Origin of the sequence: Mesoplasma florum L1 (genome assembly GCF_000008305.1) — a bacterium.
In the GTDB taxonomy this organism is placed as follows: Bacteria; Bacillota_I; Bacilli_A; order Mycoplasmatales; family Mycoplasmataceae; genus Mesoplasma; species Mesoplasma florum.
Map to the genome: position 1 here is coordinate 115,343 of NC_006055.1, position 57,671 is coordinate 173,013.

The 57,671-nt window shown below is 29.2% G+C and carries 64 protein-coding genes and 1 tRNA gene (2 of these 65 running past the window's edge); 63 read left to right on the forward strand and 2 right to left on the reverse strand.

What is annotated here, in order from left to right; translation table 4 throughout:
* The 11 genes from oppB to MFL_RS00525 form a co-directional block, all read left to right on the forward strand.
* A protein-coding gene (gene oppB / locus MFL_RS00475) for an oligopeptide ABC transporter permease OppB (RefSeq protein WP_011182991.1) crosses the window boundary here: on the forward strand, positions 1 to 729 show its 3' portion. The gene continues 606 nt to the left of window position 1, outside the view; only the last 729 of its 1,335 coding nucleotides appear in the window; its start codon lies off the left edge, out of view; it ends in the stop codon at positions 727 to 729.
* 15 nt (positions 730 to 744) lie between these two features.
* Positions 745 to 1,716, forward strand: a complete 972-nt coding sequence (oppC, locus tag MFL_RS00480; protein ID WP_011182992.1) for an oligopeptide ABC transporter permease OppC — start codon at positions 745 to 747, stop codon at positions 1,714 to 1,716.
* An 11-nt stretch (positions 1,717 to 1,727) separates the two neighbouring features.
* The gene (locus MFL_RS03695) at positions 1,728 to 3,296 is read left to right on the forward strand and encodes an oligopeptide/dipeptide ABC transporter ATP-binding protein (protein ID WP_011182993.1); all 1,569 of its coding nucleotides are present in this window, start codon (positions 1,728 to 1,730) and stop codon (positions 3,294 to 3,296) included.
* Position 3,297: 1 nt separating this feature from the next.
* Positions 3,298 to 5,151, forward strand: a complete 1,854-nt coding sequence (locus tag MFL_RS03700; protein WP_011182994.1) for an ATP-binding cassette domain-containing protein — start codon at positions 3,298 to 3,300, stop codon at positions 5,149 to 5,151.
* 2 nt (positions 5,152 to 5,153) lie between these two features.
* Complete coding sequence (oppA, locus tag MFL_RS00495; RefSeq protein ID WP_011182995.1) at positions 5,154 to 8,135, forward strand: oligopeptide ABC transporter substrate-binding protein OppA; 2,982 nt, start codon at positions 5,154 to 5,156, stop codon at positions 8,133 to 8,135.
* Between the two features lie 67 nt (positions 8,136 to 8,202).
* Positions 8,203 to 9,132: an alpha/beta fold hydrolase gene (locus tag MFL_RS00500; RefSeq protein ID WP_011182996.1), complete on the forward strand. Its 930-nt coding sequence runs from the start codon at positions 8,203 to 8,205 to the stop codon at positions 9,130 to 9,132.
* Between the two features lie 90 nt (positions 9,133 to 9,222).
* A complete protein-coding gene (locus MFL_RS00505) occupies positions 9,223 to 12,084 on the forward strand; it encodes a DNA translocase FtsK (protein WP_011182997.1) in 2,862 nt (953 codons plus the stop codon).
* Positions 12,085 to 12,135: 51 nt separating this feature from the next.
* Positions 12,136 to 13,902 carry an excinuclease ABC subunit UvrC gene (gene uvrC, locus MFL_RS00510; RefSeq protein WP_011182998.1) on the forward strand — a complete coding sequence of 589 codons (1,767 nt, stop codon included), beginning with the start codon at positions 12,136 to 12,138 and terminating at the stop codon, positions 13,900 to 13,902.
* Between the two features lie 58 nt (positions 13,903 to 13,960).
* On the forward strand, positions 13,961 to 14,431 hold the full coding sequence (greA, locus tag MFL_RS00515; protein ID WP_011182999.1) for a transcription elongation factor GreA: 471 nt from the start codon (positions 13,961 to 13,963) through the stop codon (positions 14,429 to 14,431).
* Positions 14,432 to 14,469: 38 nt separating this feature from the next.
* A complete protein-coding gene (gene rsmI / locus MFL_RS00520; protein WP_011183000.1) occupies positions 14,470 to 15,342 on the forward strand; it encodes a 16S rRNA (cytidine(1402)-2'-O)-methyltransferase in 873 nt (290 codons plus the stop codon).
* A gap of 56 nt (positions 15,343 to 15,398) precedes the next feature.
* Positions 15,399 to 15,474 (forward strand) — tRNA-His (locus MFL_RS00525).
* 37 nt (positions 15,475 to 15,511) lie between these two features.
* On the opposite strand, the gene MFL_RS00530 is transcribed toward MFL_RS00525, so the two are convergent.
* Positions 15,512 to 15,811 carry a rhodanese-like domain-containing protein gene (locus tag MFL_RS00530; RefSeq protein WP_011183001.1) on the reverse strand — a complete coding sequence of 100 codons (300 nt, stop codon included), beginning with the start codon at positions 15,809 to 15,811 and terminating at the stop codon, positions 15,512 to 15,514.
* Positions 15,812 to 15,884: 73 nt separating this feature from the next.
* On the opposite strand from MFL_RS00530, the gene rpiB reads away from it, so the two are divergent.
* From rpiB to MFL_RS00600, 14 genes are all read left to right on the forward strand, one after another.
* Positions 15,885 to 16,325 carry a ribose 5-phosphate isomerase B gene (gene rpiB / locus MFL_RS00535; RefSeq protein ID WP_011183002.1) on the forward strand — a complete coding sequence of 147 codons (441 nt, stop codon included), beginning with the start codon at positions 15,885 to 15,887 and terminating at the stop codon, positions 16,323 to 16,325.
* A complete protein-coding gene (glyA, locus tag MFL_RS00540; protein ID WP_011183003.1) occupies positions 16,309 to 17,547 on the forward strand; it encodes a serine hydroxymethyltransferase in 1,239 nt (412 codons plus the stop codon). Before rpiB ends, glyA begins: the two co-directional genes overlap by 17 nt.
* Positions 17,548 to 17,592: 45 nt before the next feature.
* Complete coding sequence (upp, locus tag MFL_RS00545) at positions 17,593 to 18,216, forward strand: uracil phosphoribosyltransferase (RefSeq protein WP_011183004.1); 624 nt, start codon at positions 17,593 to 17,595, stop codon at positions 18,214 to 18,216.
* Positions 18,217 to 18,338: 122 nt separating this feature from the next.
* Positions 18,339 to 18,734: an MG406 family protein gene (locus tag MFL_RS00550; protein WP_011183005.1), complete on the forward strand. Its 396-nt coding sequence runs from the start codon at positions 18,339 to 18,341 to the stop codon at positions 18,732 to 18,734.
* A gap of 30 nt (positions 18,735 to 18,764) precedes the next feature.
* The gene (locus MFL_RS00555) at positions 18,765 to 19,619 is read left to right on the forward strand and encodes a F0F1 ATP synthase subunit A (protein WP_011183006.1); all 855 of its coding nucleotides are present in this window, start codon (positions 18,765 to 18,767) and stop codon (positions 19,617 to 19,619) included.
* Between the two features lie 17 nt (positions 19,620 to 19,636).
* The gene (locus MFL_RS00560) at positions 19,637 to 19,951 is read left to right on the forward strand and encodes an ATP synthase subunit C (protein WP_011183007.1); all 315 of its coding nucleotides are present in this window, start codon (positions 19,637 to 19,639) and stop codon (positions 19,949 to 19,951) included.
* Positions 19,952 to 19,979: 28 nt separating this feature from the next.
* The gene (gene atpF, locus MFL_RS00565; RefSeq protein ID WP_011183008.1) at positions 19,980 to 20,513 is read left to right on the forward strand and encodes a F0F1 ATP synthase subunit B; all 534 of its coding nucleotides are present in this window, start codon (positions 19,980 to 19,982) and stop codon (positions 20,511 to 20,513) included.
* Positions 20,514 to 20,517: 4 nt separating this feature from the next.
* Positions 20,518 to 21,069, forward strand: a complete 552-nt coding sequence (locus tag MFL_RS00570) for a F0F1 ATP synthase subunit delta (RefSeq protein WP_011183009.1) — start codon at positions 20,518 to 20,520, stop codon at positions 21,067 to 21,069.
* A 12-nt stretch (positions 21,070 to 21,081) separates the two neighbouring features.
* Positions 21,082 to 22,659 carry a F0F1 ATP synthase subunit alpha gene (gene atpA, locus MFL_RS00575; protein WP_011183010.1) on the forward strand — a complete coding sequence of 526 codons (1,578 nt, stop codon included), beginning with the start codon at positions 21,082 to 21,084 and terminating at the stop codon, positions 22,657 to 22,659.
* Entirely contained in the window at positions 22,659 to 23,504 is an 846-nt protein-coding gene (atpG, locus tag MFL_RS00580) for an ATP synthase F1 subunit gamma (RefSeq protein ID WP_011183011.1), read from the forward strand. The genes atpA and atpG overlap by 1 nt, the downstream gene beginning before the upstream one ends.
* A 9-nt stretch (positions 23,505 to 23,513) precedes the next feature.
* Complete coding sequence (gene atpD / locus MFL_RS00585; RefSeq protein ID WP_011183012.1) at positions 23,514 to 24,953, forward strand: F0F1 ATP synthase subunit beta; 1,440 nt, start codon at positions 23,514 to 23,516, stop codon at positions 24,951 to 24,953.
* 10 nt (positions 24,954 to 24,963) lie between these two features.
* On the forward strand, positions 24,964 to 25,263 hold the full coding sequence (locus MFL_RS00590) for a hypothetical protein (RefSeq protein ID WP_011183013.1): 300 nt from the start codon (positions 24,964 to 24,966) through the stop codon (positions 25,261 to 25,263).
* 80 nt (positions 25,264 to 25,343) lie between these two features.
* A complete protein-coding gene (locus tag MFL_RS00595; protein WP_011183014.1) occupies positions 25,344 to 25,748 on the forward strand; it encodes an organic hydroperoxide resistance protein in 405 nt (134 codons plus the stop codon).
* Positions 25,749 to 25,948: 200 nt separating this feature from the next.
* On the forward strand, positions 25,949 to 27,538 hold the full coding sequence (locus tag MFL_RS00600) for an ABC transporter transmembrane domain-containing protein (RefSeq protein WP_011183015.1): 1,590 nt from the start codon (positions 25,949 to 25,951) through the stop codon (positions 27,536 to 27,538).
* A gap of 60 nt (positions 27,539 to 27,598) precedes the next feature.
* Here the strand turns inward: MFL_RS00600 and MFL_RS00605 are convergent, their stop codons facing one another.
* A complete protein-coding gene (locus tag MFL_RS00605) occupies positions 27,599 to 28,903 on the reverse strand; it encodes a thymidine phosphorylase (protein ID WP_011183016.1) in 1,305 nt (434 codons plus the stop codon).
* A 94-nt stretch (positions 28,904 to 28,997) separates the two neighbouring features.
* On the opposite strand from MFL_RS00605, the gene MFL_RS00610 reads away from it, so the two are divergent.
* The 38 genes from MFL_RS00610 to MFL_RS00795 form a co-directional block, all read left to right on the forward strand.
* Positions 28,998 to 30,683 carry a phospho-sugar mutase gene (locus MFL_RS00610; RefSeq protein ID WP_011183017.1) on the forward strand — a complete coding sequence of 562 codons (1,686 nt, stop codon included), beginning with the start codon at positions 28,998 to 29,000 and terminating at the stop codon, positions 30,681 to 30,683.
* An 8-nt stretch (positions 30,684 to 30,691) separates the two neighbouring features.
* Positions 30,692 to 31,354, forward strand: coding sequence for a deoxyribose-phosphate aldolase (gene deoC / locus MFL_RS00615; protein ID WP_011183018.1), 663 nt, complete (start codon positions 30,692 to 30,694; stop codon positions 31,352 to 31,354).
* A gap of 220 nt (positions 31,355 to 31,574) precedes the next feature.
* Positions 31,575 to 31,883 (forward strand): 30S ribosomal protein S10, encoded by a 309-nt coding sequence (gene rpsJ / locus MFL_RS00620; protein WP_011183019.1) that lies wholly within the window; start codon positions 31,575 to 31,577, stop codon positions 31,881 to 31,883.
* 64 nt (positions 31,884 to 31,947) lie between these two features.
* Positions 31,948 to 32,664, forward strand: coding sequence for a 50S ribosomal protein L3 (gene rplC, locus MFL_RS00625; RefSeq protein ID WP_011183020.1), 717 nt, complete (start codon positions 31,948 to 31,950; stop codon positions 32,662 to 32,664).
* 12 nt (positions 32,665 to 32,676) lie between these two features.
* Positions 32,677 to 33,303, forward strand: a complete 627-nt coding sequence (rplD, locus tag MFL_RS00630; protein ID WP_011183021.1) for a 50S ribosomal protein L4 — start codon at positions 32,677 to 32,679, stop codon at positions 33,301 to 33,303.
* The gene (gene rplW / locus MFL_RS00635; protein WP_011183022.1) at positions 33,303 to 33,587 is read left to right on the forward strand and encodes a 50S ribosomal protein L23; all 285 of its coding nucleotides are present in this window, start codon (positions 33,303 to 33,305) and stop codon (positions 33,585 to 33,587) included. Before rplD ends, rplW begins: the two co-directional genes overlap by 1 nt.
* A 66-nt stretch (positions 33,588 to 33,653) precedes the next feature.
* The gene (rplB, locus tag MFL_RS00640) at positions 33,654 to 34,499 is read left to right on the forward strand and encodes a 50S ribosomal protein L2 (protein WP_011183023.1); all 846 of its coding nucleotides are present in this window, start codon (positions 33,654 to 33,656) and stop codon (positions 34,497 to 34,499) included.
* Positions 34,500 to 34,517: 18 nt separating this feature from the next.
* Entirely contained in the window at positions 34,518 to 34,781 is a 264-nt protein-coding gene (gene rpsS / locus MFL_RS00645) for a 30S ribosomal protein S19 (RefSeq protein ID WP_011183024.1), read from the forward strand.
* An 18-nt stretch (positions 34,782 to 34,799) separates the two neighbouring features.
* Positions 34,800 to 35,138, forward strand: coding sequence for a 50S ribosomal protein L22 (gene rplV, locus MFL_RS00650; protein ID WP_011183025.1), 339 nt, complete (start codon positions 34,800 to 34,802; stop codon positions 35,136 to 35,138).
* 18 nt (positions 35,139 to 35,156) lie between these two features.
* The gene (gene rpsC, locus MFL_RS00655; protein WP_011183026.1) at positions 35,157 to 35,882 is read left to right on the forward strand and encodes a 30S ribosomal protein S3; all 726 of its coding nucleotides are present in this window, start codon (positions 35,157 to 35,159) and stop codon (positions 35,880 to 35,882) included.
* A complete protein-coding gene (gene rplP / locus MFL_RS00660) occupies positions 35,882 to 36,295 on the forward strand; it encodes a 50S ribosomal protein L16 (RefSeq protein ID WP_011183027.1) in 414 nt (137 codons plus the stop codon). Before rpsC ends, rplP begins: the two co-directional genes overlap by 1 nt.
* A complete protein-coding gene (gene rpmC, locus MFL_RS03730; RefSeq protein WP_011183028.1) occupies positions 36,295 to 36,714 on the forward strand; it encodes a 50S ribosomal protein L29 in 420 nt (139 codons plus the stop codon). Before rplP ends, rpmC begins: the two co-directional genes overlap by 1 nt.
* A complete protein-coding gene (gene rpsQ, locus MFL_RS00670) occupies positions 36,711 to 36,971 on the forward strand; it encodes a 30S ribosomal protein S17 (protein ID WP_198401951.1) in 261 nt (86 codons plus the stop codon). Before rpmC ends, rpsQ begins: the two co-directional genes overlap by 4 nt.
* Before the next feature lie 13 nt (positions 36,972 to 36,984).
* Positions 36,985 to 37,353, forward strand: a complete 369-nt coding sequence (gene rplN, locus MFL_RS00675; protein WP_011183030.1) for a 50S ribosomal protein L14 — start codon at positions 36,985 to 36,987, stop codon at positions 37,351 to 37,353.
* Between the two features lie 13 nt (positions 37,354 to 37,366).
* The gene (gene rplX, locus MFL_RS00680) at positions 37,367 to 37,696 is read left to right on the forward strand and encodes a 50S ribosomal protein L24 (protein WP_011183031.1); all 330 of its coding nucleotides are present in this window, start codon (positions 37,367 to 37,369) and stop codon (positions 37,694 to 37,696) included.
* A gap of 17 nt (positions 37,697 to 37,713) precedes the next feature.
* Positions 37,714 to 38,256, forward strand: coding sequence for a 50S ribosomal protein L5 (gene rplE / locus MFL_RS00685; RefSeq protein ID WP_011183032.1), 543 nt, complete (start codon positions 37,714 to 37,716; stop codon positions 38,254 to 38,256).
* A gap of 19 nt (positions 38,257 to 38,275) precedes the next feature.
* Positions 38,276 to 38,461, forward strand: a complete 186-nt coding sequence (locus MFL_RS00690) for a type Z 30S ribosomal protein S14 (RefSeq protein ID WP_011183033.1) — start codon at positions 38,276 to 38,278, stop codon at positions 38,459 to 38,461.
* A gap of 31 nt (positions 38,462 to 38,492) precedes the next feature.
* A complete protein-coding gene (gene rpsH, locus MFL_RS00695; RefSeq protein ID WP_011183034.1) occupies positions 38,493 to 38,882 on the forward strand; it encodes a 30S ribosomal protein S8 in 390 nt (129 codons plus the stop codon).
* A 19-nt stretch (positions 38,883 to 38,901) separates the two neighbouring features.
* Positions 38,902 to 39,444: a 50S ribosomal protein L6 gene (rplF, locus tag MFL_RS00700; RefSeq protein ID WP_011183035.1), complete on the forward strand. Its 543-nt coding sequence runs from the start codon at positions 38,902 to 38,904 to the stop codon at positions 39,442 to 39,444.
* 25 nt (positions 39,445 to 39,469) lie between these two features.
* Positions 39,470 to 39,817, forward strand: a complete 348-nt coding sequence (rplR, locus tag MFL_RS00705; protein WP_011183036.1) for a 50S ribosomal protein L18 — start codon at positions 39,470 to 39,472, stop codon at positions 39,815 to 39,817.
* A gap of 20 nt (positions 39,818 to 39,837) precedes the next feature.
* Entirely contained in the window at positions 39,838 to 40,458 is a 621-nt protein-coding gene (rpsE, locus tag MFL_RS00710; RefSeq protein ID WP_011183037.1) for a 30S ribosomal protein S5, read from the forward strand.
* Between the two features lie 18 nt (positions 40,459 to 40,476).
* Positions 40,477 to 40,914 (forward strand): 50S ribosomal protein L15, encoded by a 438-nt coding sequence (gene rplO / locus MFL_RS00715; RefSeq protein ID WP_011183038.1) that lies wholly within the window; start codon positions 40,477 to 40,479, stop codon positions 40,912 to 40,914.
* A gap of 1 nt (position 40,915) precedes the next feature.
* Positions 40,916 to 42,376 (forward strand): preprotein translocase subunit SecY, encoded by a 1,461-nt coding sequence (secY, locus tag MFL_RS00720; protein WP_011183039.1) that lies wholly within the window; start codon positions 40,916 to 40,918, stop codon positions 42,374 to 42,376.
* 77 nt (positions 42,377 to 42,453) lie between these two features.
* Positions 42,454 to 42,861, forward strand: a complete 408-nt coding sequence (gene cdd, locus MFL_RS00725; RefSeq protein WP_011183040.1) for a cytidine deaminase — start codon at positions 42,454 to 42,456, stop codon at positions 42,859 to 42,861.
* Between the two features lie 13 nt (positions 42,862 to 42,874).
* A complete protein-coding gene (locus MFL_RS00730; protein ID WP_011183041.1) occupies positions 42,875 to 43,513 on the forward strand; it encodes an adenylate kinase family protein in 639 nt (212 codons plus the stop codon).
* On the forward strand, positions 43,514 to 44,272 hold the full coding sequence (gene map, locus MFL_RS00735; protein ID WP_011183042.1) for a type I methionyl aminopeptidase: 759 nt from the start codon (positions 43,514 to 43,516) through the stop codon (positions 44,270 to 44,272).
* 12 nt (positions 44,273 to 44,284) lie between these two features.
* Entirely contained in the window at positions 44,285 to 44,521 is a 237-nt protein-coding gene (infA, locus tag MFL_RS00740; RefSeq protein ID WP_011183043.1) for a translation initiation factor IF-1, read from the forward strand.
* Positions 44,522 to 44,590: 69 nt separating this feature from the next.
* Entirely contained in the window at positions 44,591 to 44,704 is a 114-nt protein-coding gene (rpmJ, locus tag MFL_RS00745) for a 50S ribosomal protein L36 (protein WP_011183044.1), read from the forward strand.
* Between the two features lie 57 nt (positions 44,705 to 44,761).
* Positions 44,762 to 45,127, forward strand: coding sequence for a 30S ribosomal protein S13 (rpsM, locus tag MFL_RS00750; RefSeq protein ID WP_011183045.1), 366 nt, complete (start codon positions 44,762 to 44,764; stop codon positions 45,125 to 45,127).
* A gap of 22 nt (positions 45,128 to 45,149) precedes the next feature.
* Positions 45,150 to 45,542 (forward strand): 30S ribosomal protein S11, encoded by a 393-nt coding sequence (rpsK, locus tag MFL_RS00755; RefSeq protein WP_011183046.1) that lies wholly within the window; start codon positions 45,150 to 45,152, stop codon positions 45,540 to 45,542.
* A 25-nt stretch (positions 45,543 to 45,567) separates the two neighbouring features.
* Positions 45,568 to 46,521 (forward strand): DNA-directed RNA polymerase subunit alpha, encoded by a 954-nt coding sequence (locus MFL_RS00760; protein ID WP_011183047.1) that lies wholly within the window; start codon positions 45,568 to 45,570, stop codon positions 46,519 to 46,521.
* A gap of 20 nt (positions 46,522 to 46,541) precedes the next feature.
* Positions 46,542 to 46,901: a 50S ribosomal protein L17 gene (gene rplQ, locus MFL_RS00765; RefSeq protein WP_011183048.1), complete on the forward strand. Its 360-nt coding sequence runs from the start codon at positions 46,542 to 46,544 to the stop codon at positions 46,899 to 46,901.
* A gap of 491 nt (positions 46,902 to 47,392) precedes the next feature.
* A complete protein-coding gene (locus MFL_RS00770) occupies positions 47,393 to 48,223 on the forward strand; it encodes an energy-coupling factor transporter ATPase (RefSeq protein WP_407635197.1) in 831 nt (276 codons plus the stop codon).
* Entirely contained in the window at positions 48,214 to 49,161 is a 948-nt protein-coding gene (locus tag MFL_RS00775) for an energy-coupling factor transporter ATPase (RefSeq protein WP_011183050.1), read from the forward strand. The genes MFL_RS00770 and MFL_RS00775 overlap by 10 nt, the downstream gene beginning before the upstream one ends.
* A 1-nt stretch (position 49,162) precedes the next feature.
* On the forward strand, positions 49,163 to 50,161 hold the full coding sequence (locus tag MFL_RS00780) for an energy-coupling factor transporter transmembrane component T family protein (RefSeq protein WP_011183051.1): 999 nt from the start codon (positions 49,163 to 49,165) through the stop codon (positions 50,159 to 50,161).
* A gap of 9 nt (positions 50,162 to 50,170) precedes the next feature.
* Complete coding sequence (gene truA, locus MFL_RS00785) at positions 50,171 to 50,926, forward strand: tRNA pseudouridine(38-40) synthase TruA (protein WP_011183052.1); 756 nt, start codon at positions 50,171 to 50,173, stop codon at positions 50,924 to 50,926.
* 227 nt (positions 50,927 to 51,153) lie between these two features.
* Positions 51,154 to 55,443 (forward strand): ABC transporter permease, encoded by a 4,290-nt coding sequence (locus MFL_RS00790; protein ID WP_011183053.1) that lies wholly within the window; start codon positions 51,154 to 51,156, stop codon positions 55,441 to 55,443.
* Positions 55,444 to 55,463: 20 nt separating this feature from the next.
* Positions 55,464 to 57,671 carry the 5' portion of a hypothetical protein gene (locus MFL_RS00795; protein WP_011183054.1) on the forward strand. It continues 333 nt past the right edge of the window, so 2,208 of the gene's 2,541 nt are visible here — the first part of the coding sequence; it begins with the start codon at positions 55,464 to 55,466; its stop codon lies off the right edge, out of view.

Sequence of the window (57,671 nt, forward strand, 5' to 3'; positions counted from 1 at the left end):
TGAATATACTTAGGAGTTGTTAAATCAAGTTCAATGGGTATGCCAGGTTCAACAGAAGTAACAAGCTTATTTGCAAGTGCAATTCCATACTCATTTGGTATTGGAAGTGTAGCTGTTTTATTCTCTTATTTAATTGGTATACCTTTAGGTATTGAAGCAGCCAAAAGAAAAGGTAAAGCAACTGATGGGGCAATCAATGGTACTGCTACATTCTTATTAGCAGTTCCTTCATTGGTTATTGTTATCGCTATTTATTTAATATCAATTTTAGTTTTTGGTCATTCTTCTATTTTTAGTTCTGGATCATTCTGAACAAGATTTTGACCTGTTGTTGCATTAGTTATATTAATGGCACCAACAACAATTATTTTAACTAGACGTTATGTTGTCGACGAAATGACAGCTGATTACACTAAATTTGCCTATGCAAAAGGTTTAGGAGAATCAAAAGTATTTTATGTACATATCTTTAGAAATGCTGGAGTAAGAATTTTACGTGAATTACCTTTAGATTTAGCATTTACATTATTTGGAGCTTCAATTTTAACTGAAACTCAATGAAACATACCGGGTATGTCTCAATTAATTATTAACGGTGTTAATAACCGTGACTCATTTGTTATTTTAGGATTCATAACATTTGCATCATTAGTAAAAATTGCAGCAACATTAGTTTCTGATTTATTCATGGTATTAATGGATCCAAGAGTTAAATTAAGTGGTAGATAGAAAGAGGGGAAAAATATGATAAACATCGATAAAGAAAAATTTGAACGCGAAAATAAAGTTAATTTTGAAGAAATTGACGAAAAAATGTTTGAAGTAGTCGAAGAACAAACTAGCGAAAGCGAAAGATTAAATTCTAAACCATATAGCTACTGAAAGTCTGTTGGTAAATTATTAGTTACATCTCCTACTTTCATGATTTCTATTTTAGTATTAATAACTGTTTTACTTTTAGCATTCATTGTTCCAGAAGTAATGAACTATAAAAATACTTCAAGTACTATTGGAGATCCTGCATTGCCATCTTGAGATCACATATTTGGTATTGGGATGAATGGTGAAGATTTATTTGCTAGAGTTTGAGCAGGAACAAGAACAACTTTACTATTTGCTTTCTTAATTGCTGCTATTCAAGTTGCAGTTGGGGTTATATTAGGTTCAATTTGAGGTTACTTTAGAAAATCAGATTTAATCTTCATTCAAGTTGCAAGTATTATTACAATTGTTCCTCAATTCATTTTATTACTATTAATGGTTTTCTTATTCAATAGTAAAGGTTACTGAGTTATTGTTTTTGCTATATCACTTCAAGCATGAGTTGGTATTGCTCAAATGGTAAGGGTACAAATTATGTTAGTTAAAAATACTGACTATAATACTGCATCAATTAGTTTAGGTTCAAGTTCATACAGAATCATAAATAAAAATATTATGCCAAAAATTTTACCAGTTATTGTTCAAACAGCGGCATTTGCAATTCCGACTGCTATTTCAATTGAAGCATCACTTGCATACTTAGCATTTGACTTTATTCCAGCAGGTCAAACTTCTTTAGGGCAAATTTTAAACCAAGTTATGAATGAAACAAAATGACAAATTTATCCAAACTTATTAATTGCTCCAATGGCAGTTATTATGATAGTTTCAGTTGTATTCTTCTTAGCTGCTAGAGTATTTGCTGACTCATTAGATCCGAAAAATCATAGATAGGAGACCAACTTATGGCTACAAATAAAGATAAAATTATTTCTCTTCAAGATGTTGTTGTTAAATTCAATGTTCGTGGAAGAATGTTAACAGCTATTAGAAACGTTTCTTTTGATATTTATGATGGAGAAACTGTTGCAATAGTTGGAGAATCTGGATCAGGAAAATCTGTATTAACTAAAACATTAACTAATATGTTAGAAAGTAATGGTTATATTTCAAACGGAACAATTATGTACTTTCCAACTGAAGAATCAAAAAACAATTCTGAAACAGCTGTTAAAGAAGATGTAAATTTAGTTAACTATCATAAAGGTTCATTAACTTCAGATACAAGAAGAAAAATTAAAAAAAGTAATTACAAAACAATTAATAATGCAAAAATTCGTTTAGAGGCACTTAACGCTCGTTTGGGAGTTAAAGGTGTTGATACAGACGACATATTAGCAAAAATAAAACAAGAAAGTGAAATTATTCATGATGCATATTATGAACTTTCAACATTCTCAAGATTAAGAAAAAGAACAGTTTTACGTTTAACTCCAACAATGAAAGAAATTTCAAGTAAAAAACGAAATCTTTCTCTAATAAAAGGAAGACAAATTCTTGCTGGTCTAAGAATTCTTGCAGAACAAGAGTTTTTAACAGAATTTGAATTAAACTTGAAACATGTTTTAGAAAAATTAAAAAATGGTGAAACAGTTGAAGAACATGAAGTTAATACTTTATTGGCTGCATGAAAATTTCAAACAACTCCAGCTTGATTAAACAAGAGAGAAGCAATAAAAAAATTAAAACAAGTTAGAGGGGGAACAATTGCTACAATTTTTCAAGACCCAATGACATCATTAAACCCATTACTAAGTGTAGGTTTTCAAATTTCAGAAGCAATCAGATTGCATAATAAAGTTTCAAGACATGCTGCTAAACAACAAGCAATTGAATTAATGAACAAAGTAGGTATACCAAATGCTGAAAAACGTTATCATGACATTCCAGGGAAATATTCAGGTGGTATGAGACAACGTATTGTTATTGCTATTGCATTAGCATGTAAACCAAAAGTTTTAATTTGTGATGAACCAACAACAGCGCTTGATGTTACTATTCAAGCTCAAATTTTAGAGTTAATTAAAGAACTTAAAAAAGAATTTAATTTAACTGTAATCTTTATTACTCATGACTTAGGTGTAGTTGCAAATGTTGCAGATCGTGTTGCAGTATTATATGCTGGGCAAATTATTGAATATGGAACTGTTAAAGATATTTTCTTTGATGCAAGACACCCATATACTTGAGCATTGTTATCTTCATTACCTCAATTAGGAACAAAAGGTGAAGAATTATTTGCTATTACAGGTACACCTCCAAGTTTATTTAACAAAATTAAAGGTGATGCATTTGCTCCAAGAAACAAATTTGCTTTAGCAATTGACTTTGAATATAATCCACCAATGTTTGAAATTAGTAAAACTCATGGTGCAAGAACTTGATTATTAGACCCAAGAGCACCTAAAGTTGAAAAACCTAAAATGTTAGAAAACTTAAAAGAAGCTGTAAGTGAAGCAAAGGTAGGTGAATAGTATGGCTAAGGAATCAATCATAAAAGTACGTGACCTTTTAATCGAATATGGGCACGGAAAAAATAAAGTTTCTGCTGTTAAAGAAGTTTCTTTTGATATTTATAAAGGAGAAACTTTTGGACTAGTTGGTGAATCTGGGTCAGGTAAATCAACTATTGGTAAAGCCTTAATGGGAATTGAACCAATTAATGATGGAACTATTTATTATCAAGATACATTAGCTTTTGGTAAAGCACCAAATTTAATTAAGATGAATGAAAAAATGGAACACCATATTAAAGTAATGAAACTTAATCAAACTGCTATTACTAAAGCTTTAGAAATTTATTCAGAAGAGTACAAACGTGTTTACTTCAAATATATTGAAGGAAAATACTATGATTTAAAATCAAAAGAAACTGTTGAATATTCTGATAATAAAATTAGAAAAATTGAAGAAGGTTTAGACTTAAAAGATCATAAATTAGTTTCTAAATCAAAAGATCCAAAATTAAAACTAGTTGAGGATGCTGTTAGAGAAATTATTAAAAGAATTTTAAAATTATACAAACTTCAAGACAAGTCTTTAGCATTTTTAAAAATGTTAAAAGAAGACGGAATCATTAACCCAGAATTATTAAAAAAAGTTAATGAATTACATTCAAAAACAAACAAATTAACAGTTAAAATTAGAAAATCAGAATCTAAGATGTATTTAACAATTCAAGAAATTGAAAAAGTTAGAAATGATGTTAGAAAAGGTAAATATAAATCAGTAAAAAGATTTTTCTTTGATTTAGGTAAACTATTAGAAGTTTTAATTGCTGAACATAAATTAGTGTCGCCTATGATTTCTGATTTAAAACAAGCTCAAAAATTAAGTTCTGCAATTGTATCAACAGGTAGTGATAAAAAACAATGATTAAAATGAATTGATGAAAAAATAGCAACAATCGATGATAAATCAAAAGTTGCCGAATTTGAATTAATTAAAGATCTAATGTCTATTGAAAGTATTCAAAAAACATTAGAAAAATCACCAAAGTATTCATTACCAACTAGTTCAGAAAGACATGAATTAAAAAAACAAATGCAAATGATTTTCCAAGACCCAGCATCATCATTAAATGATAGAATGCCAGTTGAAGAAATTATTGCTGAAGGTTTAGATAATTTCCCTGAATTATACAAAAATGAACAAGCTGCTCAAACTTACATTGACTGATTTAATTCAAATAATCCAGATAAAGTAGGAAAAATAACATTAGAAAATATTAGATACCAAAAAGTAAAACAATTTTTAATTTTACAATTATTAACTACTGTTGGTATGTTACCTGAACACTTGTCACGTTACCCACATGAATTCTCTGGTGGTCAACGTCAACGTATCGGTATTGCCAGAGCATTAGTTATGAAACCATCATTTGTAGTTTGTGATGAGCCAATTTCAGCACTAGACGTTTCTATTAGAGCACAAGTTATTAATTTATTAGCTAAATTCCAATTAGAATTTGACTTAACATATATATTCATTGCTCATGATTTAAGTGTTGTTAGATTTATTGCAAATAGAATTGCAGTTATTTATCGTGGAGATATTGTTGAATTAGCTGATGCTGATGAATTATTCAATAATCCTTTACACCCATATACTAAATCATTATTATCTGCAGTACCATTACCAGATCCTGATTTAGAGAAAAAGAAAAAAAGTATTAAATACAAACCCGAAGAACAACATTTTGATTACATTACAGATTCACCTAAATGAATCGAAGTTCAAAAAGGACATTTTATATTAGCAAATGAAAGAGAAGTTTCTGCAATAAAATCTGAAAAAAGAAAAATTAAAAAAATCGAGAAAGGAGCATAATTATGAAAAAATTACTTAGTATAATTGCTGCTGGGACTTTAGTTACAACAGCCGGATCAACTTTAGTTTCTTGTGGAATGTCTACAACAAAACTAATGGCAAGAAAAGTAAATACAAAAGAGTATAAAGGTTTCATGACTGCAGCTCTTAATACTTGATCACCTGGTTCAACTATGCAAAACTCAGACTCAATCATATTAGAAAACTTATATGATGGATTATTAACTCCTAATGCTCATGGTGAAATTGAAGGCCAAATGGCTGATTGATGAGGGCATAATGCAAAAGGAACTGAATATTACTTCCATTTAAGAGATGAAGAAAAAACATCAGAAGATGGAAGAAAAACTGGAATTCCAAAATGAACAGCTGTAAGAAATGGTGAAATTAAAAGCACACAAAATGTTTCTACAATGGATTTCTACAATGCATTTAGATTCACATTTAATCCAAATTCTTCAGCTGATGGAGCTGCTCCAACAAATGGTTTATTTAAAAATGGAACAGCTTTAGAAGGCATTTTATCTACTATATCTGAATATGATGCAACAGTTCTTGGAGGAGCTAACTTTAGTAGAACAACTGCTCAAGGTGGTGAACAAAATATTGGATCTGAATATATTTCAACAAGAAATTTTGACATTATTGTTATGTTAATTAATCTTTGAACAGCAACACCTGAAGGTCAGACTATAATTAATAAATTAGCTGACGCTAAACTTAATCCAATTTTAGATGTAAATGGAAATCCTACTGGTAAATATGATCGAACACCTGAATTTGATAATTTAATTGCTGAAATGAAAAAATATCAGGGTGAAACAGCATTCCAAAAATTAATTTCTGATAGTTCACAAAATGGTGGAATGATGGCTATTTCTCTTTCAAGTGAAGGATTAGGAACAGCTGCATCTTCAAAAGGAACTTATGATACTAGAACAGAACAAATGTATAATATCAGATATACTCTTGAAAATGCATCAACTTCTTTCTTTACTTCTGCGGCTGGATATGGTTCATTGAAACCATTACCAGATTATGCTGTGAGTTATTCAGATAATCAAAACAGATCATGATATAACTTTTCTAAAAGATATCAACCAAGTCTTAATGAAATGTGATTTTCAGGAGCTTATTATGTTCAATCATATAAAGCATCTTCTAATACAATTTTATTAAAAAATCCAAATTATTATCAAGCTGATAGAACATACATTGAAAAATTAATATTTACTTTAACTAGAAGTCAATCAGTTGATTCAAATAGACTTTGATTTGAAGGAGGAGATGCTTCAGAAGTAGCTATTTCTCCAAACGATGCTAGTGGTTGAAAAAAATATGTTGGTGATGATTATAATTCTGAAGAACAAAAATTTGCATTTGAAGGAACACATGCAACATCAACTGTTCCAAGTCAATATACATTCACAACATTCTACAATTATGGTAGATTGACAAATGATGGTGAAGATATTTCAAAATCATCTAGAGCTTTAGCACAAAAATCAGTTAGATTATATTTAAACTATTTTATGCAAAGAACTCAATATCCTGCTTATGTAGCTGGAAAATTAGATAATGATAAAAATACAAAAGAATCATTAGCTTGAGATGGTGGAGAAGGAAAAAATGTTAAAACTAGATCTTCAACCTTATTAAGAAATACTTTTACAATTCCAAAATTAGCAACTAATGCAACAGAATCTGAAAATGGAAAAGTTAATGGCATACCAGTTGAAGATTATACAATTCAAAATATAGGTACTGATTACAACGAAATGTATGGTACTAAAAATACTCAATTAGAATCATCTGCTTCATCTGTTGAAGAAGAAACTTCAACAAATGCCTCAAGACTTAAAACTTTAGAAGATAATATAACAGTTCCTTATGACAAAGAATTATTAGAAAATTTCTATAATGAACAATTTGGTTCACTTATTGATGGAAATGATGCTTTTTATCAAAATGATTTAATGGCTTTAGGAATGTTCCTTGATTCTGAAGGGAAAGTGATTGATGGTCTTCAAACGGACTTAAATAATTTTGCTAATTTAGCTTATACATCAATTGTTGATAGAAGTAAAAATAGTAAAGAACTTGATCAAAATAATGAAAAAGCTAAAGCAAAAATTTTAGGTGATGTTGTAAGAAAAGATCTTAGATCAAAACAAATTTTAACAAGTGATACTGATTCAATTTCACTTGAATGACTTTTAAACGGAGCATTAAGATTAACATTAAACCCGAGAGTAGAATACTTAGTTGATCAATTTAATGCAACTGTTGGAGGCTCAAGTCCGATAACTTTAAAAACTAAAACATCTAATGACGTTTCAGATTATTTAAACTTATCAAAAATTGGTGATTTTGACATATATGTTAGTGGTTGAGGACCAGATTACACGGACCCATACAACTTTTTACATACTTTAATTTGAGGTGGTGAGTATGGGGTTTATACTAATATTGGTAATGTTCTTGAAAGTGATTCAAGTGCAAAAACTGAATCAGTAAAAGATGAAAACCCAAATGAACCTAATCTAAAAATTAAAGATTCTTTCAAACAGTATGAAAAAGATTATGCTGAAATTAATCAATCAATTACTAAATATACAGGTGTAGTTGAAACAGCAAAAGGTCAAGGAGATTTTACAGAAAGATTAAAAACTTTATCAAAAGCTGAAACTTATGCCCTTTATGATGTTGCTTTGACAACTCCTCTTTACAATAGAACACCAATGAAAACTATTCAGTTATCATACTTAGATCCATTTACTAGATCTTCATTCATAGCAGGAAGTTCAAATTTAAGATTATTTGGTGTAAAAATGATTGAATCACTTTGAGATAAAGATGCTTTCTTAGCAGCTCAAACTCAATTTGAAAAAGGATCATCAAATGAAGTAGAAGAATATAAAAAACTTTATGTTTATGACCGTAATTCTGATGGAGAAGTTATTGCAACTCCTAGAAATAAATAAGAAAGAATGCTTAGCATTCTTTTTTTACTTTTTATAAGGGGTGTAAAATATTAAAAAAGGAGAAAGTATGAAAGAAAGAATAATTAATTCTTTGGATGATAATAAAATAAGTATTTATATTTGAGATGAAGTCAAAAATCCTAAAGCAATTATTCAACTTGTTTATGGTAGTTGTGAACATTCTTTGCGTTATAAAGAATTTGCAAAGAAAATGAATGATAATCAAATTATAGTTATAAGTAGTGATCATAGAGGTCATGGAAAGACAGCATTACTAAACAATAAACCATTAGGATATTTTTCAAAAAATAATGGTTGAAATATAATTATTTCAGATTTAAAACAGGTTAATTCATTTATTAAAAACCAATATATGAATTTACCAATAATAATGTTAGGACATTCAATGGGAAGTTTTATGGCTAGAACATACATGATTGATTATCCAAACACAGTTGACGCATATGTAATTAGTGGTACTGCTTGACATAACAAGGCATTGTTAATTTTTTCAAAAAATATAGCTCATATAAGAAGTAAAATTAATGGTGGTAAAAAGCCAGATAATTTTATTTGAAAATTAAGCTATAAACCACTTAACAAAAAATTTAATTCTAAAAAGGCAACAGGCTTTGAATGGCTATCAAACGATTCAATTAATAAAAATGAATTTATATTAGACCCTTTAACTGGTCAAGTTTTTTCATCATCAGCATTCAAAGATATGTTTTATGGTTTAACATATATTCAAAAAAAATCAAATATTAAAAAAATCAAAAAAAGCACTCCTATTTTATTAATTTCTGGTAAAGAAGACCCAGTAGGAAACTATGGAAAAATGGTATTAAAAACAAATAAAATATTTAGGCAAAATAATTTAAATGTTAAAGTTAATCTTTATGAAAATCAAAGACATGAAATTTTATTTGATGAGAAAAAAAGTAAAGTTGAAAAAGATATTATTGTTTTCATAAATGAAACTTTACAAAATAAATAAATCACTATTTCTTGCTGAACTACTAAAACTTTAAAATAACACTAATTATTGCAAAATTGGTATAATTATATTATTGCAAAGGGTGATAACATGGAAAAAAATAAAGATGAAAAGTTTTTAGCTAATTACGAATGAAATGAAGAAAAAACTGCCGCATTTGTGACGACTAAGCAAAAAAGAAGAAATGACTCTATATCATGAATGGTTACAGGATTAGTTATCTTGTTTATTACTGTATTCTCATTAGGGAGAATTACTGTTATAGGTCAATTCTTAGATGACGTTTTCTTTAATTTTATTTTTGGTTGATTCAAATACTTTATTTACATAGTACTATTTATAGTAGATCTATGTATATTTTCGGGTATAAGATTTAAATTCAAAAAGAGATTTTTATTCATGGTTATATCATCTTTTATCTTATTGTGTTGATTAATATCTCTAATACTTTTTACACAAATAATAGCTTCAAAAAATGAAAATTTAAATAAATTGTGACAAGCCAATTTCTTTGCACAAATGTTCAACGTATATGCAAAAGAATGAGTTGATCATTCAATATTTTCAGGACAATACTATAAAGAAGTGATTGATTACTTCTTAAAAACAGGTTCAGATGGATATTTCAACTTATATAGTGGTGGTGGTATAACTGGCACTTTAATGGTAGGCATAACATCATATTTATCAATAGTAGGTTCATATATTTTATTAGTATTCTTAATGTTCATTAATGGAATGTGAATCTTTACAGGAGATCCAATTTTCTTATTCAAACCAAAAGCAAAAAGAAAAGGGAAAGCTTTAAGAATATTAACTTTAAAATCAAAAAGAAATCCTAATTCTAAAAGACCAGTTGCTGTTCAAAACGAAATTCATGCAGAACCAAAAAACGAAAAAAATGGATGAGAATCAATTAATGTATTTGGTAATATGTCATTTGATGAAGAACAGGAAATTAAAACTAGTGATTTAACTATTCAAATGCCTTCTTATGTAAAAAAAGAAGACAAAGAACTATTGGATAAAATTTATCAAGAACAACAATTAGAATGCTCTTTACCAGAAGAAGTTTTAGACTCAAATTATATTGAACAAAATATGCCTAATGAAAATGATTTAAGTGCTGTTGTTGAAGAACAACAATTAGATCCTCACAGACCTCGCTTTGTTTCAAGAAGAGTTTCAGAAAATAATCAAGTTGAAAGAGTTGTTAAAAATCCTGATTTAAGACCTATCACTCAAAATAATGAGATGATTGTAAAATCAGAAAACATTTTAAATAGTAATGAAGAATTAAAAGTAGAAGAAATCAAAGATACAACTATTGATGGTGATGATACTTTCTTTGATGCTATTTATGAAGAACAAGAAACTAAAAAAGTAAGCGAAACTTTAGAAGCTCTTGAAGCTTTAAATAAATATGAAGAAAAATACGATTTAAAAGAAGAATCACCATTACAAAAAGAAGTTGAAACACCAATCATTTCAGCTCTTGAAGAACCTATTATTCAAGCGCCTCTTATTGAAGAACCTGTTGTTGAAGAGCCACAAATTATAATAAATAAAAATTATAAACTTCCTCCAGTTGATGTTTTAGCTGTTATGGAAAAAGACTACAACAAAGAAAGAGCAAACAAAGAAAACGCTGCTTTAAAAGCTCTAGCAATTGATGAGACTTTTAAACAATTTGGAGTTAAAGCAAAAGTTATTAATTCAATTATAGGACCAAGTGTTATGAAATTTGAAATTCAAGCAGAACCAGGTGTAAAAGTTAATAGTATAACAAACCTAGAAAATGATTTAAAATTAGCTTTAGCAACTCAAAACATGCGTTTAGAAGCACCGATACCTGGTAAAAATTTAATTGGTATTGAATTAGCTAATGCAAGTTCTGAAATGGTTTCAATGAGAGAAATTATTGAATCAATACCAAAAGAACAAGAAAATGAAAAATTACTTTTTGTTTTAGGAAAAAATGTTTTAGGTGAACCTTTAACTGCTCAATTAAATAAAATGCCTCACTTACTTGTTGCTGGTTCAACAGGAAGTGGTAAATCAGTTATGATTAATGCATTAATTTGTTCAATTCTTTTAAGAGCAAAACCAAATGAAGTTAAATTCTTGATGATAGACCCTAAAAAAGTTGAACTTTCAGTTTATTCAAGAGTGCCTCATATGTTAGCCCCAGTTATTTCAGATATGAAACAAGCTGCTAATGCATTGAAAATGGTTGTTGCTGAAATGGAAAGACGTTATGAACTATTTATGAGCCTAGGTGTTAGAAACATTGATGGTTACAACAGAAAAGTAACAGGTTCTAAAAAAATGCCATTCCAAGTTATTATTATTGATGAACTTGCAGATTTAATGATGACTGGTGATAGAAAACAAGTTGAAGAATCAATTATGAGAATTACTCAAATGGCACGTGCTGCAGGTATTCACTTAATTGTTGCAACTCAAAGACCATCAACAGATGTTATTACAGGAACAATTAAAACTAATATACCAACAAGAATTGCATTCGCTGTTACAACTGGAATTGACTCAAGAACAATTTTAGATTCAACTGGAGCCGAAAACCTTTTAGGTAGAGGAGATATGTTATTTATGCCACCTGGTGGAGGAGATCTTATGAGAGCTCAAGGTGCTTATTTAAGTGATGAAGAAATCGAAGAAATAGTAGACTTTACAATTGCTCAACAACAAGCAGTATATGCTGATGAATTTGATCAAGATAATCTAAAAACAGTTGGTTCTACTGATGAATTATATTCATTAGTTAAAGAATTTGTAATTGAAAAACAAGACGCATCTTCATCATCTATTAAAGGTAAATTTAGAATTGCTGATGCTAGAGCAACAAATATTCTAAACCAATTAGAAGATGAAGGGGTTGTTGGGCCTAAAAATGGTTCAAGACCAAGAGAAGTATTAGTTAAAAAATAAAACCCTCAGTTTAGGGTTTTATTTTTCTAAGAGAATAGAAAGGAAAGCTATATGGAATTAAAAAATAAAGTTAGTAATTTACCAAGTAAACCTGGTTGTTATTTATATTTAAATAAAGACAAACACGTAATTTACGTAGGGAAAGCAAAGAATCTTAAAAAGAGAGTTTCATCTTATTTTGATAGAGCACAAAATTTAAAAACTACTAGGCTAGTTCGTGAAATTGCTGATCTTGAATATTTTGTTGTATCAAATGAAAAAGAATCGTTACTATTAGAAGAAAACTTAATTAAAAAATATAGACCAAAATACAATGTTTTATTGAATGATGACAAAGCTTATCCTTATATTATTATCACAAATGAAAAAGACCCAACTTATAAATATGTTAGAAAACTAGATAAAAAGGCATTCAGAAGTTTTGGCCCATTACCAATTGGTTCTAATGCAAGAGAAACATTAATAACACTACAAAGACTCTTTCCTTTAAGAAGATGCAAAGGAAATTTGGGAAAACCTTGTCTACATTATTTTATTGGTCAGTGTAGTGGTGCTTGTTTTAAAGAAGTTAACAAGGAATATTATCAAGAACAAATTAAGAGAGTTGACAATTTCTTTAAGGGTAATATAAATGAAGTTAAAACATTATTAACAAATCAAATGCATAAAGCTGCAGAAAATTTACAATTTGAAGAAGCTCAGAGAATAAAAGAACAAATCATAAGTCTTGATTTTACTACAACAAAACAAAACGTTGAATTTAAAAGTCAAACTGATGTTGATGTGATAAGTTATTTTATTGAAGATGAAAAAATTGCTATTGTTACTTTATTCTATAGATCTGGTAAATTACTTTTTAAAGATGAACATATACAGTTATATTTTGAGCAAGACATAACAGATTTAATTGATTCATTCATGTCTCAAATTTATGATAAAAATATTCTTCCAGATAAAATTATTGTTGATAATGAAGTAGAACTGTTTGATTTAAATGAAAAATATAAATCTATATCAACACATCCGATAAAAGAAGATGAAAAAATAATTTATAAATTAGCAACTGAAAATGCACAAGAGGCAATTAGGAAATCTAAAATATCAACAACAATAAATATAGGTAATGAAAATGAATTATTGTTAGAGCTGCAAGAAAAAGCAAATTTACAAAAAGAACCGTACAGACTTGAGATGTTTGACATTTCAAATATAGGTAATGAATTTATTGTTGGAAGTTGTGTTGTTTATATTAATGGAAAACCAGCAAGAAATGAATTTAGAAAATATAATATTGAAAGTAAATTTACATCAGATTATGATAGATTAAAAGAAATGTTATATAGAAGGTTTCAAAAAGCACTAATTGAAAAAAGAATGTTACCAGATTTAATAATAATGGACGGTGGTATCATTCAAATTCATGCTGCTAAAGAAATAATAAATGCTTTAGGACTATCAGAAATACAAGTAATAGGTTTAGTTAAAGATGAACATCATAATACATCTTTTTTAATTGATACTAATGAAGAACAAGTAATCATTAAGGATAAACCAAAATTGTTTAACTGATTAAGTAGCATTCAAGTTAGGGTAGATGAATATGCTAAGTCAGGGTTTAGAAAAAAACAAAATAATTCTTTCTTAAAATCTGATTTAGAACAAATTGAGGGATTAGGTAAAAAAAGAATACAAGATCTTTTCAAAAAGTTCAATACAATAAATGAAATTGAAAGTGCCGACCAAGAAGAACTCTTCAAAATTTTAAAAAATAAGAAAGCTTTAGACAACCTGAACATATATTTAAAGAACAGAAAATAGATACAAATTTAAGAACAAATAATATATAATTAAAAAGTTAATGAATTAGGAGACAAACATGGCAAAAGAAATAATCTTAACTCAAGAAGGTATTGAGGAATTAAAACACGAATTAAAACACTTATTAGAAGTTGTTCGTCCACAAGTAATTGAAGAATTAGTAGAAGCACGTAATCAAGGAGATTTAAGTGAAAATGCTGATTATGATGCAGCTCGTAATCGTCAAGCTGAAGTTGAAGCAAGAATAAAAGAACTTGAAACAATGATAAGCAAAGCAAAATTAATTGAAGATTCTTCTACAACTGATGGAGCAATTAAAATTGGTTCAAAAGTTAAATTCATCATGTTAAATACTAAACAAACAAGAGAAGTTAAAATTGTAGGAGCTGTTGAAGCTGATCCATTTAAAGGTTTAATTTCAAATGAATCACCAATAGCTAAAGCAATTTTAGGAAAAAAAGTTGGGGAATCAGTTGAAGTTAAAGATATCAATGCGCCTTACTCAATTGAAATCAAAGAAGTTAATTAATAATTACCCTTTTGGGTAATTTTATTTTAAGGAGAGTTATGAGAAATCAATCAACATTTAAAAATGATAAACCTACAATATATTTAGTTGGTACACCAATTGGTAATTTAGAAGATATAAGTTTTAGAGCATTAGAAACACTTAAAAAAGTTTCAGTTATTTGTTGTGAAGACACCAGAACAAGTCAAACATTTTTAAAAAAATATGAGATTAATAAAAAACTTATTTCTCTTCATAAATATAATGAATCTGAAAGGATTGAAGAAATAATAAAAATTTTAGATGATAAAAATGATGTAGCTATAATTAGTGATGCTGGTTGCCCAGCTATAAGTGATCCGGGCGCAAACTTTATTAAAGAAATTTTAAATATTTATGATTGTAATGTTACAAGCGTTAATGTTGGTCCTGCGTATATCCACGCAATTGTGGCAAGTGGATACACAGCTAAAGAAAACTATTTTCATGGCTTTTTAGAAAATAAAAGTGATAAATCTAAAGTTGATGAACTTAAAGATATGTTAAACAAAAATTCAAAGTCAATAATAAGTTTTTATGAATCAGTTCATAGAATTAAAGATACAATTTCAAAAATGAGTGAAATTTTAAATTCAAATCAAAGTGTTTTAATAGGTAGAGAACTTACAAAACTAAATGAACAATATATCCAAGGAGAAATTGAAGTTGTTAATAATTTTGTACAAAGCGAAGAATTTATTTTAAAAGGTGAAATTGTCATTGTAGTAGATACTCAAAAACAACAAGTAGATGCAATTAATGATAATGAAATAATTTTGCTTGTTGAAGAAGAAATAAAACAAGGTTATAAGTTGAAACAAGCTTGTGATATCGTTGGTGCAAAGATTAATAAATCTAAAAATGAGGTTTATCAAATATTTATTAAAAAGTAGATTTTCAATTGACAAATCAATGTAATTTTAAGATAATAAAAACGTTATCTTTTATGGCGCCGGTGGTGAAGTGGTTAACACATCAGGTTGTGGCTCTGACATTCGCGGGTTCGATTCCCGTTCGGCGCCCCATTAAGTAAAAAACAAAGCAGGTAGTAATACCTGCTTTTTATTTTAATTCATATAGACCACCATGAAGAACAAAAACATTAGGATAACCCATTTGTCTATATGTTTTTGCGGTTAATCCACTTCTTGAACCATAGTTGCAAACAATTATCATTTTCTCATTTTTATTTGGAAAAAGTCTTTCAGCATTTTTTATAACACCTGGATACGGAATGTTGTGAGAACCTTTGTAACTTAGTCCCGTCATTTCATCTTCGCCGATACTGCGAACATCAATAACTATATATCCTTCGTCAACTAATTTATAAAATTCATTTTTACTTATTTCATAATTATTCATAATTCAATCCTTTTTATATAAATATTATCTCACTAATAAGTTAAAATTATTAAAAGATTAATGTGGGGGTTTTATGAATAAGATATATATAGCAAACGATCATACAGCGATTGAAATGAAAAACGCTATTAAAAATCATTTAGAGAAAAAAGGTTATGAAGTTATTGATTTAGGTAACAATGATGGTAATTCATGTAACTATGCAAATATTGGAATTACTTTAGCAGAAGCTGTTGTTGCGGATGAAAATAATAAAGGTATTGCTTTATGTGGTACAGGAATTGGAATAAGCATTGCAGCAAATAAAGTTAAAGGTGCTAGAGCTGGACTTGTGTATGAAGTTCAAACTGCTGAATTAACAAGACAACATAATAATGCAAATATATTAGCTACTGGTGCTAGATTAATTGCTGTTGATAAAGCACTTTTATTAGTAGACACTTTCTTAAATACTGAATTTGAAGGTGGAAGACATCAAGAAAGAGTAGGAACATTAGATGAGTACAATAAATAAAAATATTTTAGAATCACTTAAAGGTGAATTAAAAAGACAACAAGATCACATTGAATTAATAGCAAGTGAAAACTATGTTAGTGATGCAGTTTTACAATTATCAGGAAGTATATTAACTAATAAATATGCAGAAGGTTACCCAGATAAAAGGTATTATGGTGGATGTGAATTTGTTGATCAAATTGAAAAACAAGGAATTGAATTAGCTAAAAAAATATTTAATGCAGGTCACGCTAATTTACAACCTCATTCAGGTAGTCAAGCTAATGAAGCTGTTTATCGTGCTTTATTACAAAACGGAGATAAAGTTGTTTCTATGAGTTTAGACGCTGGAGGTCACTTAACACATGGTTATCCAATTAATTTTTCAGGTAATAATTATGATTTTAAATTTTATGGAGTAAATAGAGAAACAGAAGAAATTGATTTTGATGAAGTTAGAAAAGTTGTTTTAGAACATCAACCAAAATTAATTGTCGCTGGAGCTAGTGCTTACTCAAGAATTATAGACTTTAAAAAGTTTAGAGAAATTGCAGATGAAGTTGGAGCATTATTAATGGTTGATATGGCTCATATTGCTGGTTTAGTTGCTGGTGGTGCTCACCCAAACCCTATGGAATATGCAGATGTTGTTACAACAACAACACACAAAACTTTAAGAGGCGCAAGAGGTGGAATGATTTTATCAAAAGCTGAAATTGGTAAAAAAATTGATTCATCAGTTTTCCCAGGTACTCAAGGTGGACCTTTAGAAAATCAAATAGCTGGGAAAGTTCAAGCCTTATATGAAGCAGATACTCCTGAATTTAAAGAATATGTTCATCAAGTAGTTGCTAACTCAAAAGCATTTGCTAAAGCCTTAGCAGATAATGGAATGAGATTAATAGCTAATGGAACAGATAATCATTTAATTAATTTAGATGTAAAAAATACTTTAAATGTTACTGGAAAAGATGCAGAAAAAATCCTTGAAAGTATTGGTATAGTTTCAAATAAAAACATGATTCCTTTTGATACAGAAAAACCTTTTGTTACAAGTGGAATTAGAGTTGGAACTGCAGCAATGACAACTAGAGGATTTAAAGAAGAACAATTTGTTGAAGTTGCTAAAATAATTGCAAGTGCATTAAAAGATCAATCAGAAACAAATTTAAATACTCTTTCAAAAGAAGTTGCTAAATTATGTAAGCAATTCCCAATATATGAACATTTATCATATTAATACTTTATAATATTAATAATTTGGACAAATAGAGGGAAATAAGTTATGGCATTTACAGAATTGAAACATCCATTGATAATTGATAAATTATCAAGAATGCGTAAAAAAGAAACATCATCAAAAGATTTTAGAGAAAACCTTAATGAAATAGCACAATTAATGGTTTATGAAATTTTTAGAGATTTAGAACTTGAGGCAATTGAAATAGAAACACCAATGACAAAAACAGTTGGGTATACAATTGATAAGCCAATTGTGTTAGTTCCTATTTTAAGAGCAGGTATAGGAATGTTAGATGGAATACAAAAATTAATTCCAACAGCAAGAATAGCTCATATTGGACTTTATCGTGATGAAGAAACTTTAGAAATTCATCAATACTTTGCAAAGAAAACTGAATCAATTGATGAAAGTTATGTAATAATAGTAGATCCTATGTTAGCAACAGGTGGTAGTGCTAACAAAGCAATTGATATAGTTAAAGGTTGAGGAGTTAAAAACATTAAATTTGTATGTTTAGTAGCTGTTGAACCAGGAATAAGCAATGTTCTTGAAAAACACCCTGATGTTGAGATATATGCTGCATCAAAAGATGAAAAGCTTTCTGATAAAGGATATATCATACCAGGTCTAGGAGACGCTGGAGACAGAATATTCGGTACAAAATAAAATAGAAATTTTCTTTTTTAAAAACTCCAATAATTGGAGTTTTTTTACTTTTACCACTTTTGTTATATTTTTTGTTTATAAGAGTAGAATATTAAAGAACGTAGTAGGCGAGGTGCTACTGAATGGAATTAAAAAGTATATATAAAAACTGGTTCAAAAATTCTACATGATCAATTATATTAATAATTAGTTTTTTAACAGGAATAACATTAATTTTGTTATTTGTGTTAAAAATTATTAATTATAGCTGATTAACAGGTTGGGCTTTAGGTTTAACTTCGTTTTTAGTTGGTATTTTTATTAGCAAGAAGTCTGTAGAACTTCTTTTGAAAAATGAAAATCATTTTTTATTTTACTTTTTCTTTTTATTAAGAATAGGTGCCTATGCCACTCCGTTATTTATTGCTTTTTTTAATAACAATATTATTTTTGATTATAAAGGTGTATTAATTGGTCTCAGTCCAATTTTGTTACTACCTTTTACAAATCATAAAGTCTTAAATATAAAAAATTATTAAAAAATTTAAGGAGGGTTCAAATTGGACAATATGCTTGAAGGTTTATGATCGCTGACAACACAGTTTAGTGCAATCATTATAACCACAATTCTTATTTGTGCTATTTGTATTACTTATAACATTAAAGTGAGAGGGCAAGATGAGGATAAGGAATTATCTGGATTAATTGTTATTATAGATATGTTTGTATCTTCAGTTGAAAACTTAGTTATTTCAATTATGGGTAGAAAATATCGTAAATTAACTCCATACTTTTTATACATTTGTTTGTATATTATAGTAGGATCAATGGTTTCATTACTTGGTTTTGAATCACCATCTTCATCATACACTGTTACTTTATCAATGGCTTTCGTTACTTTTGTGATGATTTATTACTTTGCATTTAGATATCAAAAATGAGCTTATCTAAAAAGATATATAAATCCAATTGAAATATTCACACAATTCACACCATTGCTTTCTATGTCGTTCCGTCTTTTCGGTAACCTTTTAGGGGGTTCAATTATTTTAGGATTAGTGTACGCAATGTTCATAGGTTTCCAAAGTAGTTGAGCACATGGAACAATTAGCTTTGGAGATGAAGGTATGCATTGACCATCATTTGGATTTTGAAATGCTGGTGTACTAGGAGATGACGCTTGAAAAATGCAGTATACATACTGATGATCAGGGGTTAACATTTTCACTAGTGTGATCACACCATTCTTACATATGTATTTTGATATGTTTGATGCTGTTATCCAAGCTGTTGTATTTACAATGTTATCGCTTTCATATTGAGCAGAAGGTATGGGAGAAGAACAAGAGTTAACTCACAAAGGTGAGGATAGAAATAGTTCAAAAAAAACTCAGAAATTAAAAAGAATAGAATTACAAAAATAAAAAGGAGAATTATATTTATGTTATTTACAGATTACATGGCAAATTTTTTAGTAGGATACTTTAGTGTATTATCAAGTATTATGCCTTTATTAGCAGAAACATCATCAACTGGTGAAGGTCTTAAATTATTAGGTGCCGGAGTTGCTATTATCGGAGTTGCTGGAGCAGGAATCGGACAAGGTGCAGTTGGACAAGGTGCATGTATGGCAATCGGAAGAAACCCAGAAATGGCACCAAAAATTACTTCAACTATGATTATTGCAGCAGGAATTGCAGAATCAGGAGCTATTTACGCATTAGTTGTTGCTATTTTATTAATTTTCGTAGCTTAAGAAATAAAAAGAAAGAAGGGTGTGTTACATGATATTTTTCGCAGAAACACAAACAGCTGGAGTTCCAGAAATCATAACATCTTTATTTCCTAACTTGCCAAACTTTATTGCGCACGTTATAGCTACAATTGTTTTAGTAGTTATACTATCAAAATTGATGTATAAACCATTTAGAAAAACTATTAAAGATAGAAGAAACAAAATAAATGAATTATTAAGCGAGGCTGTGCAAAAGCAAACAGAAGCAAATATTGGTGTTAGAAAAGCTGAAGCATTATTGCAAGACGCTAAAACAGAATCTTCATTAATTATTCAAACTTCAAAAGTTGATGCTGACATTCAAAAAACTCACATCATATCTGAAGCTCATAAATACGCTGATATTATTAAGAATCAAGCAGAAAAAGACATTGCTCAAGAAAGATCAAAAATAGAAGCAGAAATCAAGACAACAATAGTAAATGTTGCATTCGATGCTGCTGAACAAATTTTACAGACAGAAATCAATAAGACAAAAAACAAAAAAATTGTTGATGAATTTATTGAAAACCTAGATAAATAAAATTATGGTTTTAAAAGATAACGTTATTGATAATTGAGCAAATGCTTTAACAAAAATTGCTGTAAAAGAAAACAAAGTTAAAAAAATGTTAGAACAAGCACACGTGCTAATTGAAGTTCTAAAAAATAAAAATGAGTTTGTTGACATTCTTACTTTTAAATCAGCACATGATGAAGAAAAAAGAATAAAAATAATTGATGATACTTTTAGTCAATTTAATATTGATGAAGATATCATGAATGCTTTTAAAATATTAGTTCATATGCAAGCATTTGTAAATGCAAGAGATATTTTAAAAAAATTAAGAGGAAAACTTGTTGAATTAGACAACATGACTTATGGTGTTGTTTGATCTACTGAAGAAATATCAGCAGCTCAAATAAAAGAGATCGAAGAAAAAATGTCTAAAAAAATTAATAAAGAAGTTAAATTAGTTAATAAAATTGACACTAAGTTAATTGCAGGTATTCAAGTAGTTGTTCATAACAAAGTTTATGATGGCTCATTAAGAAGTAAACTTGATGAAATGAAATATCAAGTATTGAAAGAAAAATAGGAGGTTTAATATATGGCATTAAATATTAAAGAAATCTCTGAAGTAATTGAAAAACAAATAAAAAACTATGGTAAAGATATTATTGAAGCTGAGCAAGGTAGTGTTGTTACTATTGGGGATGGTGTTTCTTTAATTTACGGATTAGACAAAGCTTTAATGGGTGAATTGTTAATTTTCCCTAATGATGTTTATGGTATGGTTTTAAGTCTTGAAGAAGGAGCTGTTGGAGCTGTTATTCTTGGAGATTATAAACTTATCAAAGAAGGTGACATTGTTAAACGTACAGGTAAAGTTGTTGAAACACCTGTTGGTGATGCAATGATTGGTAGAGTTGTTAATGCATTGGGACAACCAATTGACAATAATGGACCAATCAAAACTAAAAAATCTAAACCAGTTGAAAGAATAGCAACAGGAGTTATGGCTCGTAAATCAGTTAGTCAACCTCTAGAAACAGGTATTCTTGGAATTGATGCATCTATTCCAATTGGAAAAGGACAACGTGAGTTAATCATTGGAGATCGTCAAACTGGTAAAACAGCTGTAGCAATTGATACAATCATTAACCAAAAAGGTAAAAATGTTAAATGTATTTATGTATCAATTGGACAAAAAGATTCAACAATTGCACAAGTTGTTGAAAAACTTAAAAAATTTGGTGCAATGGAATATACTACTGTTGTTAATGCAGGAGCTAGTGATTCAGCACCATTACAATATTTAGCACCATATACTGGTGTAACTATTGGTGAAGAATGAATGGAAAATGGAGAAGACGTTTTAATTGTTTATGATGACTTATCAAAACATGCGGTTGCTTATCGTGAAATGTCTCTTCTATTAAGAAGACCACCAGGTCGTGAAGCTTATCCTGGTGATGTATTCTACTTACACTCACGTCTTTTAGAAAGAGCAGCTAGAGTTAATGAAAAATTTGGTGGTGGTTCAATTACTGCTTTACCAATTATTGAAACTCAAGCAAGTGATATTTCAGCATATATTCCAACAAACGTAATTTCAATTACCGATGGTCAAATTTTCTTATCAAGTGATTTATTCATGGCAGGTATTAGACCAGCTATTAATATTGGTCCTTCAGTATCTAGAGTTGGTTCATCAGCGCAAATCAAAGCTGTTAAACAAGTTTCAGGAACATTGAAATTAGAATTAGCTCAATATTATGAACTAGAAGCTTTCTCAAAATTTGGTTCAGATTTAGATGAATCAACAAAAGCAACTTTAGATCATGGGGCAAGAATTATCCAAATGTTAGTTCAACGTCAATATTCACCTTTAAATCAAATTGATGAAGCAATTATTTTATTTGCTATTAAATCTCACTTAATTAAATGAATTCCTTTAGAAAACATTAGAGATTTTAAAACTGAAATAATTACATTCTTTAATAATGAAAAAGATGCAAAAGCTTTAAAAGCTGAATTAACTAAAAAACTTGAATGAAATGCTGATCTTGAAAGTGGAATTCAAAAAGAAATTGAAAAATTAGTTGTTAAATTCACTTCTACTTTAAAAAACTACAACCCAACTATTTTTGGGGATGAAAAAGAATTTAAAAAATTAGGTAAGTAATGGCAAATTTAAGTAATTTAAAAACACAAATTTCTAATACACAAGATATCGGTAAAATTACTAACGCTATGCAATTAGTTGCTAGTGCAAAATTACGTCGTATTGGTAAAAAAGTTACAGAGACTCAAGAATATGTATCAGAAGTTTATGCTATTTTTAATGAAATAATTAAACATTCAAGTGAATCAATTTATTTAAAAAATTCTGCTAATGATATTAAAAAAACTTTATGAGTTGTTGTTAACTCAAATTTAGGTTTATGTGGTGGTTATAATGCCAACGTTAATAAATTAGTTATTAGTAATTTCAAAAAAGAAGATCAAATATATGCTATTGGTTCAAAAGCTGTTTCAGCTTACAATAGTAAAAAAATAAAAATTAAAAATGAATGTACTGATGTTGATATTGATTTTTCACCAGCACAAGCAAAACAAATAGGTAATGAATTGTTAAGTTATTACTCAAGTGGAGAGTTTGATGAAATTCAAATTGTTTATACTAAGTTTATTAATAACGTAACATTTGAACCTACAAAATTAAGAGTTTTCCCAATTATCAAAGAAGAAACTCAAGAAACTTCAAGCAGTTACTATAGCTTTGAACCAAGTGCTGAAGAAGTTTTAAATAATGCCGTTACTTTATATTTAAGTACAATAATCTTTGGAACAATTGTAGAATCACAAGTAAGTGAACAAGCAAGTAGAAGATTAGCTATGGAAAATGCGACAAATAATGGTAAAGAATTAGAATACAATTTAAGTATTCAATATAATCGTGAAAGACAAGCATCAATTACACAAGAAATATCAGAAATTGTTTCTGGTGCTAATGCTTTAATGGGATAGGAGAAAAATATGGCAGCAAAAAAAACGACAAGTAAAAATACTGTTAATTCAGCAAATGGTTTTGTATTCCAAATTTTAGGACCAGTTGTTGATGTTAAATTTAGCGAAGATAATATTCCTATGATCTATGATGCTTTAGTTGTAGATAATAACGGAGTTGAATTAGTTTTAGAAGTTGAACAACACATGGGTGATGAAGTTGTTAGAACAATTGCAATGGGACCAACTGAAGGATTAGCAAAAGGTCTTCCAGTTATTAATACAAACGCTCCAATATTAGCACCAGTTGGTGATGATGTTTTAGGACGTATGTTTAATGTTACAGGGCATGCAATTGATGAAAAACCAGAATTCACAGGTAAAAGAATGCCTATCCACCGTGATGCACCAGCTTATGAAGAATTAATTACTAATGCTGAAATTTTAGAAACAGGAATTAAAGTTATAGACTTAATGATTCCATTTGCTAAAGGTGGAAAAATTGGATTATTCGGTGGAGCCGGAGTTGGTAAAACAGTTTTAATTCAAGAATTAATTAACAATATTGCTAAAGCTCACAGTGGGGTTTCAGTTTTCGCTGGTGTTGGTGAAAGAACTCGTGAAGGAAATGACCTTTATCATGAATTCATCGAAGCTGGAGTTTTAGATAAAACAAGTTTAGTATTCGGACAAATGAATGAACCACCAGGTGCACGTATGCGTGTTGCATTAACAGGTTTAACAATTGCTGAACACTTTAGAGATGAAAAAAACATGGACGTATTATTATTCATTGATAATATTTTCAGATTTACACAAGCAGGTAGTGAAGTTAGTGCCTTATTAGGACGTATGCCTTCAGCTGTTGGATATCAACCAACTTTATCTACAGAAATGGGTTCACTACAAGAACGTATTACTTCAACTAATAAAGGATCAATTACATCAGTTCAAGCAGTTTATGTTCCAGCTGATGACTTAACTGACCCAGCACCTGCAACAACATTTACACACTTAGATGCAAAAATTGTTCTTGACCGTTCAATTGCAAGTTTAGGAATCTATCCTGCAGTTGATCCACTTTCATCTTCATCAAGAATGTTAGATCCAGAAATTATTGGAGAAGAACATTACAATGTAGCTTTAGGTGTTCAAGGAACTCTACAAAAATACCAAGATTTACAATCAATCATTGCAATTTTAGGTATGGATGAATTAAGTGCAGAAGATAAATTAATTGTCCAAAGAGCACGTAAAATAAGAAACTTCTTATCACAATCATTCTACGTAGGAGAAAAATTTACAGGTCGTCCTGGACAATATGTAAAAGTATCTGACACAGTAAGATCATTTAAAATGATTCTTGACGGTGAAATGGATGACATTCCAGAAATCTTGTTCTTATACAAAGGAACAGCTGAAGATGTTATTCAAGCATATAACGAAACAAAAGTTAAAAATAAAAAGTAGGTGAATTTAAATGGCAATTAATTTAATAATTACTACTCCAAATGGTAAATTTATAGATAATAAAAAAGTTGATATCATTAACTTAAAAACTATTGATGGAGATATTGGGGTATTAGGAAATATGTCGCCGTTGGTTACAGCTTTAAAAATTGGTAATATGAATTTTAAAGTTAATAATCAAACTCATTGAATTCACTTACATAGAGGCCTAGCAATAATTAACGCAACAGAATGTAAGATAATTACAGAAAGATTATATTTGGTAAACGAAAATGGTACTAAAATACCAACACCAGATAAATTAGATTAATTAAAAACTTTATCTCTTTTTAAGAAATAAAGTTTTTTTTGTATTTTTAGGAACATAATTAAATAAAAGGAGAATATCTTATGAGTAAAATTTATGAAACAACAGTAACTAATACAGGAGGAAGAACTGGAGAAGTTATTTCATCTGATGGAAAATTTAATTTAAAAATTTCATCACCTACATTAAATTTAGAAGGTACAACAAACCCTGAGCAATTATTTGCAGCAGGATATAGTTCATGCTTTAATGGAGCATTGCAAGCTGTAATGGCTAAAAATAAAGTTTCATTTAAAACAAATGTAACTGCTAAAGTAGCATTACACAATAATGGAGAATTGAACTTTAATATATCAGTTGAATTACAAGTTGAAATTATAGGAGCAGATAAAGAAGTTGCTGAAAAATTAATGCATGAAGCAGACTTGGTATGTCCTTATTCAAAAGCTTTAAAAAACAATGTAGAAGTTACACTAAGTTTAAAATAACAATAAAACATTATAGTGATACCTAAAATGAAAAATAAAAACTTTTATTTATTCAATTAATTTTTAATAACAACATTTTAATTTTAGAAATTAACAAATCTAAATTAGTTGATGTTGTTTGTTTAAATATATCAATAAAATCTTTTTACATAAAAAGATATTTTTGACTTATAATTTTTAAAAAAAATGGAGGCATGCTTATGAAAATAATTATTAAGCAACATTTTTGACTTTTTTCTTTATTTCTTTTTTTATCAATTGTTGGAGCTGTTGGTACTCTTTTCTTTGCTTATTTTTTTGGTAAAGTAATTGAGTTTGCAATTTCTAAAGATTTACAAAATTTTATTTTTTATATAATTGTTGCTTTACTAACAACTATCATTGCTATCGTTTCTGATTACTTGTCAGTATTAATTCAAAATAAAATAATTAAAGAAATCAATCAAGAATTACGTAAAAAGTATTATGATAAAATTTTATCTGATCAGTTCAATAGTAATATAGATACTGGAAAATTTATAAATAATTCATCAAATAAAATATCCCAATTAGAAATATTTTATTATCAAAGTATTTTTTTGATTTTTAGTGGAATTTGTTTTTTGATTTTATCAGTAGTTATGGTTATTTATTATAATTGATTAATTTTTATAATAACAACCCTTTTTTCAATTTTAGTGTTTTTAGTCCCTTTTCTAACAACTAAAAAATCCCATAAAAAAATAGAAATATCTAATCAAACAAATGATGAGTTTTTACAGTTTAGCAAAGATAGTGTTAAATCATATTGAAATTATTGAAGTTTAAATAAAACTCACAAGCTTAAATCAGATTTAATGAAAATATCAAATAATTATGAAAAAGCAAACAAGATTAGTAAAAACTTTCAAGGATTGCAAGTTATGCTAAGCACAATAACAATTTATTTAATTCAAATTATTTTAATAACTTTAATTTCTTATTTTTTATTTAAAAATATTTTTACAGTTGCAATTGTTGTAACTCTGTCACAAGTGACAACACAGTACATTCAATCATTTGGAATAATTTTAAATCATTTTATAAAATATTTAAACTTACGAAAAACAAATGATGAAATTAATGACCCTTACATTAAAGAATTAGAAAATTTTACTAAAACTGAAGTTATTGAAGAAAAATTAGAATCAATTGTATTTAAAGATTTTACATTTAAATATGATCAAACAACAATCTTGGATAAAATAAATTTAAAGATCGTAAGTGGTGATAAAGTTTTAATTTTAGGAAAATCAGGAGTTGGTAAATCTACTTTGTTAAAACAATTATTTTATCCAAAATCTTTTGATGTAAAAAGTGAGATATCCATAAACAAAACTAGGTGTGATAACTATGACATCCGTAAACAAGCAGTTTACATTGATCAAGATATTTTCTTAAGTAAGGACACAATTTGAAATAATATTACATTGGCAAATCCTGAAATTAGTAAAGAAGAAGTAGATTTTTATTTAAAATTTTTACAATTAGATCATTTAATTGATAGATTAGAATTTGGCCTTGAAACAATTATTCTAGATAATATGCAAAATTTGAGTGGTGGAGAAAGACAACGTTTTGCAATTTTGAGAGGTTTAGTTGCAAAAAAACCTTGAATGTTTTTGGATGAAGTGAACTCTGCGTTAGATAAAAAAACATCAAACTTAATAATGAATTATTTATTAAATAAAAAAAATTTAACTATTATTATGGTTGCTCATCATATTGATAAAGAAGAGTTAAATAAGTTCAATAAAATTATCAAATTATAATTAAGTTATTAAAAATGAGTTTTTTCATAGGTTTGCGCCTATTGAAAGAACTCATTTTTTTTATCTAATAATCTTTATAATATTTTGTTGTTTTTCATTTTCAGTTGAAATAATAAAACTTTTTTTAGCTCTCTCTATTCAATCATTGTTAATATCAAAGTTTGTGTAGAAAGTTAAAACAACATCACCAGTTTTTACAACATCACCAGTTTTTTTATTTAAATATATTCCAGCAGAGAAATCTATTAAATCCTCTTTTGTTTTTCTACCGGCTCCAAGATCCATTGAAAGTAAACCTATAGTTTCAGCGTCTTGTGAAATGATGTAACCATCTTTTTCAGCGAATACTTCAATTTTATTCTTAGTTGTAAAATTTTGATCATAGTTTTTGATTAACTCAAAATTTCCGCCCTGAGCTTCAACGAATTCTTCCAAGTAATGTGCACATTCACCAGTTTCTAGTTTTTTATAACAATCAGTTATAGCATCTTCTAATTTATCAAAAATACCTAAGTCAGTTAAAGTTAATCCAGCAGCTGTACAAACAACTTCTTTTAAATCTTCTGGACCATTGTTATTTAAAGTATCTCAAGCTTCCTTAACTTCAATTGCATTTCCTATAGCTTTTCCTAAAGGTTTTTGCATGTCAGTAAGAAGAATTGAAACTTTTCTATTATACCCGTGCCCAATAGTAATCATTTCGTTTGCTAGTTTTTCAGCAATGTCTACATTTTTCATAAATGCACCAGCTCCAACTTTAACATCTAGAATTAAACTGTCACTATCGATTACTAATTTTTTGCTCATAATAGAAGCAGCGATTAAAGGAATAGAATCAACAGTTCCAGTAACATCTCTTAGTGCATACATTTTTTTATCAGCAGGAACAATATCATCTGACTGACCTGTGATGCTCATTCCAACTTCATTAATTGTTTTAATGAATTTTTCTTTAGATAATTCACTTGTTCAACCTTTACATGACTCTAATTTATCAATAGTACCACCAGTTACTCCAAGTCCTCTACCAGAAAGTTTACAAACCTTTACTCCATAACTTGCAACTAACGGACTATATACTAAACTTGTTTTGTCTCCAACTCCGCCAGTTGAATGCTTATCAGCTTTTAAACCTGTAACCTCACTGACATCATAAACATATCCTGATTCAACATAAGATTGGGTTAATGCTAAAGTTTCTGCTTTGGTCATTCCATTAAAATAAACCGCCATAGCAAAAGCAGCCATTTGATAATCTGTTACATTATTTTTAACGTAACTGTTTATCAATCATTTAATTTCTTCAGCTGATAATTCTATTGAATGTTTCTTTTTTTCTATAATTTCACTAAAACTGTAGTTCATAAGTCTCCTTTTGTAAGAGTGCACAATATTTACACCATTACTCTTTCTACTATATTATAATAGAATAGACATATAAAAAACATAAGGAGTACAAATGGTTTTTGATAAAAATAACAAAGTTTATAGTGAATGAATAAATAGCCAAAAATTGGATGATGAGTTGAAAAGCCTTTTAGTAAATGCTACTGATGATGAATTGCATGCAGCATTTGAAGGAATAGAGTTAGAATTTGGAACAGCAGGTATAAGAGGTATTCTTGGAGCAGGACCTGGAAGATTTAACGTTTACACTGTTAAAAAAGTTACTATTGCATTTGCAGAATTATTAAAACAAAATTACCCAAATAGGTTGAATGATGGAATAGTTGTTGGTCATGATAACCGTCATAATTCTAAACAGTTTGCAAAAGTTGTAGCCGAAGTTTTATCAAGCTTTGGAATTAAAGCATATTTATTTAAAGAAAATGAAATGATGCCTACACCTGTTGTTTCATATGCAACTAAATTTTTAAACTGTATTGGAGGTATTGTAATAACAGCATCACATAATCCTTCAGAATATAACGGTTATAAAATATATGATCCATACGGATGTCAATTGCAAGATGAACAAACAGCAATTATTGCAAAAAGAATGGATGAAATTACAGACATTTTAAATTGAGAATATAAAATAAATGATTCGCTAATAGAAACAGTTAGCGAAAATGTTATTAAAGAATATGTAGATATGATTAAAAATCTTGAATTCTACAAAAAAGAGCAAGAAGCTAAAAAAGATTTAAAAATTATTTTTAGCGCAGTTAATGGAACAGGAACTAAATTTACCCCAAAAATATTACGTGAATCAGGATATAACGTTATTGAGGTTGAAGAGCATGCATTTGAAGATGAAACATTTAAAAATGTTGTAAATCCAAATCCAGAATTTGATCCTGCATGAAAAATACCGCTTGAATATGGTATTAAACATGATGCAGATATTATTATTATGAATGACCCAGATGCTGACAGATTTGGAATGGCAATAAAACATGATGGTCATTTTGTAAGATTAGATGGAAATCAAACAGGACCAATTTTAATTGATTGAAAATTATCAAATCTAAAACGCTTAAATAGCATTCCAAAAAATCCGGCTCTATATTCAAGTTTTGTAACAAGTGATTTGGGTGATAGAATCGCTCATGAAAAATATGGAGTTAATATTGTAAAAACTTTAACTGGATTTAAATGAATGGGTAGAGAAATTGCTAAAGAAGAAGATAACGGATTAAATTTTGTTTTTGCTTATGAAGAAAGTTATGGATATGTAATTGATGACTCAGCTAGAGATAAAGATGGAATACAAGCTTCTATATTAATAGCAGAGGCTGCTTGATTTTATAAAAAACAAAATAAAACATTAGTAGACTATTTAGAAGATTTATTTAAAGAAATGGGTGCATATTACACTTTCACTTTAAACTTGAATTTTAAACCAGAAGAAAAGAAATTAAAAATTGAACCATTAATGAAATCATTGAGAGCAACACCCTTAACTCAAATTGCTGGACTTAAAGTTGTTAATGTTGAAGACTACATCGATGGAATGTATAATATGCCAGGACAAGACTTACTAAAATTTTATTTAGAAGATAAGTCATGATTTGCTGTTCGCCCAAGTGGAACTGAACCTAAACTAAAAATTTATTTTATAGGTGTTGGTGAATCTGTTCAAAACGCTAAAGTTAAAGTAGACGAAATTATTAAAGAATTAAAATTAAAAATGAATATATAGGAGAAAAAATGAAACTAAACAAATATATAGATCACACATTATTAAAACAAGATGCTACGAAAGCTGAAATTAAACAATTATGTGATGAAGCAATTGAATTTGATTTTGCAACAGTTTGTGTTAATTCATATTGAACAAGCTATTGTAAAGAATTATTAAAAGGCACAAATGTAGGAATAACAAATGTTGTAGGTTTTCCTCTAGGTGCATGCACAACAGCTACAAAAGCATTCGAAGTTTCTGAAGCAATTAAAGATGGTGCAACAGAAATTGATATGGTATTAAATATTGGTGCATTAAAAGACAAAAATTATGAATTAGTTTTAGAAGACATGAAAGCTGTAAAAAAAGCAGCTGGATCACATGTTGTTAAATGTATTATGGAAAATTGTTTATTAACAAAAGAAGAAATCATGAAAGCTTGTGAAATAGCTGTTGAAGCTGGATTAGAATTTGTTAAAACATCAACAGGATTTTCAAAATCAGGTGCAACATTTGAAGATGTTAAACTAATGAAGTCAGTTGTTAAAGACAATGCTTTAGTTAAAGCAGCTGGTGGAGTTAGAACATTTGAAGATGCTCAAAAAATGATTGAAGCAGGAGCTGACCGCTTAGGAACAAGTGGTGGAGTAGCTATTATTAAAGGTGAAGAAAACAACGCGAGTTACTAAAACTAGCGTTTTTTTATTTTGCTCATTTTTATTAAAAGTTTGCAAAAAGGAACATAAAAATTCTAATTATTGATACTAAAGTTATTAAAAAGAAGATTTTGGTTGATTTTATAAAGGTCATAGAATATAATATTTTAGCATGTGTATTTTGTGTGCTCATTTACAACACACCGGTAAGGGTTGTTGATGAATGAAAAAATTATTAAAAATGGAGGTTACAATGGCAGAACAAAAAATGAGAATAAAACTAAAAGGCTATGATCACGCAATTATCGATCAAAGTATTTTAAAAATTATTGAAGCTGCTGAAGGAACTGGGGCAAAGGTTAGAGGACCTATCCCATTACCAACAGATAAACAAGTGATTACCATCTTAAGAGCTGTTCACAAGTACAAAGACTCACGTGAACAATTCGAAATGAGAACACACAAAAGATTATTAGAGATTTTAAATCCAACACCAACTACAATGGACGTATTAAAAAGAGTTCAATTACCAAGTGGTGTAGATATCGAAATCAAGTTATAAAAAAAATACAAATACAAAATTAAGTAACGAAATATACATGATTATCAATTAGGAGGATAAAAAGATGAAAGGAATCTTAGGACGTAAAGTTGAAATGACTCAAGTTTTTACAGCTAACGGGAAATTAGTACCAGTTACTGTAGTTGAAGTTCAACCAAACACTATCTTACAAGTTAAAACTCTTGAAACAAATGGTTACGTTGCTACTCAATTAGGAGTATTCGACAAAAGAGAAAACTTAGTAAACAAACCTGAATTAGGACAATTCAAAAAAGCTAACTCAGTTCCTAAGCGCTTCGTAAAAGAGATCAGAAACATGGAAGGGTTTGAAGTTGGATCAGTAATTTCAGCATCAGACATTTTCGAAACTGGTCAATACGTTGACGTTACAGGAATTTCAAAAGGAAAAGGATTTGCGGGAGCAATCAAAAGACATAACTACTCAAGAGGACCAATGGCTCACGGGTCAGGTTACCACCGTGGTATAGGTTCAATGGGAGCTATTATCAACCGTATTTTCAAATCTAAAAAAATGGCAGGTCACATGGGACATGTTAAACGTACAGTTCAAAACTTAGAAGTAATTGCAATCGATAACAACATAATGTTAGTTAAAGGTTCAATTCCAGGACCAAACAAAGGATTTGTTACAATCAAAGCCAATGTTAAAGGTTTATCAAACACACAAGCAGCAGAATTATTAGTAAGAAACGCGCCAGTAGCTACTGAAGCTCCAATCGAAGCACCAGTAGTTGAAGAAGTTGTTTCAACAGAAGAGTAATAGGAGACAAGTATGGAATTAAAAGTATTAAACGTCCAAGGACAAGAAGTTAAAACAATTTCATTAAACGATAGCGTTTGAAATGTGGCACCACATAAACAAGCTATTTATGACACTGTTATTTCACAACAAGCTGCTTTAAGACAAGGAACTAAAAAAACTAAAACTCGTGCTGAAGTACGTGGTGGTGGTAAAAAACCTTGAAGACAAAAAGGAACTGGACGTGCACGTCAAGGATCAATTAGAGCACCACACTGAAGAGGTGGAGGGGTTACTTTTGGTCCAACACCTGATATTAACTACAAGAAATCAGTAAACAAAAAAGTAAGAGCATTAGCATTTAAATCAGCATTATCAATTAAAGCTAGTGAACAAAATCTTGTAATCGTTGATAAATTCGATTTCGCTAAACCATCAACAAAAGAAATGATTAGCGTAATGAAAAATTTACAAATTGATGATCAAAAAACATTAATCATTACTAAAGAAAATGAAGAATTAGTAATTAAATCTTCAAGTAACATTAAAGGGGTAAAAACTTTACCATCAATCAAATTAAACGTATTTGATATCTTAAATGCAACTAAATTAGTTATGACAGAAGAAGCTGCAATGGCTGTTGAGGGGGTATACGCATAATGCATTTAACAGAAGTAATTAAAAAACCTGTGTTAACTGAAAAATCATTTTTAGGTCACGCAAACGGTGTATATACTTTCTTAGTAGACAGAAGAGCTAATAAAGTTCAAATTAAAAAAACATTCGAAGAAATCTTTGAAGTAAAAGTTGAGTCAGTAAGAACAATGAATTACGATGGAAAAGAAAAAAGAATGGGTAGATTTGTTGGAAAAACAAATAACTACAAAAAAGCAATCATCACTTTAAAAGATGGTGAAACATTAGACATTTTAAGCGATTTATAGAAAAAACCTAGCCCATAGGCGACAAATATTATAAATCAAAAATAAAAAGCTATAGAAAGGGATATTATGGCAATTAAAAAATATAAACCTACGACAAACGGTCGTAGAAATATGACTAGTATTGATTACAAGGCAACTTTAACAACAAGTACTCCTGAAAAATCATTATTAGCTGCTAAAAACTCTAAAGCCGGACGTAACAACCGTGGTTTAATTACTACACGTCACAAAGGTGGAGGACATAAACAAAAATACAGAATTATTGACTTTAAACGTAATAAAAGAGATGTTGTTGGAACAATCGCTACAATCGAGTACGACCCAAACAGAAACGCATTTATTTGTTTAGTTAATTACTTAGATGGAGAAAAACGTTACATCTTATTTGCAAAAGGAATGACAGTTGGAATGAAAATTGTTGCTTCAGAACATGCAGATATTAAAGTTGGAAATGCTGCTCCATTAAAAAACATTCCTGAAGGGACATTAATTCACAACGTTGAATTAAAACCTGGAAAAGGTGGACAAATGGCTAGAAGTGCTGGAACATCAGTACAAATCTTAGGGAAAGATGATGACGGTAAATATGTAACTTTACGTTTAACATCTGGAGAAGTAAGAAAAGTTTTAGCTGATTGTTACGCAACAATTGGAGAAGTTGGAAACGAAGAATACAACTTAGTTAATTGAGGAAAAGCTGGACGTAATCGTTGAAGAGGTATTCGTCCAACAGTTCGTGGTTCAGTAATGAACCCTAACGATCACCCACATGGGGGAGGGGAAGGGCGTACTCCAATCGGACGTAAGAGCCCAGTTACTCCATGAGGTAAAAAAGCTCTTGGTGTTAAAACAAGAAACACTAAGAAACCATCAGAGAAACTTATTGTAAGAAAGCGTAATGCTAAGAAATAGGGAAGGAGAATAGAAGACATGGCAAGATCATTAAAAAAAGGACCATTTGTAGACGAAAACTTATTTAAAAAAGCTGAAGTTGCAAAAGATGGAGAAGTTATAAAAACTTGATCACGTAGATCAACTATTTTCCCTGAATTCATCGGTAAAACTTTCGGAGTATACAATGGTAAAGAATTTATTCCCGTGTACGTAACAGAAGATATGGTTGGGCACAAATTAGGAGAATTTGCCCCAACTCGTAAATTCGGTGGTCACGGAGACGACAAAGGTAAGAAATAGAAGAGGTAGGATGACAATATGGAAGCAAAAGCTTATTTAAATATGATTCGTATCTCTCCTAGAAAAGTTAGATTAGTAGCAGATACAATCAGAAACAAACCAGTTGCAGCCGCAATTGCAACATTATATAACTTAGATAAAAGATCAGCTGAGCCAGTATTAAAATTATTAAACTCAGCAATCGCAAACGCAGTTAACAACAATGGAATGGACGCAGATAAATTATTTGTTAAAACTATTTTTGTTAACGAAGGACCAACTTTAAAACGTTTTAGACCAAGAGCTCATGGTAGAGCATACGAAATTTTAAAAAGAACATCACACGTAACAATTATTGTTAGTGATGAAAGAATATAGGAAGGACGAGAAGAATATATGGGACAAAAAGTATCACCTAATGTTTTACGTTTAGGAATCGTTAGAGATTGAGAAGACACTTGATATGCTGAAAAAGATCAATACGTTAAATGATTAGATCAAGATATCAAAATCCGTGAAGGAGTTCTTAAATTATTAAAAGATGCAGCTGTATCAAAAATTAAAATTGAAAGAACAAACTCAAACATTACTTTAATCATTAGAACTGCTCGTCCAGCTATCGTGCTTGGTCAAGAAGGTAAAAATGTTTCAAATATCGCAACAGCAGTGCAAAAAATTGCTAAAGATAGAAACTTAAAAGTTGAAGTTAAAGTAATTGAAGTAAAAAATCCTGATGCAGATGCAACATTAGTTGCAAGATGAATCGGAGAACAAATTACAAACCGTGCTTCATTTAGAACAGTTCAAAAATTAGCTATTAGAAAAGCTTTAAAAGCAGGAGTTAAAGGAATCAAAACTTCTGTAAGTGGACGTTTAGGTGGAGTTGAAATGGCTCGTACAGAAGGGTACATCGAAGGATCAGTACCTCTATCTACATTAAGAGCAGACATTGATTATGCTTTATATGAAGCTCCAACTACATATGGACAAATTGGTGTTAAAGTTTGAATTAATCATGGTGAAGTTATCGGAGGTCAAAGCCAAAGAGTTTCTGAAAAAGCACCAATGAATAATGATAGAAGATTCAACAACAAAAACAACAACAGAGGGGGACGTAAATAATGTTATTACCAAAAAGAACCAAATATCGTAAACCTCATAAAGTTAGTTTTAAAGGAAAAGCAAAAGGAGCTAAAACAATCAACTTTGGTGAATATGGATTAATGTCTCTTGACGGAGCATGAATCGATAACCGTCAAATTGAAGCAGCTCGTATTGCTATGACACGTTATATGAGACGTGATGGAAAAGTTTGAATGAGAATTTTCCCACACATTTCAATGTCAAAAAAACCTGCTGAAGTTAGAATGGGATCTGGAAAAGGGAACCCCGAAAAATGAGTAGCAGTTGTAAAAGAAGGAACAGTTATGTTTGAAATTGCTGGAGTTAGTGAAGAAACTGCAAGAGAAGCTTTACGTCTTGCAATGCACAAATTACCAGTTCGTTGCAAATTCGTTAAAAGAGGTGAAGAATAATGGCAAATAAATTAATGGATGAAATTAGAGCGCTTTCAGTAGAACAATTATTAGAAAGAAACGAAGCTAAAAAAGCTGAGTTATTCGCATTAAAATTCCAAGCTGCTGTTGGAAGTTTAGAACAAACACACCGTATTAAAGAAATTAAAAAAGAAATTGCAAGAATTCAATTAGTAATAGCTGAAAAAGCTAAAGCTGGTGAAGAAGTAAACAAAACTGTTAAAACAAACTATAACCAAGCTGTAACTGAAGCTGAAAAAGCTGGTAAAGAAGTTAGAGCAAAACAACGTAAAATGATCGAAGAATTACAAGCACAATATGAAAACAACGGTGCAAGTAATGATGATGCTATTGCAGAAGCTATGGCTAATGCAGTAGTTGAAGAACAAAATGATGTAAACGAAGGAGAAACTAAATAATGGAAAGAAATAGTAGAAGAATACTAGTTGGTAAAGTTGTATCTGACAAAATGGATAAAACAATTACTGTATTAGTTGAAACTTACAAAAACCACCCAATCTACAAAAAACGTGTTAAGTATTCTAAAAAATATAAAGCACATGACGAACAACAAGTTGCTAAAATAGGGGACAAAGTTCAAATTATGGAAACACGTCCTTTATCAAAAACAAAAAACTTCAGATTAGTAAAAGTAGTAGAAAAAGCTATTTTATAGGAGATAAAGAGATATGATTCAAACATTATCAAAATTAAAAGTAGCAGATAACTCAGGTGCTAAAGAAGTTCGTGTTATTCGTAATTTAGGTGGATCAGTTAGAAAGTTTACAGGAATTGGAGACATCATCGTTTGTTCAGTTCAATCAGCAACTCCAGGAGGAGCTGTTAAAAAAGGTCAAGTTGTTAAAGCTGTTATTGTTAGAACTACTAGAGAATTAAAAAGAGAAGATGGTACATACATCCGTTTCTCAGAAAATGCTGTAGTAATTATTAAAGAAGATAAATCACCACGTGGAACTCGTATTTTCGGTCCAATTGCACGTGAAATTAAAGAAGCTGGATTTGCAAAAATCGCATCTCTAGCTCCAGAAGTATTATAGGAGGAACCAGAGAATGAGCAAATCAAAAATCTTAGTAGGTGACGTGGTTAAAGTTATCGCTGGTTCACACAAAGGTGAATTAGGACCAATCACTTGAATATCAAAAGACAAAAAATGAGTATCAGTACAAGGGATTAACTCTTTAAAACATGTTAAACCTTCACAAACTGACTCAGAAGGTGGAATTAAAGAAGTTCCATCAAAAATTAATTTATCAAACGTAGCATTACAAGATCCTAAAAACAAAGATGGTATTTCAAAAGTGGGATACCAAATTGAAGATGGTAAAAAAGTTAGAATTGCAAAAAAATCTAACTCACCATTAAAAAAGGCAAGTAAATAAGAAAGGGACATGAAGAAATGAAATCAAGATTAGAAACTAGATATACTGAACAAATTGCTCCTGAATTATTTAAAGAATTAGGATATAAATCAGTAATGCAAGTTCCAAAACTTACAAAAATCGTTATCAACATGGGAGTTGGAGAAGCTACAACTGATCCAAAAAAACTTGATGCAGCTGTTGTTGAATTAGAACAATTAACTGGTCAAAAACCATTAGTAACAAAAGCAAAAAAATCATTAGCTGTATTTAAATTAAGAGAAGGAATGCCAATTGGTACAAAAGTAACTTTAAGAGGGAAAAAGATGTATGACTTCTTAGACCGTCTTACAAATGTTGCTTTACCACGTGTGCGTGACTTCAGAGGGGTTCCAAAAACTTCATTTGATGGATTTGGAAACTACACAATGGGAATTAAAGAACAAATTATTTTCCCAGAAATTGATTATGATAAAGTTCAAAAACTACGCGGAATGGATATCACAATTGTAACTACTGCAAAAACAAACGAGGAAGCATACAAATTATTAGAAAAATTTGGAATGCCTTTCGCTAAATAATAAAGGGGATTAGGAATAAATGGCTAAAAAATCATTAAAAGTTAAACAAGCTAAACACCAAAAGTTTGGCGTAAGAAACTACACTAGATGTAATAACTGTGGTAGACCACATGCTGTGCTTAAAAAATTTGGAATTTGTCGTCTATGCTTTAGAAAATATGCATACGAAGGTCAAATCCCAGGGATTAGAAAAGCTTCTTGATAATAGGAAATAGAAAGAGTAAAGGAAATAAAAAATGACAACAGACGTAATCGCAGATATGTTAACTAGAATCCGTAATGCAAACCAAAGAATGTTAAAAACTGTTAACATTCCTTCATCAAAAATGAAATTGGAAATTGCAAACATCTTAAAAGAAGAAGGATTCATTTCAAGCTTCACTGTTGAAGGTGAAGTTAAAAAAACTATTACTATTGAATTAAAATATCAAGGAAAACAAAGAGTAATCTCAGGACTTAAAAAGATCTCTAAACCAGGTCTTAGAGTATATGCACCAGCAAACGAAATCCCACAAGTATTAAACGGTTTAGGAATTGCAATAGTTTCAACATCACAAGGAATCATGACAGGAAAACAAGCTCGTCTATCAAACATTGGTGGAGAAGTATTGGCTTTCGTCTGATAATAGGAGGTAGAGGTAAAATATGTCACGTATAGGAAACAGAATTTTAACTATCCCTGCAGGTGTTGAAGTTAGTGTTGCATCAGACAACACAGTTACAGTAAAAGGGTCAAAGGGAACTTTAACTCAAAAATTCGCAGAAGTTATCACAATCAAAGTTGAAGGAGCAGAACTTTCAACAACAAGAGCTAATGAAATTAAACATACAAAACAATTACACGGAACAACAAACTCATTATTACAAGGTATGTTAATCGGTGTAAGTGAAGGGTTCAAAAAAACTCTTGACATTAACGGGGTTGGATATAGAGCAGCTTTAGCTGGAAGTAAATTAAATCTTTCACTAGGATACTCACACCCAGTTGAATATACAATTCCTCAAGGAATTACAGTAGAATGTCCAAAACCAACTCAAATCATTATTTCAGGTATTGATAAACAAGTTGTAGGACAAGTTGCAGCAGAAATTAGATCATACAGAAGACCAGAACCTTATAAAGGTAAAGGAATTAAGTACTCAGATGAAATCATTATTAGAAAAGAAGGGAAAGCAGCTGGTAAATAATATCAGAGCTTAAGGTTATAGAATTATGAAATATACTAAACAAGAAGCAAGAAAAAGAAGACATTACCGTGTTAGAAGTAAAGTTTCTGGAACTGCTGCTAAACCAAGATTAAATGTTTTCAAATCAAACACTAATTTCTACGCACAAATAATCGACGACACAACTGGAACAACTTTAGTTTCAGCATCATCATTAAACTTGGGATTAAAATCAGGAAACATTGAAGCAGCTAAAAAAGTTGCTGAAGAAATCGCTAAATTAGCAATTGCAAAAAGCATTGTTGATGTAGTATTTGACCGTGGTGGATACTTATACCATGGTAAAGTAAAAGCTTTTGCTGAAGCAGCAAGAGAAAACGGATTGAAATTCTAGAAAGGTAAAGAGTGAGAAATATGGAAAATAAAACAGAAGTAGTAGTAGCTGAAAACGCTAACAATCAAACTCAACCTGAAAGAAAAAAGTTTGATAGAAAACCAAACCGTCGTCCTCAAGGACCAAAACAATTCCAAAAAGATGATTTTGAAGAAAAAGTAGTAACAATTAGACGTGTTACTAAAGTTACAAAAGGTGGACGTCACTTTAGATTCGCAGCAGTTGTTGTTGTTGGAGATAAAAAAGGTCAAGTTGGTTTAGGAACAGGAAAAGCAAATGAAGTTCCTGAAGCAATTAAAAAAGCTGTTAAAGAAGCTAAAAAGAACTTAATTAGAGTTCCTTTAAGAGGAACAACTGTTCCTCATGAAGTGATCGGTCACTTTGGTGCAGGTCAAGTTCTAATTAAACCAGCTAAACCTGGTACTGGAGTTATTGCCGGTGGACCAGCTCGTGCTGTTATTGAATTAGCAGGTATTGCAGACGTTTATGCTAAATCATTAGGTAGAAACAATCCAATCAATATGATTAGAGCTACAATTGATGGTTTATCATCAATGCATACAGCTAAAAAAGTAAATGACTTAAGATTTGGAAAACCAGTTATTAAAACTGAAAAACCAAAAGTAGAAGAAACTAAATAGGAAAGGAGCATACAAATTATGAAATTACATGAATTAAAATATACTGAAGGTAGCAAAAAAGATGTTACTAGAGTAGGTAGAGGTATGGCTTCTGGAAAAGGGAAAACTTCTACAAGAGGTCATAAAGGACAAAACTCACGTTCAGGTGGGGGAGTTCGTGTAGGATTCGAAGGGGGACAAACTCCTTTATACAGAAGACTACCAAAAATTGGATTCACTTCTCCAAACCAAAAAGAATACGTTATTCTTAATCTTTCAGATTTAGAAAGATTAAATTTAGCATTAATTGATCATAAAGTTTTAGTTGAGCAAAAAATTATCAAAAACGAAAAACAATTAGTAAAAGTTTTAGGTAAAGGTTCAATTACTTCAGCAATTAATGTAAAATTAAACAAAGTTTCAAAATCAGCTCAAGCTGAAATTGAAAAACTTGGAGGAAAAGTAGAGGTGATTTAATATGGCAAAAAAGTTCGCTAAAAAAAGCAAACAATATTCAGCCAAAAAATCACAAAGTAATAATAGCGATTTAAGAACTGGCAACTTCTTTATTAAAAATAAAGATATTCTAGGTAGAATCGCTTTTACTTTATTATTATTAGTGATTATTAGAATTGGAGTATATATAACAGTACCTGGTATCAGATTGACTTCTGATTATCAAAATGCTATTAACAATTCACAGTTCTTTCAATTACTTTCAACTTTGGGGGGAGGTACTATTGGAAGATTCTCGATTCTAGCATTAGGGGTATCTCCTTATATTACTGCTTCCATTATTGTTCAGTTGCTTTCAACTGATGTTGTTCCTATCTTAACTAGATGAAATAAATCTGGTGAAAGAGGAAGAAAGAAATTAGATAAATTAACAAAAGTATTAATGATTCCATTTGCTTTAATGCAAGGGATTGCAACGATATTTACACTTCAACAACAAGGTGTTATTGAACCTGGTTGATCAAGTGATAATGTATTAGCTTCTCCAGCATTTTACTATGTATTAGTACCACTTGTTATGTTAGCTGGTTCATACTTTATGTTATGAATTGCTGATCAAATTACAATCAAAGGTGTTGGTAATGGTATTTCAATAGTTATCTTTATTGGTATTATTGTTCAATTGCCTAACCAAATAAAAGCTACATATGATTTCTGAATACCTTCAAATGAAAGTATTAACGTTTTCTTTGACGGAATAATTAAGTTTTCTATTTACATGTTAGTTTTCTTTGTTGTTATATTCTCTGTTGTACTTATGAATGAAGCAGAACGTAAAGTGCCTATTCAGCAGACCGGTAGTGGTTTAATTGATTCAAAAGATCATACACCATATCTACCACTAAAACTGAATAATGCCGGGGTTATACCAGTTATCTTTGCATCTGCATTGATATCAACTCCAATTACAATTGCACAAATTATTGACCCAACAGCTAGCACGTCTACCGTTGATTCGGCAAATGCATTTGTAAGGTTTACACAACATTACCTTTCATTTAATACGTGATGAGGAATTGGAATATTTGCTGTAATGATTGTATTATTTACATTCTTATATGCTCAAGTTCAAATTAATCCTGAAAAAATAAGTGAGAACTTTCAAAAATCAGGAACTTTCATTCCTGGGATTAAACCTGGAAAAGATACAACAAATTTCTTAAAAGGAACTATTAATAGATTGTCTTTATTTGGTGCTATATTCTTAGCTGCAATTGCTGCGTTGCCATATGTTATATCTAAATTGACTAATTTACCAAGTCAGTTAGCTATTGGGGGAACCGGTTTAATTATTTGTATATCGGTTGCTATTCAAACAACACAACAATTACAAGGAAGAATTACACAACACAAATTTATTGAAAGCAAAAAACAAAACTTTACTGAAGAAGCCTCAACAAATTCTTCAAGTCATATTTGATAAAAGACTATCAGTAGTCTTTTTTCTTTTGGTTTAAACCTATTTTTAGATATAATATAATTGTTATGAAAGAGGTAAAGATGACTGAAAAGCAAAATGTATTTAAAGAATTATTAAAACTTAAAGATAATTCTTATAGCCCTTATTCAAATTTTAAAGTGGCTTGTTTAATCTATTTAAACAACAATGAAATCATTAAAGGTGTAAATGTTGAAAATGCAGCATATCCTGCAACTATATGTGCAGAAAGAACCGCATTGTCTCAAGTTTATTCTTTGGGTTATAAAAAAGAAGATATAAAATCTTTAGAGTTATATACTGATTCTGAAAGTTTGGGATCACCTTGTGGAGTTTGCCGTCAAGTTATTTCTGAATTAGTAAATTGAACTACACCAATTTCAATTTACAACAAAAATGGGTTTCAATTAGAAACAAATATAAATGAGTTATTGCCGCATGCCTTTGAGCCTGCACAACTTATTAAATAAAAGGAGAGAAAATATGAATATTATGTTATTAGGAGCACCTGGTTCAGGTAAAGGAACTTTGGCAGAAAAATTAATCAAGAATCAAGGATTTAATCAAATGTCAACAGGAGATTTGATGCGTAAAGAAATCAATGATGAAACACCTTTAGGAATTGAATGTGCAAGATATATGAATGAAGGTAGATTAGTACCTGATGAAGTTACAATGGGTATTGTAAAAAACTTTTTACAAGATAATCATAATCAATTAATTTTTGATGGAATTCCAAGAACATTAAATCAAGCTAAAATTTTAGAAGAAAACTTAATTGAACTAAATGCAAAAATAGATAAAGTTATATACATTGATGTTCCAAGTGAAATTTTATTAAACAGAATAAGTGGAAGATTAATTTGTCCAAAATGCAAAGTTAGTTACCATATCATTAGCAGAAAACCAAAATTAGAAGGAATTTGTGATAATGATGGAACTGAACTAGTTCGTAGACCAGATGATGCTCCAGAAAAAGTTAAAGTTAGACTTGAAGCATATGCAAATGAAACAGCACCATTAGTAGATTACTATAAAAATAAACCTGGATTTATTCATATTGTAGATAATGCGAACACAACTGCTGAAGAAGTTTATGCAGAAGTTTTAGGAGCTTTATAGATGGCTGTTACAATAAAATCACCTCAAGAAATTGAAAAAATGCGTGTTGCTGGTCAAGTTTTGGCAGAAGCTATTGACATGTTAAAATCAATGATAAAAGTAGGCGTAAATTGCTTAGATTTGGATAAAGAATTTGAAAAATTTATTACTGAAAAAGGATGTAAATCTAATTTTAAAAATTATCATGGATACCCAAAAACTATTTGTATATCAATCAATGAGCAATTAGTACATGGAATTCCACAAGATAGAATTTTAGAAGAAGGAGATTTAGTTTCTGTTGATACAGGGTGTGTTTTCGAAGGATATCATGCTGATAGTGCATTTAGTATGATAGTAGGCATTGCAAAAGATACAAAACATGATATACTATTAAAAGTCACTGAAGAATGTCTGGATTTAGCTATTGAAGCTTTAGCTCCAGGGGTTCGTATTGGTACTATTGGGAGCATAATTCAAAACCATGCAGAAAGTTTTGGTTTTGGAGTTCCAAGAGACTATACAGGACATGGAATTGGTACAGAAATGCATGAAGATCCTTTTATACCAAATTATGGTAAAAAAGATACAGGAATGCGTTTGCAAGCAGGGATGGTAATTTGTATTGAACCTATGATTCAAATGGGTACTTTCAAAACTAAACTTGCAGCAGATAATTGAACAGTTCTTTCAGCTGACAAGAGTATGACTGCTCACTTTGAACACACTATCTTAATTACTGATAGTGGTTATGAAGTATTAACTAAATCAAAAAGATAGGAGTTGTAGTTTATGGCAAAAGAAGCAGAAATGGAATTTGAAGGTACGGTTGTAGAAGTATTGCCTAATGCAAAATTCAAAGTACAACTGGAAAACGACATTGTTATTGATGCACACGTGTCAGGTAAAATCCGAATGCATTACATTCGCATCTTACCTGGAGATAAAGTAACAGTCGTGATATCACCTTATGATATGACACGTGGAAGAATTACATATAGAAAAATTGCTAAAAAAGCAGAAGTGTAATTATAGAAAAAATCGACTTAAGTCGATTTAAATTGTTTAAATACAAAAGAACAAATACGGAGGTTACAGATGAAAGTAAGATCATCAGTCAAAAAAATTTGCGACAAATGTCGTGTTATTAGACGTAAAGGCCGCGTAATGATTATTTGTGCACAACCAAAGCACAAACAAAGACAAGGTTAATTAGTCTAAATATAAAATTATTAAAAATAAATTTTATTTAAGAAAGGAATTAGAGATATGGCTCGTATTAGTGGAGTAGAAATCCCAAACGAAAAAAGAGTTGTAATTTCATTAACATATATTTATGGTATTGGATTATCAACATCTCAAAAAGTTTTATCTAAATTAAACATCAGTGAAGATGTTCGTACAAGAGATTTAACTGAAGAACAAATTAAAGCAATTTCTACAGAAATTTCAAACTTCAAAGTTGAAGGGGAATTACGTAGAGAAGTATCATTAAACATTAAACGTTTAATGGAAATAGGATGTTACAGAGGATTAAGACACCGTAAAGGATTACCTGTAAGAGGGCAATCTTCAAAAACAAACGCAAGAACTGTTAAAGGTCCAAGAAAAACTGTAGCTAACAAGAAAAAATAGAAGGTAGAAGGAGATTACAAAAATGGCAAAACCAAAAACAAATAATACAAAAAAACGTATTAAGAAAAATATCCCAAAAGGTATCGCTCATATTCACTCTACTTTTAACAATACAATTGTTACTATTAGTGATGAAAAAGGAAACGTACTTTCTTGATCAAGTGCTGGAGCAATCGGGTTCAAAGGTTCTAAAAAATCTACACCTTATGCTGCGCAAATGATTTCAGAAGCAGCTGCTAAAGGTGCAATGGATCAAGGTGTTAAATCAGTTCAAGTTGAAGTAAAAGGTCCAGGTCCAGGTCGTGATGCTGCTGTTAGAGCATTAACAATCGTTGGAATGGAAGTAACTTCAATTAAGGATTGTACACCAATCCCTCATAATGGAGTTCGTCCTAAAAAACGTCCAAGAAAATAATTATAGAACAAAGGAGTTTTAGCGAATGAAACAATTTAATAAACCAGAATTCGGAATTGTAAAAGAATCACCAAATAAATTTTACGGTAAGTTTGAAGCAGCTCCTCTTGAAAGAGGATTTGCTGTAACTTTAGGTAATGCATTAAGAAGAACATTATTATCATCAACACCGGGAGCAAGTGTTTTCGCAATTAAAATTGCAGGAGCACAACACGAATTTACTTCAATCTCAGGTATTGAAGAAAATGTAACTCGTATAGTTCTTAACGTTAAAAAATTAATTTTAAGAATTGATAGCGCGATTTACAATGACGACGAAACTGTTGAACTAAAAGTAGGTACATCTACAATTGGTCCGGTTACTGCAGGAAGTTTAGTTTTACCAGCAGGAGTAGAGGTTTTAAATAAAGACCTAGTTATTGCAAACGTTGCTGAAGGTGGTAATTTAGATTTAGTATTATATGCTAAAAACTCAAGAGGTTACAAAACTTTCAAAGAAAATAAAGAATTAAAAGATGTAGTACCAGGAATGATTACAATCGATTCAAACTACTCACCAATTATCAAAGTTGCTTATGGATCAACTCCAATCAACTTAGGTAAAGCGCAAGATTTTGAAAAATTAATCTTAGAAGTAGAAACAGATGGATCAATCTTAGCATCAGATGCTGTTTCATTAGCATCAAAAATTCTAATTTCACACTTTGATGTATTCACTACTTTAGCTGAAGAAGTAGAAGAAGTTGCAATTATGGGTGTTGAAACTGTTGAAGAAAAAGAGTTAGACAAACCTGTTGAAGAATTAGAGTTTACTCAAAGAAGTTTAAACTGCTTAAAACGTGCTGGAATCAGTACATTAAGAGAATTAGTTTCTAAAACTGAAGATGAAATTCAAGATATTAGAAACTTAGGACGTAAGTCATTAAAAGAAATTAAAGATAAAGTTGCGGCTTTAGAATTAACATTCAAACAAAATTAAGATTATAAGGAGGTAAATATATGTCATATATTCAAAAACAAGGTAAGAATACTGCATGAAGAGTAGCTTTAATGCGTAACTTAACTAGTGAATTAATTGTTTCAGAACGTTTAGAAATTACTGAAACAAGAGCTAAAGAATTAAGAAAACATTTAGATAAAATGGTTACTTTAGCAAAGCGTGGCGATTTACACGCTAGACGTCAAGCTGCTTCATGATTAAGAAACATTGAAGCAAGTTCAAAAGAAGATGTTTTACAAAAATTATTTACAACTATCGCTAAAAAATATAAAGATAGAGACGGTGGTTACACACGTATCTTAAAATTAGATAACCGTAAAGGTGATAATGCACCAATGGTAATTATTGAATTAGTTTAGTAATAAAAAAATTAAGGTTAATATGCCTTATTTTTTTTATCTATTTTATCTATTTTAATTTATAATTATTATAAACAAATTTTAAACAGGGGGATATCACCATGGATTCATTGAAAAAATTCAAAACTACAAAATTGACTAGTCAAGATCTTAATGACTTTAAGATTAAATTGCATGCCAAGTATATTGAAATGTTAGAAGCTAATAATAATTTCTTTAAATTTAAAGAAGCTGAAAAGCAAGGCAAAATTTCAAAGGAAGAATTAGTTGAATATAAAAACAAATCAATAAAAGCAAAGAAAGCTTTTAAAGCAATTTGCCAAGATAAGTCTTTTTCAGAAAATTTAAAGAACATTACAAAAATTTATAACTCAACAACAAGAAAAAATAGTTCTGTTATTTTAGAACAAGCTAAAGAAGAATTAATTGAAGCTAAAAACTTAAAAAGAGAAGCCAGAGATTCTGTTAAAGATCATGGTAGAGGTGCTCAATTAACTAAACTTGATAAGGTTGCAATTAAAGTGGAAAACTTAAAATTTAAATATGCTCCTGATTTTCCTTATGCTTTAAATGACGTTAGTTTTGAAATTAATGATGGTGAATATGTTGCTGTTATTGGACACAATGGAAGTGGTAAGTCAACTCTTTCAAAAATGCTTATAGGTGTGCTTTCTGCTCAAGAAGGACACGTAAGTATATATGGTAATGTAGTTACTCAAGATAATTTAGATCAAGCACGTAAATTTTTAGGTATTGTTTTCCAAAACCCTGATAATCAATTTATAGGTTCTAGTGTAGAAGCTGATATTGCATTTGGATTAGAAAATAAACGTGTTAATCCAAAAGAAATGCAAAAAATAATTTATGATTCAGCTAAAAAAGTTGGAATGGAAAATTTCTTAGATAAAGAACCATTAAACTTATCTGGTGGTCAAAAACAACGTGTGGCTATTGCTAGTGCGCTTGCTCTAAATCCAGATATATTAATTTTTGATGAAGCAACAAGTATGCTTGATCCAAAAGGAAATAGAGAAATTAAAGAAATAATGGTTGAACTTAGAGATAAAATGAAAAAAACAATTATTTCTATTACTCACGACATGGATGAAATTCTTAACGCAGATAAAGTTATAGTTATGAATGGTGGTCGTATGGTTAAAATTGGTAAACCAGAAGAAGTTCTTAAAGAAAAAGAATTTTTAAGATCAATTAAATTAGAAATACCATTTTTATCTTTAGTTGAAGAAGCCTTAGGCAATGAAGGAATTAAAGTAAAACATAGTCAAAATATGGATGAGTTGGTGAAACAGTTATGCAAATAAATAAAAAAGAAATCAAACAAAATCTAAAAAAATGAAATGAAGAAAAAAAATCTATTAAATCATTTTCATTTACTGGTGATATTATTTTAGATAATGTAAGCTATACATATTCAAAAAAGACTCCTTTTGAATTTAGAGCACTTGATAATGCAGATTTAACAATCTCTGATAAAAAGATAACTTGTGTTATTGGTACAACTGGTTCTGGGAAATCAACAATGATTCAATTAACTAATGGATTATTAATTTCTGAAACAGGTCAAACAATTGTTGGAGATTATAAAATCCCAGCAGGGCTTAAAAAAATTAAGGAAGTTAAAGATTTAAGAAGAGAAGTTGGACTTGTATTTCAATTTCCAGAATATCAATTATTCCAAGATACAATTGAAAAAGATATAGCTTTTGGTCCTATTCATTTAGGTGCTGACAAAGAAGAAGTTTATAAAAAAATACCTGAACTATTAGATTTAGTTTCTTTACCAAGAGAATATGCTAAAAGATCACCTTTTGAATTATCAGGTGGACAAAAAAGAAGAACTGCTATTGCCGGAATTATTGCAATGGATGGTAAAACATTAGTTCTTGATGAACCAACAGGTGGATTAGACCCAAAAGGTGAAGAAGACTTCATGAACTTATTTTTAAGATTAAATAAAAATCAAGGAAAAAGAATTATTATGGTTACTCATAATATGGATCAAGTTTTAAAAGTTGCTGACGAAGTAATAGTTATGCATGAAGGAAAAGTTATTTCAAAAGGGTCACCATTTGAAATATTCTCTAACCAAGAATTATTATCAAAAATACAAATTGAACCACCAAAATTATACAAACTTATGTATAAACTAAAAGAAAAAGGAACAGATTTATTAAATAAAAATATTAGAACAATTGATGAATTTGCAAAAGCATTTAAAGAAGTAAGAAAGGGGAAATAATATGAGAGTAACATTCGGTAGATATTTACCAAAAAATTCTATTATTCATGCAATGGATCCTAGATTTAAATTAGTAATGATCATTTTATTGATGGTAAGTATTTTCTTACCTATTGGTTTTACAGGTTACATTATATGTGCAGTTGTTATACTTACAATTTTTGCACTGTCTAAACTAAGCTTTAGAATGTTACTTGGATTATTACCACCTGTATTATTTGTCTTCTTTGTAATATTTTTAATGAATGCTTTTCTAACACACCCAGATTCAAGTATTTTAGAATATTTTTTAGCTAAGAATAATCAAGTTAGTGGAGTATGAGCAAACAAAATTTCTGGTGGAGCTGTTACTGGACAATTTTTAGTTAGTTCAAGCAATTTATCATCAATGCCTGATGGATATCAAAATATAGGTTTATTTTATAAAATAGGACCTGTTTGATTCAGTGAGAAAGCTTTATATAATGCATTAATAATGACATTTAGAATTTATTTAATGATTTCATTAACTTGTATACTTACAGCATCCACTTCACCATTACAATTAACATTGGCAATAGAAGATTTATTATACCCATTAAAATGAATTGGAATACCAGTTTACATTTTATCAATGATTATTTCTATTGCATTACGTATGATACCTACTTTAATTGATGAAGCAGGAAGAATTATGAAAGCTCAATCTTCAAGAGGAATTGATGTTAAGAATGGTAAATTAAAAGATAAAGTTAAGGGTTTAACATCATTGATTATTCCGTTATTAGTATCAGCGTTCCAAAAAGCAGAAGACTTATCTTATGCAATGGAAGCAAGAGGATATGATCCTTATTCAAAAAGAACAAGATACATACAATTTAAATTTAGAGCAATGGATTTAGTTCTATTATTATTTGCTTTTGCATTAATGTTATTTTTAATTCTGTATTCAGTTAATGTTTTAGGATTATGACACATTAGTTTCCCAAGACTTGACACAATTATTGGAATTAGAAATTAAAATATAATAATGTTTAAATTTTTAATAACTTTAGAATATGATGGTTCAGATTTTCATGGATGAATAGAACAGCCAAAAACTTCTACAATTCAAGGAGAACTTAATAAAGCTATTAATAGGGTAACTAAAAATGCAGTTTTTAAAACAATAGGAGCTAGTAAAACTGATACAGGAGTACATGCGATTGACCAAAAAGTTTTATTAGATTTAGGTTTTAATCCAAAACTTGATTTATTTAAAAAAGCAATAAATAAGGCTTTACCTGAAACTATTAAAGTTCGTTCAATAGAAGAAGTTAAACAAGACTTCAATATAAGAGATGTTTTGTATAAAGAATATTCTTATACTATAAATGATAAGGAATATAATATACTATCAAATAGGTTTGAACTTAATTGAGATTTTGAAGAAATAGATATTGATAAGCTACAAAATATATTTAATTTATTTATTGGTGAACATGAATTTAAATTATTTTCTGGATTAAATCATAAAGAGTTAGACAGTAACAAAATTACAACAATTAGAGAAATTGAATCTATTGATGTAAAAAGAGCACTTGATAAAGTTGTTATAACTTTTAAAGCCAAGGGATTTATTAGATATCAAATAAGAATGATTGTGCAGTCAGCCCTTAATTGTTATTTAAATAAAAAAATAAGTGCAGATGAAATAAAAGAAAAACTACAAGGGAAGGGTAACAAACCGCCTTTCAATGCTCCTGCAAAGGGACTTAAATTAAACAAAATAGTTTTTAAATCATAAAATAGTGTATTATTATGTTAAGGGTGTTGTTAAAACAATATCACATAAGTAATGCACTGATAAAATAATCGTATGTTTTTGAATAAGCTTAGGCAAAGAAGGAAAACGATTTATTTATGAGTTCATCACAACCGCACCCTCTAAAAAAGACACAATTGTGTCTTTTTTTTCATTAATTTGATAAAATTATATAAATACATTTTAATTCTAAAGGGAAGGTATTAATTATGCATTTTAAAAAAATTTATTTGATGTTAAAAAACTCATTTAAAAATGCGACTAAAAGTAAAACACAATTAATAGGTGTTACTGTTTTAGCTTTTTTACTGTCTTTAGTTTTAACATTAGTTGTTTCAATGAACGTTCGTGTTATTGAAAAATATAAAGAAATGAATGAAAATTCAAGAGTTCATGATGCTGTTATTGATTTAAACCCTTATGATAAAGTAGCAACTGGGGAAAGTGAAGAAACTGAAGAAGCACCAAAGAACCTTGTTGCAGCTCAACAATACTGAATATATAAATTACAAGAGAAATATTTTGAAGAATCAAGTGACTTACAATTTGAGTGATCTAGAACAGAAGCTAGAGAATTTTCTCAAGTAAAACAAAATGGTAATGACTTAACAATTAAAGCAATTACTAAAACTTCTCAAGAAAATAATTTTAGTAACCAAGAAGTAGATAAATTAGTTATTTTTGAAGGTGAAGACATACAAACTCATCACCAAGTTGTAATTGATCCAAACTATGCAAAAAATAATGGTATTAAATTAGGCGATGTTATTAGAATACAAGCTGATAACTTAGGAAATTCTTTATTAGTTAGAGATTCTGACAATAAACAAGTAGCTAGTGATATAAAAGAAATTGAAGCTACAGGAACTGAAATTGATGCAATTGATGGTAAATATAATATTTACTATTCAAACTATCAGTGATTTCAAGTTGTAGGATTTGGTAGTTCAGCTGATTTTATGTCGCCAATCTTTAATGCGTCAACTACATTACCAAGCCGTAACAAAGAAGTAATGATTTATGTTAACCCAACAGCATTTGGATTAAAGTACAATCAAGAATCAAATTTATATGAATATAACCTAAACCAAAATGGTAATTTAACAGTTTCTTCAAATGTAGAAATTGAATCGTTTTATTCAATTAAATTTAAAGACGCTAAAAAAGCTAAAAGTACAGGTTTAGAACAATTTGAAAGTGACTTGAAAGAATTAATTAGAAGAAATTCAAATAATAAAATAGTTTATGGAAAAGAAGATTCAAGCTACAGATTTAGTAAAAGAATTCTTTTAATTCAAAAAACTATTCGAACTTATAATATAGCAGCCTTTGTAATATTTATTTTAATTTTATTTGTATGTTTATATACAATATCACTTGTTACAAAAAAACAAATTGAAAAAGCCTCAAAACAATTAGGTACATTAAAAGCATTAGGATATAGAAAACGTATACTTGTTTATAATTTTGTTATGTTACCTGTAATTGCCTCAACAATTGGTGGATTATTGGGATATATTGTTTCAATAAGCGTTTCAAATACTCTAACTAATGAATTTGCCAGTTATTTCTCACTTAATTATTCAAAATTTGATTTTGATTGAATTACATTAGTATTAATGATTGGAGTTATGTGATTTATTTTATCAGCGATATCATTTGTCATAGCTACAATGTTAATGCGTAAATCATCATTAAGCTTAATTACTGCAACTTTTAATCAAAAAGCTAGTGCATTTAAAGCTAAATTAAGAAGTATTCATTTTAGAAAATCATTTGGTTCAAAATTAAGAAAAGCTTTATTAGTAGATGCTTTTGGAAAAATGATGGCAATTGGTTTTGTAGTATTACTTTCATCAATGTTATTTACAGTTTCGTTTGCTGCTCCAGATATTTTAAAAAGAAATGAAAAAGCAACTTATACTGGTGTTAAATATAAACAAATAGTTGAATATGCTCAGCCAAGTTATAATAACCCCCTAACCTTCGCTAAAACATTTAACCCTTCAACTAAACAAGATGAAATGGTTTACTCAAAAACAGCTGGTGGATGAACAAGTTTAGCTTTAAGAGACAATGGTGATTTTGATTATGATCAAATCATGACTGATTACTTTAATAATGAAATAAGTGAGAAATACTATTCAATTTTTATTCAAAACTTATTTACTGCATCAAGTGATGATGAATATGCAATTCCAAACCTTATTGAATTATCATTAGCAAATATGAAACTTTTAAATTTAGAAGGTTCAATATTTGATAGTAACTACTTCAGACAATTATCTAAATATGGTGTGCCTGCCGCAAGTAATTCAGATATATTAGGAAAAATGATTTCCCCTATCATTTTAAAACAATGATTTGATTACCAAAATTTATTTAGTGAAATTAATTCAGCAAAAACAATGTATGAAGCAGGAGCTGCGATGCAAACTTTCTATGCTAAATATTCTGAATCAATTGGTTTATCTATAAGCAATGATTTTAGAAGTGATTATGGTACTAAAAAAATAAGCGATGAAGAATGAATTAAAATGAGTGAACATTCTAAAATAAATGTATTTAATTCATCAAATGGTAACTTAGCAAATATGTATCTATTAAATAATGAGGATATGTTAAAAACATTATTAAAAGCTGAAACAGGTAAAATTGAATATGAAAATCAAACAAATCAAAACAATAAATTTAAATTAACTAATTCAAATTACACAGGAATAGGTTCATTTAGAATTGCATCAGAACACAATACTGAAGAATCAACTAATGATTATTATTTAGGTCTAAACTTCGATAAAATGGCTGAAGAAAATGATAAAGATAAAGCAATAGAAGCTATCACAGATATGTGAGAATGATTTACATTCTTATTCAATAATCGTGTTGATCAAGCAATTATTCAATCAGCTTTCTCAAGACCTCCGTATTCTGTTAAACAAACATTGATTAATGCATTTAAATCAAATGATAAAAATTACTCAATGGCTTTCAACTTAGTTTCATATGATCCTAGTCAAGAAGCTTTAGGAACAAAAATCCAAGCTGAAAAAGATGGTAAAAACTTTAAAATTTATGGAATCGATAATGATGATAGATTTTTAGATTTAAGAGATTCTAACAATAATAATTTAATGGAAGAATTATTTAATTTTAAAGAAACAAATGGAATCGTTATTAATGAAACACTAGCTAAAACTTTAAATCTTAAAGAAGGTCAAGAAGTAGATTTCAATGTTATTCAAAACGAATTACAAGATGCATCAAAAGGTGAAATAGTTCCTTATAAATTAAATGATTGAGATACAAGCAGTTTATGAAACGGAACTGATGGATTTAAACAAAATTCAAGAACAAACAATTTAGGTTCAAATATATTAGTAACAAGACCTGATTTAGACGATAAAAATGCAATTAACTTTATGACAAGCATTTCTAAACCAACTGAATATTACAATTCTGTATTAAACGGTGACACAATCATTGCTGATAAAACAACAAATACAAAATTTAAAATTGTTGGAATTCATGAAGGATATGGATCAGCTCAAGCATGAATAAAAAATGATGATGCAAAATCTATTCTTAAATATGATGAAGTTGAAAACTACTTGTGAAAAAATTTCTTTGCAAAACAATGAAATACACAGTTTGGATATTCAACACTTGATCAATTCAACAATAAAATAATTATTGAAGATAAAGATCAAGAAGAGTTAAAAATTTACAATAAAATTAAAGGTTTAGATTTAACAAAGAATGGTCTAGATGATTTAGATTTATTTAAAAACAAATTTATTGAACATCCACAAAATAATGATGAAAAAGCGTTAGGTGAATTGATTCTTAAAATATTTGAAAATCAATATCCAGTTTTCAATTATAAGTATTCTAACAAAACTGATGTTGCTGATTACAATACAGTTATGAGTGTTTCAACAGCATTTGGAGACTATTCTCCAACAGCGCTAAATGGAATGGAAGCTAAATTCAGTGCTACTCACGCAGCATTTGATGGTAGTGGTATTGGAACTGTAGAATGAATATTACCTATTGATTTATCAAAAGATATGTTAGAAGAAATATCACAATTGATTTTATTATTAATTGCAATAGCCATTGTCTTAATACTATCGTTAACATTTGTAATTATTTTACTAACAACATCAATTATTATTACTGACAACATAAGGTTTATTTCAACAATGAGGGTCTTAGGATATCATGATGCTTATGTTGTTAAAACAGTAATGGGAATGTATCTAATTGTTATATCAACAATGTTTGCTGTGGGATTTGCAGCAGGATGATTCATTTTTGCAAAAGCTGTAAACATTATGTTATTAAGCGGAGTTGTTTTACCAATAGCATTCCCTATATGATTACCAATTGTAGTTTTCTTAGGAATTGTTGGTATTTATGCAATAGCAATTTTCGCAGGTTACAAACGAATAACAAAAACTAACTCTGTGCAAATTTTACAAAATGCAGACCTCTAATTAGAAAGGGTATTTAAATTATGAAAAAAATATTATTAAGTTTAAGTGCTCTAACTATTGGAGCAACTCCGGCTGTATCATTATTGAATGTTGGTCAAAAACAAGTAATAACTCAAGTAACTTCAGAAATTCAAAAGAAAATCGATGAGACTTCTGTTTTATTTAAAGCACCAATTATAACTAATGCTCAAAAACAAAATTCAGATGTCACAACAAATTGATTAAATGATCAAAAAGTAAGTGACATTAGCAATATTAATAGTGCTTTAAGTTATGCAAATTTTAACGCTGAGAAATATGATATGAAATCAGTTGAAAAAACTTTAAATAAAATTTATAAAGACAAAGATTATAAATATAAAAATGAAGATGCAACATCAGAACTTATATTTGGCGCAGCTGATAAAGGTGTAAGCTTATTAGAAAATTCAATTGATGATGATGGATTAAAGGCTGAAGGCGTTAACGAATTATTGAATTGAATTTCATATGTTTCTTTTGGAACAGGTTTAGTGGGTGCGGTTAATGCTAAAAGTATAGATAAAAGTATTTTAAATTTAAATAAAAATATTGAATGAATAGCAGCTTTTAAAAATACTCCTATACCAACATTAAGTAAATTAAATAATGAATATGATGTCTATACATTCCAAGATTTGCAAGACTTTATAATAATAAGTATAGGAAACTTGCTTTCTGAAGCTAGCGGATTTGAAGGAGATAGTTTTGCTCAATCTACAGGATGAGGGGGTAGAACAAAATGAAATAACATAGTCAAAAAAGAACTTGATTTAGATACTATGAAAAAAGTTGCAATACCACAAAAAAATAAAAATAGCTCAAATGTTCCAAAAGGTCAAACAAGCTGAGATACAACAACAAATGGAAACAATAGAGAATTTTCAATATATGATGAAAGAAGCATTGTACAACAAGAAACTGATTTTATTCAATCAATAGTAAAACACATAATTAACAGTGGCAACGGATTAAAAATAGAAATGAATTCAAAGAATCTTCAATCAATTGTTAATATTGTTTATTCTATTTCTTGATATATTAGTTCATATGATAAATATTCTGTTTATGTTATGCCAAGTGATGATAATTACTTATTTTCAGAAACAAAATCAAATATGACAATTTTTAATGAACAAAGAACAAAAACTATTGAGAAAACAGATTTATCAAATAGTTTAAGTGGAATTTTGAGTTTATTCAAAAGTGTATTTATAAGTAAAGATAGAATGACATCTAATAGAGGTTTAAAAATTTTATTCCAAAATGGTGATAAAACAACAAATAATTGAGGATCTGAGTTATCTATATTTTTAAGTTTTATAGGTGGAACATGAACAAGAAATAATTTTAATAATGGTTTAAATGCTTTATTAATTGGAGCAATGGCTGGTGTAACTAATTCTAAATTACTTGATAATGTTAAAAGTATTGATACTATTTTAACTTTAGTTGGTCTTAACAGAAATTCATTAGGTTATGTTATTGGAAATATTTTAAATGCAACATTAGCCAATACTAATAGTACAAATGTTTTCTATGGATTAGCAACAAGTACATTAGTGACAATAGTTGGTGGTATAATACCAGACGTTGGTAAATATTTAGATGAAATTAAAAAAATGGCCAATGACAATGCCTTTGATCATACAATGACAAAATTAGTTTCAACAAAATTAAATGTACTAATGGATTATTTAGGTAATGTTATGGATGTATTTTCACCACCAGCTGAAACTGATCCACCTAGAGAACCTTCAACGCTTCCTAATAAATCAATTTTAGAATTTATGAATATGGGAGTAATGGGAATAACTGTTGGAAATGTGATATGAAGTGGTTTAAACTTTATTAATACTTCTTTATCTGAAATAATGAAACCATTAGGTCTTCTAGGAGCTCTATTAAGTGATGACGTATCAAGAAATTATAATTTCTATGTAAAAGATAAAGAAAATAAAGACTCTCTTACAACTTTAGAACTAGAACAATTACTTGGATATAAACCTGAAGATGTATTTGAGGGAAACACTAAAACATCAGATCTAGCAATTGTTTGATCTATGATGCGCTTTGTTAATACTGAACAAGGAAAAAATAAAGTTGTAGGTGTTTCTTTAAAAAATTCAAATGGTACTTCTGAAGAAATAATTTATGGTCATAAAGCATGAAAAATGCTTCTTGGTCTAAACTATGATGAAATGAATTAT